Here is a 56,250-nt window from a genome sequence, read left to right on the forward strand (position 1 = left end):
CGAGCCACCACCGCTCGAGCCCGAACTGCTGGACGACGACCACCTCACCGCGCACCGGCACCACCGAGGCGTCGCCGGCGAACAGCCGCGCGCCGAGGCCGGTGCAGTTGAGCACCACGTCGGCGCGCCCCTCCCCCGGCTCCGGAAGGACAGACAGGTTGCGGCGCGACATCGTGCCGCCCAGCCCGACCAGACGAGCGGTCAGCCACCGCAGGTAGAGCGGCATCTCGATGACCGGCGCCCGAAAGGTCCAGCCGTCGTCGTACCCCTGAGGCAGGTCGGTGACCCGCTCGAGCGACGGCACCGCCGGGGACCACCACGGGTCGGCGCGCCGCTCTGCGAACACCTCCGTCCCTGGCAGCACGCGCACGCCGGAGGACGGGTCTGCGGCGAGGTCGGCGAACACCTCGTAGGAGCGGGCCGACCATCGGGTCACCCGGTCCTGCGGAAGGGCGAGATAGGGGTACCAGAGAGCGGCGGCCACCGCGGAGGTGGTCTCGAGCGGGAGGTCGCGCGCGACCACGTCGACGCGGTGCCCGGCCTCCGCCAGCCGCACCGCGCAGGTCAGCCCGACCACACCGGCACCGACGACGTGCACGCGTGCCATCGTCGGCTCCCTCGGCCGGTCCCGCTACGCCCCGGCCGCCGAGGGGGCCGTCGGGTCGGTCTCGACGCCGCCCTGCTCGCGGGCGACGTACTCCTCGATGTCGTTGAGGTCGTCCTGGCTGCGGGTGACGATCGTCAGCAGGTCGCTCATTGTGGCGACCTCCTCGACCTGCTCCTTGATGAACCACTGCATGAACTGCTCGGAGGCGAAGTCGCTCTCCTCGCGGGCGATGCGCAGCAGGGCGTTGACCTGCTCGGTGACGCGCCGCTCCTGGTCCAGCGCGAGCTTCACCGGCGCGACGACGTCGGCGAAGTCGGAGACCGGGGCCTCGACGCCGGGGATCGCGACGACCGCGTCGGTGTCGAGGAGGTACTGGATCATCATCATCGCGTGCTCGCGCTCCTCGAGCGCCTGGCCGTAGAAGAACGCCGCGGTCTGCGGCATGGTCAGCGCGTCGTAGTAGACGGCGCACGCGAGGTACTGGTTGTGCGCGGCGAACTCGTTGCCGATCTGCGCGTTGAGCTGATCGGTGAAACGCGTGGCGGCCATGGGCGGCACCTTATCGATCCGTGCCATCAGGCAGCCCTCTGGAGATCCTTCTTCGAAGCCTTCTTGCCGCTCGTCGCGCTGACCACGACGCGCTTCTTGACGGTGTAGCCCTCAGGCAGGGTGCCTTCCTTGAGCATCCGCAGCGGGCAGCGTCCGCACTTCGACTTCGAGGCGCAGCACTCGGTCTTCGGCAGCAGCTTGTGCTTCGCCTTCGACTTCTTGCCCTTGCCCATGCCGACGATCCTAGGGCTAGTAGGTGAGGCTTGCCTATGTTGTGTCCACCACAGGGGCGGCCGCCCGCTGGTCCGGGTCACACGGGGCAGGCCTAGGCTGCCGACGTGATCGAGATCTGGTTGAACCCCGCCTGCTCGAAGTGCCGCACCGCGGTGAGTGAGCTCGACGCCTCCGGCAAGGAGTACGTCGTGCGCCGCTACCTCGACACTCCCCCGACCGTCGCCGAGCTCGAGGACGTGCTGGCCCGCCTCGGCCTGGAGCCGTGGGACATCGCGCGCACCGCCGACGCGGCCGGCCTCGGGGTCGAGCTGCCGGCGAAGGACGAGGACCACCGGCACACCTGGCTGGAGCTGATGAGCGACCACCCGAAGCTCATCCAGCGCCCGATCATCACCGCGAGCGACGGCACGACGGTGGTCGGGCGCGACCCGGAATCGGTCGCGCGGGTCATCGACGCCGGCTAGGCATCACAGCCAGGCGCCGTACTGGGACGGTGAAACTGTCGCCGCCACCTCAGTCCAGCCCGTTGGCCTTCCGGATCACCTGGACGATGCCACCCATGATCTCGGTGAGGCCGTAGTCCTTGGGCGTGTAGACGGCCGCGACGCCCTGCTCGATCAGCCGCTTGCCGTCGGAGTCGGGGATGATGCCGCCGACGATGACCGGCACGTCCTCCATGCCGGCCTCGCGCAGGCCTTCGAGCACGCTCGGCACCAGCTCCATGTGCGAGCCGGACAGGATCGAGAGGCCGACGCAGTGGACGTCCTCGGCGACGGCTGCCGCCACGATCTGCTCCGGGGTGAGCCGGATGCCCTGGTAGATGACCTCGAACCCCGCGTCCCGAGCGCGTACGGCGACCTGCTCGGCGCCGTTGGAGTGGCCGTCGAGCCCGGGCTTGCCCACGAGGAGACGCAGGCGTCCGCCCGAGTGGCCGGCGAGCTCCTCGCCGGTCGTGCGGACAGCCTCGCGGACGGCGGTCAGCTCGGCACCGGCCTCGGCCACGCCGACGGCGCCCGAGACGCCGGTCGGCGCACGGAACTCGCCGAAGACCTCGCGGAGCGTGCCGGCCCACTCCCCCGTGGTGGCGCCCGCGCGGGCGGCGGCCAGGGTGGCGGTCATCAGGTTCACACCGCTCTTGGCGTCGTCGGCGAGCCGGGCGAGCGCCTCGGCGACCTCGGCCTCGTCGCGCTGCTCCTTCCAGGCCGCGACCGACGCGAGCGCGGACTTCTCCGCCTCGGGGTCGGCGGCCATGATCGCGGAGTCGAGGTCGGCCGTGAGCGGGCTCTGCTCGGTCGTCTCGAACTTGTTGACGCCGACGATGACCTCCTCACCGGCCTCGATCCGCCCGCGCCGCGCCGCGTGGGCGGAGACCAGCTCCTGCTTCATGTAGCCGGAGTCGACGGCCGCGATCGCGCCGCCCATCGCCTGCACGCGGTCGATCTCGGCCTTGGCGCCCTCGACGAGCTCGGCGACCTTGGCCTCGATGACGTGCGAGCCGTCGAAGATGTCGTCGTACTCCAGGAGGTCGGACTCGAAGGCCAGGACCTGCTGCAGCCGCAGCGACCACTGCTGGTCCCACGGGCGCGGGAGGCCGAGCGCCTCGTTCCAGGCCGGCAGCTGCACGGCGCGGGCGCGGGCGTTCTTCGACAGTGTCACGCCGAGCATCTCGAGCACGATCCGCTGCACGTTGTTCTCGGGCTGCGCCTCGGTCAGCCCGAGCGAGTTGACCTGGACGCCGTAGCGGAACCGGCGCATCTTCGGGTCCTGGACGCCGTAGCGCTCGCGGGTGATCTCGTCCCAGAGCTGGTTGAAGGCGCGCATCTTGCACGTCTCCTCGACGAACCGCACGCCGGCGTTGACGAAGAACGAGATCCGGCCGACGACCTTCTCGAAATCTGCCTCGTCGACCTGCCCGGAGTTCTTCACCTGGTCGAGCACCGCGATCGCGGTGCACAGGGCGTAGGCGAGCTCCTGCGTCGGCGTCGCGCCGGCCTCCTGCAGGTGGTAGCTGCAGATGTTGATCGGGTTCCACTTCGGGATCTGGTGGACCGTGTAGGCGATCATGTCGGCGATGAGCCGCAGCGAGTGCTCCGGCGGGAAGACGTAGGTCCCCCGCGAGAGGTACTCCTTGATGATGTCGTTCTGGGTGGTACCGGCCAGCTGCGCGGCGACCTCCTCGGGCGACAGGTCGGGGTTCTGCTCCTCGGCCACGACCTGGTACATCGCCAGAAGCCACATCGCGGTGGCGTTGATCGTCATCGAGGTGTTCATCTCGGTGAGCGGGATGTCGGTGAAGAGCTTGCGCATCTCGCCGAGGTGCGGCACCGGCACGCCGACCTTGCCGACCTCACCGCGCGCGAGCGGGCTGTCGGGGTCGTAGCCGGTCTGCGTGGGCAGGTCGAAGGCGACCGACAGTCCGGTCTGGCCCTTGGCCAGGTTGGTGCGGTACAGCGCGTTGGAGGCCTCCGCCGTCGAGTGGCCGGCGTAGGTGCGCATCACCCACGGGCGGTCCTTCTGGGGGGCGGTGCTGGCGGCTTCGCTCATAGCGCGAAGCCTAGACGTCCGGCTACCCCGCGGTAACACCCTGGAATGTGGGGTTTCCGACACCGGTCAGGCGGGGATCGGCTCCCGCTCGATCTCGAAGAAGCGGACCAGGTGGCTCAGGTGCAGCATCCGGCGCACGGCCGGGCAGGTGCCCCGCAGCACGAGCCGCTGCCCGTCGCGCAGCGCGAACCGGCTGGCCACTGCGAGGACCTTCAGCGCGGTGAGGTCGATCGTGTCGACGTCGGTGAGGTCGAGGGTGATGGTGCCCTCGGCGTTGCTGCGCAGGTGGTCGTAGAGCGCGTTGCGGACCTGTCCGGTGCTGCGCACGTCGAAGTCGCCGCTCAGCACGAGGATCGGACCGTCGGTGACGATGTCCATTCCTGCCCCTTCCCCGGCGTCGCTCCCGACACGCTGTTGTCTGTCTCTACCCACCATGACGCGCGACATGCCGAATCGGTTGCATGCGGGCGCCGGAACGCCCGGGTGTGTCGTCGGTCACACGCTCTCCGGCCGTAGGCTCGGCCGCATGGTCAACCTCACGCGCATCTACACCCGCACCGGCGACGCAGGCGAGACGCGCCTGGGCGACATGAGCGTGACCTCGAAGCTCGACCGGCGGCTCCAGGCCTACGCCGACGTCGACGAGGCCAACGCGCACCTCGGCGTGGCGGTCGCGACCGGCGGGCTGGAGGACGACGTGGTCGCCGTGCTCGTGCACGTGCAGAACGACCTCTTCGACGTCGGCGCCGACCTGTGCAACCCGGTGAGCGCCGACCCGGCGTACCCGCCGCTGCGCATCGAGCAGGCCTACATCGACCGGCTCGAGCAGTGGTGCGACCACTACAACGAGATGGTGCCGAAGCTGCGCTCGTTCATCCTCAGCGGCGGCACGGCCGCGGCCGCCCACCTCCACGTGGCGCGCACGGTCGTACGGCGGGCCGAGCGCTCGGCGTGGGCGGCCCACGCCGAGCACGGCGAGACCATGAACAAGCTCGCCATCACCTACCTCAACCGGCTCAGCGACCTCGTGTTCATCCTCGCCCGGGTGGCCAACCGTGCCGACGGCGACGTGCTCTGGGTGCCGGGCGGCGAGCGCGGCGAGTGACGCCGCTGCGGCGGTGGGTCGCCGTCCTCGTGGCCTGCGCGGCGGGCTCGCTCGTCACCGGCTGTGACGACTCCGCACCGGGACCGCCGCCCAGCTCGGCACCCGCAACGGATCGGCAGGTCCACGAACGGCCCGACAAGCCGGCGGACCCACAGCCGAGCGCTCCCCCGCTGACCCGCACCTTCACCGCTCCGCGCACGGCCGCCGAGCTGGCCGCCCGGCTGGTCACCGACGAGGACCTCGCGCGCGCCCCAGGCACGGCCGGCGACCTCCGCGACGCGGCCGCGTTCGAGGCGCAGCTCCTCTACCGCCAGCTCGCCCGCACGCCGACGTGGGAGCACCGGGTCCGCCTGCTGGTGCCGGGCCGCTACCGCGCCGACCTCGCCGACCACCTCACCGCCCGCCGGTCCCTGCGCAGCGTGCTGACCACGCTGTCCGACGAGGTCCCCGCCTGGGAGATCCTCGAGCCGGCGCCGACGGCGGACCTGCGACGGTTCTACCGCGAGGGCGAGCGGCGCTACGGCGTCGCCTGGGAGGTGCTCGCCGCCGTCAACCTCGTCGAGTCCGGCTTCGGCAAGATCCGCGGGCTCTCGACGGCCGGCGCGCAGGGGCCGATGCAGTTCATCCCCTCGACCTGGGCGGCGTACGGCGACGGCGACGTCGACGACCCCCACGACGCGATCCTCGGGGCCGCGCACTACCTCGCCGCCAACGGCGGCGGCACGGGCGCGCTCGCGGGGCCGGACGTCGCGGGCGCCCTGCTCCGCTACAACAACGCGCAGGGCTACGTCGACGGCATCCTCGCCTACGCGGCGATCCTCCACCGCGACCCGCGGGCGCTCGGCGAGCTGGTCCGCTGGCAGATCGTCTACCTCTCGACGATCGGGGACCTCTGGCTTCCGATCGGCTACCGGTCGACCACGCCCGTCCCGGTGGCGACCTACGTGCGGCAGCACCCGGAGCGCCTCCTCGGCACGCGCACGGACTAGAAGCCGTACCGCTCGCGGAGCTCGCCCAGCCACGCGGTGACGACCCCGGTGCCCCACGCCTCCGACGACGCGAGCGCCGCGTCGGCGTACGACGTGGCCTCCTCGGTGCGGCCCATGGCCGAGGCCGCGAGCGCGAGGTAGGCGTCGACCGGCGCCATCACGATCGCCACCCCGACTGCGCACGGGCGACCCGACAGGGGCAGCAGCTGGGCGTGGGCGCTCGCGGCGAGATCGGCGTCGCCGAGGTACGCGGCGAGCTCGGCAGCGTGCGCCCACACCAGGGCCGAGAGGTTGGCCTCCTCCTCGGGGGGCGGGCCGTGCTCGGCGTACGCCTGCCGCGCGCCCTCCTCGTCGCCGGCACGCCACCGGCAGACCGCGACCGCGGTCCCGAAGGGAGCGCCCATCTCGAGGAACAGCCCGAGCGGGGCCAGCGCGTCGGCCGGCCGCCCGCTCCAGTACGCGATCGCGAAACGGCAGATCTCGATCGTCTCCTCGACCGACCCGTGGTCGAGGTCCTCCGCGAGCTCGGCCACGTGCGCGAGCCCGCGCTCGCAGTCGTCCCACCGGCCGGCCAGCGCCGCCCAGGGGATCTCGAGCCCGGTCAGCACCAGGTCGCCGTACGCGATCCGGAGCCGCCGGGCGTCGGCCAGCGTCTCCGCCACCTGCGCCCACATGTCCTCGACCCGCCCCAGCTCGCCCAGCGCTCCGGCGCGCAGCGTGCCGCAGACGACCCCGGCCCGCTCGTCGCCGAGCTCGCGCGCGATCCCGAGCGCCTCGGTGATGTGGTCGAGCCGGTCCGGCGCGGTCGACGGCAGCCACTCCATGTGGGCGACCTGGTGGGCCGCCATCACGAGCGCGGGGGCGTCGAGGCGGCGCGCCATCGCGAGGGCGTCGCCGGACCACCGAGTCGCCTCCTCGTCGTGGTCGGCCTCGATCGCCAGCGCGAGCATCACCCGGCAGCGCAGCTCGCTGTCGCCCGACGGCAGCTGGGCGAGGCTGTCGTGGAGCGCGCCGAGGACGACATCGTTGGTCCGGCCCGGCGGTGCCGAGCGCCACAGCACACCCGTGGAGACCGTCACCGCCGCCCGTGCCAGCGCCTCCGCGTCGCCGATCTCCCGCGCAGCGGCGACCGCCCGCTCGGCCGCCTGGACGAGGTCGCCCTGACGGCCGGCCCAACGGTGCGCCTCGGCGAGGTCCATGAGCACGGCCAGCCGGTCGGTCGCCGAGGCGATCGCGTCGTCCTCCATGCTCTGCAGCGCGCCGTCGAGGAGCGCGGCCGCCTCGTCGTGGTCGTGCAGCCTGCGCGCCATCGCGGCGGCGGCGACGGCCGAGCGCCAGGCGCGGCCGGCGTACGACGGCCCGGCCTCCCGCCAGTGCCGGGCCTCCTCGCTCTCGCGGCCGGGTGCCTGGGCGAAGGCCTCGGCGATCCGGGCGTGCACCCGCGCGGTACGGCTCGCGCCGATGCCTTCGCGCAGCCGGTCGCGCACGAGCGCGTGCGTGAACAGGTAGTGGTCGACGCCGTGCTCACGGACCAGGCCGGCGGCCTGCGCGGGCTCGACCACGTCGAGCGCGTCGTCCTCGTCGATCCGGGCGGCGGCCGCCAACGTCGAGAGGTCGAACCGGCGCCCGATCACGGCCGCGAACCGCAGGGCGGACACGGTGTCGTCGGGCAGTCGGGTCAGGCGCCGGTCGATGACGTCCCCGACCGCGGCCGGCAGCTGTCCGCCGGCGAGGTCGACGCCGCCGCCGCGCTCTGCGGCCAGCCGGGACAGCTCGACGAGGAAGAACGGGTTGCCGTCGGTGCGCTGCACGAGCAGGTCGGCGCTGCCCCCCGCCATCGCCTGACCGGTGACGGCCTCGTAGATCGCCCCGGCCGCCCGCTCGGGCAGGCCGCCCAGGTCCAGGCGCAGCGCGTGGGCGCGGGCGAACGACTCCGCCGCGTCGGCCAGCGGTCCGGTCGGGGGCGGGTGCGCGCGCCACGCCCCGACCACCAGCAGCCGCTCGTCGGTCGCCGACTCGACGAGCATCCGGAGCACGCGCAGCGTCGGCGGGTCCGCCCAGTGCAGGTCGTCCATCAGCAGGGCCACGGGCCGCTCCCGCGCCGCCTCCAGCACGGCCGAGGTGATGAGCTGCCAGGCACGGAACCGACCGCCCTCGTCGGTGCCCGCCTGACCCACGAGATCGACGAGGTCGACGCCGATCCCCGCCAGCACCGCGCGCCACGGCCACAGGGGCGGCGCGCCCTCGTCCTGGGAGCAGCGCCCGTGCAGCACCACGACGTTGCGGCGTCGCGCCTGCAGCAGCATCTCGCCGGCCAGCCGCGACTTGCCGATGCCGGGCTCGCCCGTGAGCACGGCGTACGACGGCCGGCCCGACTCCGCGGCGCCCAACGCGCTCATCAGACCCGCCAGCTCCGCGTCCCGGCCGACCATGGGCCAGGGGGCGATCTGCGCTCCGGCGAGGTGTCGTTCGGGCGCCCGCTCCGGGGGCGGGTCGGCCGGGAGCACGGCAGGTGCGGGCGCCGTACGCTCCCCTGCCGGAGGCACCCAGGAGAGCGTCTCGTCCTGGCGCAGCAGCGCGGTCTGCAGGTCCCGCACCGCCGCCGACGGCTCCAGCCCGAGCTCCTCGTCGAGCACCGTCCGCAGGGTGGCCAGCACCTCCAGGGCGTCGGCCTGACGCCCGCTGCGGAACAGCGCCACCGCGCGCAGCTCCCACAGCCGCTCGCGCAACGGGTGCGCGCCCGTGAGCGCCTCGAGCTCGGCGGCGGTGGTCGCGTGGTCGCCGAGTGCGAGGGCGGCGAGGGCCCGGTCCTCCGCGGCCACCAGCCGCAGCTCCTCCAGGCGGGTGCGCTCGGCGATCGCGTTGTCGGAGTCGCCCAGGTCGGCGTACGGCGTCCCTCGCCACCACCCCAACGCCTCGTCGAGCCGGGCGCGCTCGGCTTCGAGCGTCGCCGTCTCCAGCGGGGCGGTCCCCCAGGCGCCGGCCAGCGGCTGCAGGGTGCGGTGCGCGACGGCGACGGCCTGCTCGAAGCGATGCGCGTCCACCTGGTCGTCGGGCACGCGCAGCGCGTAGCCCGGGGCGGCCGTGACCAGCACGGTCGCCGGCGTGCGCGGCGCGCGGTCGGGCTCGAGCGCGCGGCGCAGTCCTGAGACGTAGCTCTGCAGCGTGCCGGCGACGCCCGGCGGCGCCGTGTCGCCCCAGAGCGCGTCGACGATCGCGTCGACCGAGACCGGCCAGCCGTGGGCGAGCGCGAGGACGGCCACCAGCGCACGCTGCTTGGGCGTCCCGAGATCGACAGGCTGCCCGTCCCGTCGGACCTCGACTGCACCGAGGACGGACACCTGCACGAGCCGAAGCATAGGGACCCCGGACGCCGCGTTCACCCGCTTTGCGCCCAACCGGGCTCAAGTGCCCCCAAGTCGGCCCCAACTGCGCCCCAAGCGGCCTGGGGGATCTTCTTCCTCGTCAACACAGATCCCCAGACGCCCGACCAGGAGCACCCCTCATGACCATCGAGACCGACCGCCCGTTCACCACCGCCCCCACCGCGCCCGTCACCCTCCCCTCCGACACCGTCGCCGCCGGCCACGCCCTCCGCGGCCTGCTGGGCGGCCGGGTCTACCTCCCCGGCGACGAGCGGTACGACGCCGTGCGGCTGCCCTGGAACGTCGCCGTCGACCAGCGGCCCGCCGCCATCGCCCTGCCGCGCTCGGCGAGCGAGGTCGCCACCGTCGTCCGCGTCGCCGCCGAGTCCGGCCTGCGCGTCGCGCCCCAGAGCACCGGCCACAACGCCCGCCCGCTCGCCGAGCAGGGCCTCGACGACGTCGTCATCGTGCGGACGTCGGAGATGAACGCCGTCGTCACCGACCCCGTCCGCGGCACCATCCGCGTCGAGGGCGGCGCGATCTGGGAGCCGGCCGTCCTCGCCGCGTCGGCCCACGGCAAGGCCGTCCTGCACGGCTCCTCCCCCGACGTCGGCATCGCCGGCTACTCCCTCGGCGGCGGCATCGGGTGGTACGCCCGCAAGCTCGGCCTCGCCGCCAACAGCCTCACCGCCGTCGAGCTCGTCATCGCCGACGGCACCCTGGTGCGCGCCGACGCGCAGCAGAACGCCGAGCTCTTCTGGGCCCTGCGCGGCGGTGGCGGCAGCTTCGGCGTCGTGACCGCGCTCGAGTTCAAGATGTACGACATCCAGAGCGCGTACGCCGGCTTCATGATGTGGGACCTGGCCGATGTCGAGCCGGTCCTGCGCGAGTGGGCGGCGTGGGCGCCCGGTGCGCCCGACGAGGTCACCACGTCCTTCCGCGTGCTGCGCTTCCCGCCGATCCCCGACGTCCCGCCGTTCCTCGCCGGCCGCCAGGTCGCGATGATCGACGGCGCCGTGCTGGGCTCCGACGAGCACGGCGCGCAGCTCCTCGCCGGGCTGCGTGCGCTGAAGCCCGAGCTCGACACCTTCACCCGGATGCCGGCCCGGGCGCTCGACCGCCTGCACATGGACCCCGAGGGCGGCGCCCCCGCCGTCTCCGACAGCAGCATGCTGGCGGGGCTGCCCGACGCCGCGATCGACGCGTGGCTGGCCGAGGTCGGCCCTGACGCGACGACCTCGCTCAACCTGGTCGAGCTGCGCCAGCTCGGCGGTGCGCTCGGCCGTCCGCACGAGGGCGGGGGCGTGCTGGGTCAGCTCGACGGCGCGTTCGCCACGCTCAACCTGGCCATGGCGCCGGTCCCGGAGATGGGCATCCAGGGTCACGCGGACGCGGTCCGCGTGACGCGGGCGCTGGCGCCGTACTCCAGCGGAGCGCAGTACCTCAACTTCGCCGAGAACCCCACCGACACCAGGGCCGGCTTCCGGGCCGAGGCCTGGCGCCAGCTGGTCGGCATCCGCAGCGCGGTCGACCCCCACGGCGTCCTCCTCGCCAACCACCGCGTGCCGCGTCTCTACGAGGACGGCCGCGCGACCGCCTGAGGACTCCTTCCGGGAGTGACCCGGGCCGCCTGTGGAGGGCGGCCCGGGTTGTCCGCCGTGCGTGCCACGATGGACGCGCCGTGGACGTACTCGCCTCTCTCACCGACGACTTCCTCGAGGAGCACTTCGCTCCCGAGACGATCGAGCGCGCCCGGGGCTACCTCGAGCGCATCGACGGCCCGCCGACGCTCCAGCAGCTCAGCGCGGGCTCCGTCACCGCGACCGCCTACGTGCAGGGGTCGGCGCCGATGCCCTACCACGTGCAGCTGCACTGCGAGGTGGGCAGACCGAGCGGTCGCAGCCGCGCCCGCACCAGCGGGTGGGTGTTCAGCCTCTGCACCTGCCCGGTGCGCAACATGTGCAAGCACGGAGCCGCCGTGGCGCTCGCGATCCGCACCGGCCACCAGGAGGGCCCACGGGTGCCGGAGTGGGAGCGTCAGCTCGGGTCGCTGGTCGACGACCTCGGCCGCACCGCCGACCGGGAGACCGAGCAGGTGCCGGTCGCCCTGCAGTTCAGCCTCGACGAGCGCCGCATCCGCTCCTACCGCGACGACGGTCCGTCGATCGGCATCAGGCCCTTGCGCCCCGGCGCGAAGCAGGCGTGGATCCGCTCGGGAGCCGACTGGTCCCAGGTGCCGGGTCTGGTCCAGGCGCGCAGCCTGCTGCCTGACCAGGCCGACGCCATCGGGGCGCTCCAGTCGGCACTGGTCCGCCACCAGGGCTACCACGCCACGGGCACCGTGCCGTCGCTCGCCCAGTTCGGCCCTCACCTCCTCCGCCTGCTGCGCGCGGCGGAGGCGGCCGGCGTGGAGTTCGTCGCGGTCGCACCGCTGCGGTCGGTGGTCGTGCGGGAGAAGCCCGTGGGCCTCCTGGCCGAGGTGACCAACGACGGCGAGGTCGCACGGCTCACGCTCGGCGTCGACGTCGACGGCGAGCTGTGGCGCGGCGAACGGGTCCGCCTGGTCGGCAGCGGCCGGGTCGTCGCCCTGCTCGACGACGGCGACGTCCACATCGGTGAGCTCGACCGCGACGTGCCCGCCGTCGCCCGCCGGCTGGTCGAGGACGGCCCGATGGAGGTGCCCGTCGCCCACCTCGACGCCTTCCGCGAGCGACTCGCCGGCCTCCTGCGACACGTGACGGTCCGCTCGCCCGACGGCTCCGTCGACGTACCAGCCCCGGTCCGGCCGGTCCTCCACGTGACGGTGGAGTGGCGCAGCTCGACGGTCGCCGACCTCGCCTGGGCGTGGGCGTACGGCGACCAACACCGCTGCGGCCTCGACGACCGCGCCACCCTCGACGGACTGCGCGACCGGGTCGCGGAGGCGGCCGTGCGCGCGACGGTCCCTGCCGCGCTGCTCGGCCGGCGCACCGTCCGCGACGGCGACGCGCTGTCCCTGGCGATCCACGACCTGCCCCACCTGCGCGAGCTCCCTGACGTCGAGGTCGTCGAGGTGCAGCGGCCCGACTTCCGGGAGGCCACCTCGGCCCCGGAGATCAGCTTCGACGTGGTGGAGCCCGTCGAGGGCGACCGTCCCACGGACTGGCTCGACCTCGAGGTGACCGTCAACGTCGAGGGCGAGCGGATCCCGCTCCCGGACGTGATCGCCGCGCTCACCCTCGGCCACGAGTTCCTGGTGCTGCCGAGCGGGCTGTTCATCGCGACCGACCGGCCGGAGTTCGATCGCTTGCGCGAGGTCGTCGCAGCGGCCGCCGAGCTGCGGGAGCGCGACGGCGACCGGATCGGTGTCGGCACCCACGACCTCGGTCTCTGGGCGCAGCTGGCCGAGACCGGCATCGTCGACGCCCAGGCCGCGGCCTGGGTGGAGCGCGCGCAGGCGCTGCGCGACCTCACCGAGATCCCGCGTCCGGAGCCGGTCGGGCTGACCGCCGACCTCCGCTCCTACCAGCGCGAGGGCTTCTGGTGGCTGGCCTTCCTGTGGGAGCACGGCCTCGGCGGCATCCTCGCCGACGACATGGGCCTCGGGAAGACCCTCCAGGTGCTCGCGCTCGTCCACCACGCACGCGACCGCCGGCCCGACGACGGGCCCTTCCTCGTGGTCGCGCCGACCAGCGTCGTCACCGCCTGGGCCCACGAGGCCGCCCGGCACGCGCCCGGGTTGCGCGTCGGCATCTGCGGCCGCCGCACCGACGACGTCGCCGCGATCGCCGCCGAGAGCGACATCGTCGTCACGACCTACACGGTCCTCCGGCTCGCCCATGCTCGCTACGCGTCGGTGCGCTGGGGCGGCCTGATCCTCGACGAGGCGCAGCAGGTCAAGAACCACCAGAGCAAGACCTACGGAGCCGTCCGCACGATCGCCGCGCCGTTCAAGCTCGCAGTCACCGGCACCCCGTTCGAGAACCGGCTCATGGAGCTGTGGGCGCTGCTGTCGATCACGGTGCCCGGCCTCTACCCGTGGCCCCGGCAGTTCAGCGAGCGCGTCGCGCGCCCGATCGAGCGGACCGGCGACACCCAGGTGCGCGACCGGTTCCGCGCACGCGTCCGCCCCTTCCTCCTGCGACGCACCAAGGAGCTGGTCGCCGCCGACCTGCCGCCGAAGCAGGAGCAGGTGCTCGACGTCGTGCTCCAGCCCAAGCACCGCAAGATCTACGACACCCACCTGGCCAAGGAGCGGCAGCGGATCCTGGGCCTCGTCGAGGAGTTCGACCGCAACCGCATCGCGATCTTCAGCGCGCTGACCAAGCTCCGCCAGCTCGCCCTCGACCCCGCCCTCGTCGATCCGGCGCACGACGCTGTCGGGTCGGCCAAGCTCGACCTGCTCGCCGAGCACCTGCAGGAGATCACCGCCGAGGGACACCGCGCGCTCGTCTTCAGCCAGTTCACCTCGTTCCTGACGCGGGTGCGCGACCGGCTCGAGGCCGAGGGCATCGCGACGACGTACCTCGACGGCGCGACCCGCGACCGCGCGCGAGTCATCGACGACTTCCGCTCCGGCGACGCGCCGGTCTTCCTCATCTCGCTCAAGGCCGGAGGCGTCGGCCTCACCCTCACCGAGGCCGACTACGTCTTCGTCCTCGACCCCTGGTGGAACCCCGCCGCCGAGGCCCAGGCCGTCGACCGCGCCCACCGCATCGGTCAGACCGCCCACGTCCACGTCTACCGCCTGGTCGCCACCGACACCATCGAGGAGAAGGTGATGGAGCTCAAGGCCCGCAAGGCCGAGCTCTTCGCCCAGGTCATCGACGGCGACGGTGCGATGACCCAGGGCATCGACGCCGACGACATCCGCGGCCTGTTCGACTGAGCTCGGGCTGCTCGACGACCGGGTAGCCGGCTGCGCGCCGGGTAACGCACCTGCATGCCGTCGTACAGCGAGAAGGGCAAGTCCTACAAGCGGGACATGGACTACATCCCCGACCGGATCACCCGCGAGTCCGGGAAGTCCCAGGACAGCTACGACGGGCACGATCTGGACGTCCCGACGTGGCCCGTGCAGCCTGGCCGCTACCGCCTCGTCGCTGCGCGCGCCTGCCCGTGGGCCAACCGCGCGATCATCGTGCGGGAGCTGCTGGGGCTGAAGGACGTGATCTCGATGGGCCTGGCCGGGCCGACGCACGACGAGCGCAGCTGGTCCTTCGACCTCGATCCGGACGGCGTCGACCCGGTGCTCGGCTACGAGCGGCTCCAGCAGGCGTACCTGGCGCGCTTCCCCGACTACGACAAGGGCATCACCGTGCCCGCCATGGTCGACGTCCCGTCCGGCGAGGTCGTCACGAACGAGTTCCCGGCGATCACCCACGACCTCTTCTTCGAGTGGCGCGACCACCACCGTGACGACGCGCCCGACCTCTGGCCGGAGGACTGCCGGGAGGAGATGGAGGAGGTGATGGCGCGGGTCTTCACCGAGGTCAACAACGGTGTCTACCGGTGCGGATTCGCCGGCTCGCAGGAGGCGTACGACGACGCCTACACCCGTCTCTTCACGGCCCTCGACTGGCTGGAGGACCGCCTGGCCGACCGCCGCTACCTGATGGGCGAGCGGATCACCGAGGCCGACGTACGCCTCTTCACCACGTTGGCTCGCTTCGACGCCGTCTACCACGGGCACTTCAAGTGCAACCGCAACAAGCTGACCGAGATGCCGGCGCTGTGGGGCTATGCGCGCGACCTGTTCCAGACATCGGGCTTCGGCGAGACGATCGACTTCGACCAGATCAAGCGGCACTACTACGTGGTGCACGAGGACATCAACCCGACCGGGATCGTCCCGGACGGCCCCGACCCGGCCGGATGGCACACGCCGCATGGCCGCGAGCGACTCTGACTACCGCACGTTCCAGTCGGCCCCGGGCGGCTTGGCCTCCAGCCAGGCCTGGAAACCGGTGAGGGACGCCAGGCTCATGGCGAGCTCGACGTCCCCGGTCGGTGACGCGCAACGGATGACCACGTGGTCGGGGTAGAGCGAGGCCTGCTCGGCGCCGACCGGCTCACGCCGGCCGTCGTAGGTGAGCTGCTCGCGGGCCCAGACCCGCTTCGGCCGCGGCCACAGCGTGAAGATCCGGAACCACTCCAGACGCTCGCCGGAGTAGCGCCCCATCCCGAGCACCCAGCCTCGGCCGGCGGACTCCGCGCTCAGCCGGTGGCTGAGCTCGAACGTGCCGCCGTGGCGAGCCAGGATCCGACGCCGGAGCACCAACCCCAGGCCGTAGGCCAGCAGGAGGAGCAGCACGACACCCGATCCATCGAGCAGCCACTCCCACCATGCCATCGACGTGTTTGCGCCCTACGCCTGGTGGACCTTCTCGGCGGCGCGGAGTCGCGCCTCCGCGTGCCTGATCCGGGCCTCGGCCTCGTCGTTCACGCCGATCTGCAAGCGTGCCTCCTCGAGGTCGGCCTGGGCCTGGTCGATGTGGATCTCGTCGCCGAGCTCGATGTGCTCGGAGAGGATCGAGACCCGGTCGTTGGCCACCGAGATGACGCCGGCATCGACCGCGCCGATGACGACGTCGTCGGTGTCGGCGACCTGGATCTCGATCACCGCCTCCGTCAGCAGCGAGAGCACCGGCGTGTGACCGCGCAGCACGCCGAGGTCGCCCTCGACGGTGCGCGCGATCACCATCGCGGCCTCACCGGACCACACGGTCCGGTCGGCGGCGACGAGCTCGACGTGCAGTGCGTCAGCCATGTCAGAGGTTCTTCTGGATCTCGGCCCACTTGGCCTCGACGTCCTCGAGGCCACCGCACATGAAGAACGCCTGCTCGGCGACGTGGTCGTACTCACCGTCGGCGATCTTGTTGAACGCCTCGATGGTCTCCGACACCGGGACGGTCGAGCCCTCGATGCCGGTGAACTGCTTGGCCACGTAGGTGTTCTGCGACAGGAAGCGCTGGATCCGGCGAGCGCGGCTGACGATGATGCGGTCCTCCTCGGACAGCTCGTCGACGCCGAGGATCGCGATGATGTCCTGCAGCTCCTTGTTGCGCTGCAGGATCTGCTTGATGCGGATCGCGCAGTCGTAGTGAGCCTGACCGATGTACTGCGGGTCGAGGATCCGCGAGGTCGAGGTCAGCGGGTCCACCGCGGGGTAGATACCGAGCGACGCGATCTCGCGGGAGAGCTCGGTGGTCGCGTCGAGGTGGGCGAAGGTCGTCGCCGGAGCCGGGTCGGTGTAGTCGTCGGCCGGCACGTAGATCGCCTGCATCGAGGTGATCGAGTGACCACGCGTCGAGGTGATCCGCTCCTGGAGCGTGCCCATCTCGTCGGCGAGGTTGGGCTGGTAGCCCACCGCCGACGGCATCCGGCCGAGCAGGGTCGAGACCTCGGAACCGGCCTGCGTGAAGCGGAAGATGTTGTCGACGAAGAGCAGCACGTCCTGGTTCTGCACGTCGCGGAAGTACTCCGCCATCGTCAGGGCGGACAGGGCGACCCGCAGACGCGTGCCCGGCGGCTCGTCCATCTGGCCGAACACCAGGGCGACCTTGTCGAACACCCCGGCCTCCTGCATCTCCTCGATGAGGTCGTTGCCCTCACGGGTGCGCTCACCGACACCGGCGAACACCGACACACCGTCGTGGTCCTTCGCAACACGCGCGATCATCTCCTGGATGAGCACGGTCTTGCCGACGCCGGCACCACCGAAGAGGCCGATCTTGCCGCCGAGGACGTACGGCGTCAGCAGGTCGATGACCTTGATGCCGGTCTCGAACATGGTGGTCTTGGACTCGAGCTGGTCGAAGGCCGGCGCCTTGCGGTGGATGCCCCAGCGCTCGTTGACCTCGAACTGCTCGCCCTCCTTGAGGTTGAGCACGTCGCCGGTGGCGTTGAACACCTTGCCGAGGGTGACGTCGCCGACGGGCACCGAGATCGGGCCGCCGGTGTCGGTCACCTGCGCGCCACGGACCAGGCCGTCGGTCGGCTTCAGCGAGATCGCGCGGACCAGGCCGTCACCGATGTGCTGGGCGACCTCGAGCGGCAGCGTCGTGGTCTCGCCGGCGAGGGTCACCTCGACCTCGAGCTTGTTGTAGATGTCGGGCATCGCGTCGGCCGGGAACTCGATGTCGACGACCGGGCCGATGACCCGCGCGATCCGGCCGGTGGTGCCAGCCTGGGTGGTCTCTTCAGCGGTTGCAGTCATGGTGTTCTCTTCCAAAGTCCGGGTCTGTGTGCTTGGTCGGTCGGGGGATCAGTCGTTCGCAGCGGCCTGCGCGTCGGCGAGGGCGTTGACGCCACCGACGATCTCGCTGATCTCCTGGGTGATGCCCGCCTGACGGGCCTGGTTGGCGATCCGGGTGAACTTCTTGATCAGCTCGTCGGCGTTGTCCGTCGCCGACTTCATCGCCTTCTGCCGTGCAGCCAGCTCCGAGGCGGCCGCCTGGAGGAGGCTGTAGAAGATCCGGCTCTGGACGTACTGCGGCAGCAGCCCGTCGAGGACCTCCTCGGCGGAGGGCTCGAACTCGTAGAGCGGCAGCAGGTCGCCCTCGTCGGGCGTCTCCTCCCCCTCGACGACCTCCAGCGGCAGCAGCCGCACCGCGGTGGGCTCCTGCACCAGCATCGAGCGGAAGCGGGTGTAGACGATGTGGACCTCGTCCACGTCGCCCTCCTCGCCCTGCTCCTTGAGGAACGCCTCGATCAGCGCCCGGCCGATCTCCGCGGCGACGTCGTAGGACGGCTGGTCGGAGAAGCCGGTCCACGAGTCGACGAAGTCCCGCGAGCGGAACTTGAAGTACGCCTCCGCCTTGCGGCCGGCCAGGAAGAAGTCGACCTCCTTGCCCTCGTCGTGGAGCCGCTCGGTGAGCCGCTCCACCTCCTTGAGCACGCTCGAGGAGTAGGCGCCGGCGAGTCCGCGGTCGCTCGTGATCACGAGCACCGCCGCCCGCTTGGGCTCCTCCTCCTCACGGGTGAGCGGGTGGTCGACGTTGGAGTACGTCGCCACCGCCGACACCGCACGAGTGAGCTCGCGGGCATAGGGAGCGGCCTGCTGAGCGCGCTGCTGCGCCTTGATGATCCGGGACGCAGCAATGAGCTCCATGGCGCGCGTGATCTTCTTCATCGACTCCGTCGACTTGATCCGCGCGCGGTACTCACGCAGCGATACGGCCATGCTCAGCCTCGCTTCTGCTTGACGATCGTCTCCTGCTCGAGCTCGTCGTCCTCCATCGCGTCGGCCTCGGCCTCGTGGCCGACCTTGATGCCGCCGCCCTCGGAGGTCTCGAACTGCTCGAGGAAGGAGTCGTAGGCCGCGGCCACGCCGTCCTCGTCCTCGAACTTCTGCGACTCGCGGATCGCCGCGAGCAGGCCGTCGTGCGAACGACGCAGGTAGTCGATGAACTCGTGCTCGAAGCGCAGCACGTCGTCGGTCGGGACCTCGTCGAGGCGACCGCTGGTGCCGAGCCACAGGGACACGGTCATCTCGGCGAGCGGGTAGGGGCTGTAGGCCGGCTGCTTCAGCAGGGCCATCAGCCGCTGACCGCGGGCCAGCTGCTGCTTCGACGCGGCGTCGAGGTCGGAGGCGAACATCGCGAAGGCCTCCATGGCGCGGTACTGCGCCAGGTCGACCTTGAGCGAGCCGGTGACGGTCTTCATCGCCTTCGTCATGGCCGCACCACCCACGCGCGACACCGAGATGCCGACGTCGATCGCGGGCCGCTGGTTGGCGGCGAAGAGGTCGGACTGCAGGAAGATCTGACCATCGGTGATCGAGATGACGTTGGTCGGGATGTAGGCCGACACGTCGTTGGCCTTCGTCTCGATGATCGGCAGGCCGGTCATCGAGCCCGCACCGAGGTCGTCGGAGAGCTTCGCGCAGCGCTCCAGCAGCCGGGAGTGCAGGTAGAAGACGTCACCCGGGTAGGCCTCGCGGCCCGGCGGGCGACGCAGCAGCAGCGACACGGCGCGGTAGGCCTCGGCCTGCTTGGTCAGGTCGTCGAACACGATGAGGACGTGCTTGCCGTCGTACATCCAGTGCTGGCCGATGGCCGAGCCGGTGTAGGGCGCGAGGTACTTGAAGCCCGCGCTGTCGGACGCCGGCGAGGCGACGATCGTGGTGTACTCCAGCGCGCCGGCCTCCTCGAGGGCACCCCGCACGGAGGCGATGGTGGAGCCCTTCTGACCGATGGCGACGTAGATGCAGCGCACCTGCTTCTCCGGGTCACCGGAGTCCCAGTTCTGCTTCTGGTTGATGATCGTGTCGATCGCGACCGTGGTCTTGCCGGTCGCGCGGTCGCCGATGATCAGCTGGCGCTGGCCACGGCCGATCGGGGTCATCGCGTCGATCGCCTTGATGCCGGTGGCGAGCGGCTCGTGCACCGACTTGCGCGCCATCACGCCGGGAGCCTGGAGCTCCAGGATGCGGCGGCCCTCGGCCTCGATGTCGCCGAGACCGTCGATCGGGTTGCCGAGCGGGTCGATCACGCGGCCCATGAACTTGTCACCGACCGGGACGGACAGCACCTCGCCGGTACGGCGGACGGGCTGACCCTCCTCGATGCCGGCGAAGTCACCGAGGATGACGACACCGATCTCGCGCTCGTCGAGGTTGAGGGCCAGGCCGCGGGTGCCGTCCTCGAACTCGAGCAGCTCGTTGGCCATCGCCGACGGCAAACCGCTCACGCGGGCGATGCCATCACCGGCGGAGGCGACCGTGCCGACCTCTTCCTTGCTCGCCGCGTCGGGCTGGAAGTCCGCGACGTACTTGGCGAGGGCGTCGCGGATCTCGTCCGGCCGGATGGAGAGTTCCGTCATCTCAGGTGCCTTCTCTCTTCTTGCTCAAAATCTCGGTGTCAGGGGATGCCGGGTCAGCCGGCGATCTTGCGGCGTGCGTCGTCGAGGCGGCTGGCGACCGTGCCGTCGATGACGTCGTCACCGATCTCGACCTTGATGCCGCCGAGGACGCCGGGGTCGACGACGACGTGCAGGTGGACCGATCGGCCGTACTGCGCGGCGAGCGCGTCGGTCAGCCGACGCTCGTCGTCCGCGCCGAGCGGCCGGGCCACCCGGACGGTCGCCACGTCACGCCCGCGGACGTCGGCGGCGATCTTCTCGAAGTCCTCGAGCGCCACGCTCACGGTGTGCTCGTCGGTCGTGAGCGCCTGCTTGACCAGCGTCAGGGTCGCGGGCGCGACCTTGCCGCCGAGCAGCGCGTCGACCAGGGCGGCCTTGTCGCTGTGGCTGCGGGTGCGGTCGGACAGCGCGCTGCGCAGGTCGCTGCTCGCGTCGATCGCCGCCCGGACGGCGAACAGCTCGTTGACGAGCGTGTCGGCGTCGTCGGAGGACCGGACCGCAGCCACCACGCCGACGTACTCCAGCGCGTCGGCGAGGTCACGGCTACGGGTCCAGCGGCGGCCGACAGCGTCCTTGAGCAGGCCGAGCGTCGCCGCGTCGACCTTGCCCTCGTAGAGCTGGCCCACCAGGCCGGTCTTGGCCTCGGGCGGGAGAGCCGCGTCAGTGGCGTGCCTCCGGAGCGCGGGCTCCGAGCGCAGGCTGGCCGCGACGGAGAACAGGCCGTCGGCGACCGTCGAGGTCCCCTCGACCTGGTCGACCAGAGCCGCCAGCGACTCGCTCGACGCCGCGCGGAACGAGCGCATCAGTTGGCCCCCGCGGTCCCGGTCTCGAGCTCGGCGAGGAAGCGCTCGACGACACGGCCCTGGCGGGCGTCGTCGTCGAGGGACTCACCCACGATGCGACCGGCGAGGTCGGTCGCGAGCGTGCCGACCTCTGCGCGCAGCGACGCGACGGCCGCCTGGCGCTCGGCCTGGATCTGGGCCTTGCCGTGCTCCACGATGCGCGCCGCCTCGGCCTGCGCCTGCTCGCGCATCTCCGCGATGATGGCCGCACCCTGCTCGCGGGCGTCCTCACGGATCCGGGCAGCCTCGTGACGCGCGTCGGCGATCTGCGACTGGAACTCGTCCTTGGCCGAGTTGGCCTCTTCCTTCGCCTGGTCCAGCTCGGCGAACTGCTGCCGGATGGCGTCCTGGCGGGCGGTCATGGCGCGGTTGATCGGCGGCACGACGTACTTCGCGAGGATGGCGAACATGATCGCGAAGGCGATCAACTCCACGAAGAACGTGCCGTTGGGCACGAGGAAGTTGCTCTCGAGCGGGATCAGGTGCGGTGTCATCATCTAGGTCCGGGTCCTTTTACCTGGTGCGGATGGAGCGGGCCCCACGGGGGGACCGACTCACTTGCCGCCGAGGACGAACACGAAGAGGGCCATGAAGGCGAGGTTGATGAAGAACATCGCCTCGACCAGACCCACGGTCAGGAAGAAGATCGTCTGCAGGCGACCCTGGGCCTCCGGCTGACGCGCGACACCCTGGATGTACGACGAACCGGCCAGACCGTCGCCGATACCGGCGCCGATCGCGCCGCCACCGAGGGCGAGGCCGCCGCCGACGAAAGCACCGGCGAGGGTGACGGCCTGGTTCATGTTCTCGACTGCCATGATTCTCCTTGGTTTTCCGCGCCGAACCTGCCCGGCGCTTGTTGATTACCTCTGGTGCGACGTGAGCCTGGGCTCAGGACGCGAGTTCCGGGGACTTCTCCGCCTTGTCGGCGTGCTCGGCGTGCTCCTCGTGGTCGTCGTGACCGGCTCCGGCCATGGCGAAGTAGAGGACCGTCAGCAGGGCGAAGATGAATGCCTGCAGACCGCCGATGATCATGTCGAACATCTTCCACAGCACGTTGGCGATCGGCATGCCCGCCCACCACGGGATGGCCGCGATCAGCGCGAGCATGATGCCGCCGGCGAAGATGTTGCCGAAGAGACGCAGCGCCAGCGTGACCGGCTTGACGAGCTCTTCGAGGATGTTGAGGGGCAGCAGCACCGGGTAGGGCTGCACGAAGTGCTTGAAGTAGCCCAGGCCGCTCTTGCGGATGCCGTAGATCCAGACGCTGACGACGGCGAAGATCGCCATCGCATAGGTCAGGTTGGTGTCCGACGTCGGGGCCGGAAGCAGGTGCGCGTCCTCGTTGAGCTCGGTCGGGACCAGCTCGAGCCAGTTCGCGATGAGGATGAAGAAGAAGAGCGAGATCGCCAGCGGCGCGACGAAGGGGTGGACCTTGCCGAGGTTGTCCTCGACCTGGTTGTTCACCTCGCCGACGACCGACTCCCAGATGATCTGGAGCTTGGTCGGCACGTGGTCGGCCGTGTCGCGGGTGAGCGCGCGGCGCACGAGGAAGCCGAGGAGGAGCACGATCGAGCCCGCCACGAGGGTGCTGATGATCGTGTCGATGTTGAAGGTGAGGCCGAACAGGTGACGCTCGGGGTGCTCACCCGGGGTGATGTGGATCTCGAGGGGCAGCAGGCCGCTCATTGCTCTTTCAGCTCCTTCAACAGCGGGATCGTCGTCATGACCAGCGCGACGAGGCGGAAGATCGCCAGGCCGAGCAGCACGCCGACTCCGTCGGGCCAGAACACTACAGCGATGCCGACGGCCACGATCGCCACGACGCAGAGGCGGACGATCGTGAAGCGGGTGAGCTGACCACGGGTCGGCTCACCGCCGCCGGCGATGACCTTGAGCAGCCAGTACTCGGTGGCGAGGTGGTTGACCAGGCCGAGCAGGACGCCGCCGGCGATGCAGGCGGTGACCAGCCAGCCGGCGCTGAAGCCGAACCAGATGCTGAAGATCATCATCCCGAGCGCGAGGAGCTCGGTCTTCCGCTGGTCGGCGATGACCTTCGAGAGGCTGACGCGGGTGGGCATCGGGGAGGTGTCGGGACCGGTCGTCACGGTGTCACCTCACATGTCCTGCTGGTCGGGGGGTCGGGCCTGGTCGGTCTCACGGAGCGCACGGAGCGCACGCAGGACGAACGCCGTCGCGCCGAGTCCGATGCCGAGGCCGACTCCGACCACCACACCGACGGGCGACGACCCCGCAAGGTGATCGACGAGGAGGCCCAGCACCGTGCATCCCACGACGCAGCCGGCAAGCATGCCGCCCAGGCCGAGGAGGTCGCGCCCACCCATCGGAATCCCTTCGGATCGACGTTCGGCGGGAACGTATCACAGGCTCCGGACCGCTCAGCGACCCGCCCTGGACGCGGGATCGAGACGCTCGACATGGGGTCCACGATCGCTCACCTCCCGGGTCGTCAGGGTCGGTCCCTGAGGGGAACCTGAGTGCTCGTGAAAGTTATCACAAAGTCGTCCGAGGCTCCGCATCGGGGTCGGCCGTCAGGCCGGAGGGACCTTCTCACCGCTACGACGGAAGGGCGTCAGGTTGGGAGCGACGAAGGTGACGACGACGGTCACGGCAAGTCCCGAGATGACGCCGACCAGCACGAGCGGCCCGGTCAGCAGGCTGGCGAACACGGCACCGAACCCCACGAGCGCGGCCCACATCCACATGATGACGACCGCCTTCCGGTGGGAGTGGCCGATCTCGAGCAGCCGGTGGTGCAGGTGTTGCTTGTCGGGCGCGAAGGGAGAGCGACCGGCCGCCGTGCGCCTCACCACCGCCAGCAGCATGTCGGCCAACGGCACCACGAGGATCAGGATCGGGAGCGCCACGGGCAGCAGGAGGGGAAGCAGGCTCGCGCGGGTGCCGTCGAAGCCCGTGGAGAAGTCCACGTCGGAGTACTGCGTCGTCATCGTGATGGCCGCCGAGGACAGCACGAGGCCGATCAGCATCGACCCGCTGTCACCCATGAAGATCCGTGCGGGATGGAAGTTGTGCACGAGGAACCCCAGGCACGCACCGGCGAGCGCGGCCGACAGGAGCGAGGCCGTCGTCGCACGGTCGACGTCGTTGACGATCGTCATCAGGTAGCAGAAGGCGAAGAACGCGGACGCACCGATGCCGATCACGCCGGCCGCGAGCCCGTCCAGGCCGTCGATGAAGTTGACGGCGTTGATGGTCCCGATCACCACGATCGACGTGAGGATCGCGCCCTGCGTCGGGTCGAGACTGAAGCTGACCCCGTTGGGTTGGTAGAAGTACTTGAACTGGATGCCGCCGTACACCAGGACCCCGACCGCGAGCACCTGACCACCGAACTTGGTGAGCGCATCGAGGTCGAAGATGTCGTCGAGCACTCCGACCGCGCACACCAGCGCACCCGCGTAGAGCACGGACAACGCGTCGTCGAACACGAAGGACTGGCTCCCCGAGAGGAACGGCAGCTCACGGGCGACCAGGAAGGCCGCGAAGAGGCCGCCGAGCATCGCCAGGCCGCCGAGGTAGGGGATCGGCTCGGCGTGGACGTCGCGGTCGCGCACCTTCGCGACGGCGCCCGTGCGGACCGCGATCTCGCGGGCCACCACCGTCAGCAGGTAGGTCACCGCTGCGGCGACCAGGAAGACGACGAGGTACTCGCGCATGTCCTACTCGACGTCCGCCGCGGACTCGCCCGGGTCGACGGTCACCCCGTGCTCGGCGAGCGCCTCGTCGAGCTGGGCCAGCGTGATCGCCCCGAGCCGCAGCAACCGGGGTCGGTCGCTGGTCACGTCGACGATGGTCGAGGGCACGGCGCCCGCGCTCGGGCCGCCGTCGACGATGAGCGCCACGGTGTCGCCGAGCATCTCCACCGCCTCCTCGGCGGTGGTGGCGGCCGGCCGCCCGGTCAGGTTGGCCGAGCTCACGGCCAGCGGACCGGTCCGGTCGAGCAGCTCGCGCGCGAGCTCGTGGTCCGGCATGCGCACGGCGACCGTCCCCCGGGTCTCCCCCAGGTCCCAGCGCAGGGAGGACTGCTCGTGGCAGACGAGGGTGAGCGGGCCCGGCCAGAACGCGTCGGTGAGGGCGCGTGCGTAGTCGGGCACCTGGGTGGCGAGCGCGTCGAGCGTGGTCGCGGTGCTCACCAGCACCGGCGGCGGCATCTCGCGGCCGCGTCCCTTGGCGTCCAGCAGCCGGGTCACCGCCTCCGGGTCGAACGCGTCGGCGGCGACGCCGTACACCGTGTCGGTCGGCAGGACCACGAGCCGGCCGCGCTGGATCGCCAGGGCTGCCGCGTCGATCGCTGCCGCGCGCTCCTCCGCCGCGGACACGTCGTAGACCTTGGCGATGCCGGACTCACTCACGTCGCCCATCCTGTCATTCCCCCGTCCGGGCACCGCGTGCCGTCCGTCGTGCCGTGACGAAGCGCGGGCGGTCGTTGAGGTCGCGGTGGTCGCGGACCTCCTCCCAGGATCCCTGGGCGGCGAAGACCGCAGGCGCGGACTCGCCCTGGACGTCGGCGTGCTCGGCGCCGACGACACCGCCGGGGCGCAGCAGCGCAGCCGCCCGCACCGCGAGCGTCCGGATCGCGTCGAGCCCGTCGTCGCCGGAGAAGAGCGCGAGGTGCGGGTCGTGGTCGCGCGCCTCGACCGCCACCGACTCCCAGGCCTCCAGGGGGACGTACGGCGGGTTGCACACCACCACGTCGACGGTGCCGAGGAGGTCGTCGAACTCGGTGAAGGCGTCACCGTGGCGCAGGTCGACGCCGGTGCCGGCGAGGTTGCGCTCGGCCCACGCGTGCGCGGGCTCGTCCAGCTCGACCGCGTGGACCCGGGCCCCGGGGACCTCCTCGGCGATCGACTTCGCGATCACCCCCGAGCCGGTGCAGAGGTCGACCACCACCGGTGCGGTGAGGCCCGCGGAGGACCGCGGGTAACCAGACGCGTGGGTGAGGTGGTCGACCGCCCAGCCGACGAGCAGCTCGGTCTCGGGCCGGGGGACGAACACGCCGGGCCCGACCGCCAGCTCGCCGTAGCGGAAGTACGCCTTGCCCGTGAGGTGCTGCAACGGGTGCCGAGCAGCTCGTCGCTCGATCAGCTCGTCGAACGCCGCCTCCGCGTCGGCCGCGACGTCGGCCACCAGCGGCAACCGGGCGCGCGTGGTGCCCAGGACGTGCGCGAGCAGCTCGGCGGCGTCGTGCTCCGGGCTGGCGACCCCCGCCGCCCCCAGCCGTTCGGCCGCCGCCGCGACCAGGACGCGCGGCGTCACTGCTCGAGGGCCTCGAGCCGGCCGGCCATGTCGGCGTCGACGCACGAGTCGAGGACCGGCTGCAGGTCGCCCTCGAGCACCTGGTCGAGGTTGTAGGCCTTGTAGCCGGTGCGGTGGTCGGAGATCCGGTTCTCCGGGAAGTTGTAGGTGCGGATCCGCTCGGAGCGGTCGACCGTGCGGACCTGGCTCCGGCGGGCCTCGCTCGCCTCCGCGTCCGCCGCCTCCTGGGCCGCGGCGAGCAGGCGGGCGCGCAGGATGCGCAGCGCCTGGTCCTTGTTCTGCAGCTGGCTCTTCTCGTTCTGGCAGCTGACGACGATGCCGGTCGGCAGGTGGGTGATGCGCACCGCGGAGTCGGTCGTGTTGACGCTCTGCCCGCCCGGGCCGCTCGAGCGGAAGACGTCGATGCGCAGGTCGTTGTCGTTGATCTCGACATCGACCGCCTCGGCCTCCGGCACGACCAGCACGCCGGCCGCACTGGTGTGGATGCGGCCCTGCGACTCCGTGACGGGGACGCGCTGCACCCGGTGCACGCCGCCCTCGAACTTGAGCAGGCCGTAGGGCGCCTGACCGGGCTCGGACGACCCGCCCTTCACGGCCACCGTGACGGACTTGTAGCCACCCAGGTCGGACTCGGCCGCGTCGAGGATCTCGGTCTTCCAGCCGCGACGCTCGGCGAAGCGGGTGTACATCCGCAACAGGTCGCCCGCGAAGAGCGCACTCTCCTCACCGCCCTCCCCCGACTTCACCTCGAGGATCGCGTCCTTGTCGTCGACCGGGTCGCGAGGCACCAGCAGGCGGCGCAGCCGCTCGGCGGCCTCCTCCTGCCGCTCCCGCAGCTCGGTGACCTCCTCGGCGAAGGACGGGTCGTCGGCGGCCAGCTCCTGCGCGGCACCGGCGTCGTCGCCGTACTGCTTCCACTCCCGCCAGGCACCGATGATGCTGCCGAGCTCGGCGTAGCGCCGGTTGAGGGTGCGGGCGAGGCGCGCGTCGGCATGGGTCTCCGGCAGCCCGAGCCGGCCCTCCAGCTCCGCATGCTCGGCGAGCATGCCCTCCACTGCTTCGAACACCGCGGTCTCCTCGGGGGTCAGGAATCCCCGGTCGACCGGGGATTCCTGCACTTGTCGGGGTTTGCAAGCCCCCTCAAGTGACAGCAAACCACCGCCAGTCGGGGGCAAAACTACGAGCGCCGACCGACCCGCGGTGCGGGAAGGTCGGCGCTCGGAAGCAGCTACTTGCTGGCGTCCTGCTTCTTGGCGTAGCGGGCCTCGAAGCGGGCGACGCGGCCGCCGGTGTCGAGGATCTTCTGCTTGCCGGTGTAGAACGGGTGGCACTGCGAGCAGACGTCGGCGTGGATCGTGCCGCTGGTCGCGGTGCTGCGCGTCGTGAACGTGTTGCCACAGGTGCAGGTCACGTCGGTCACGACGTAGTCGGGGTGGATGTCCTTCTTCATGGTGTCCTCATCTCTAAGGGGCGCCGGGTCGTCTGCCTCGTGCGGACGTGAACCGGAGCCGACAGGCAAGTGTAGGAGCGCTTTTGCGCCGCTGCCTATTCCGCGGAACGACCCGCGTCACTCCCCCGCTTCGGGGGACGGCGTCGTCTTCTGGACCTGCATCAGGAAGTCGATGTTGGTCGAGGACTTCTTGAGCTTGTCGAGCAGCACCTCGAGGGCCTGCTGGCCGTCGAGCGCGGAGAGCACGCGACGCAGCTTCCACACGATCGCCATCTCCTCCTTGCTCATCAGCAGCTCCTCGCGACGGGTGCCGGACTGGATCACGTCGATGGCGGGGAAGATCCGCTTGTCCGCGAAGTCGCGGCGCAGCCGGATCTCCATGTTGCCCGTGCCCTTGAACTCCTCGAAGATCACCTCGTCCATCTTCGAGCCGCTGTCGATGAGGGCGGTCGCGAGGATCGTCAGCGAGCCGCCGTTCTCGATGTTGCGGGCCGCGCCGAAGAACTTCTTGGGCGGGTAGAGGGCCGCGGAGTCCACGCCGCCGGACAGGATCCGGCCGCTCGCGGGCGCCGCCAGGTTGTAGGCGCGGCCCAGGCGGGTGATGCCGTCGAGGAGTACGACGACGTCGTGCCCCAGCTCGACGAGCCGCTTGGCCCGCTCGATCGCCAGCTCGGCGACGGTGGTGTGGTCACTGGCCGGGCGGTCGAAGGTCGAGGAGATGACCTCGCCCTTGACCGAGCGCTCGAAGTCGGTGACCTCCTCGGGCCGCTCGTCGACGAGCACGACCATGAGGTGGCACTCGGGGTTGTTGGTGGTGATCGAGTTGGCGATCGACTGCAGGATCATGGTCTTGCCGGCCTTCGCCGGGGAGACGATGAGGCCGCGCTGGCCCTTGCCGATCGGCGCGGCGATGTCGATGACGCGGCCGATCATGTTGGTCGGCTCGGTCTCGAGGCGGAGCCGCTCGCTCGGGTAGAGCGGGGTCAGCTTCGCGAAGTCGACGCGGTGCCGGGCCTGCTCGGGGTCGACGCCGTTGACGCTGTCGATGCGCACCATCGGGTTGAACTTCTCCCGGCGCTCGCCCTCGCGGGGCTGGCGCACCTGGCCGACGATCGCGTCGCCGCGGCGCAGGCCGTACTTGCGCACCATCGACAGCGACAGGTAGACGTCGTCGGGACCCGCGAGGTAGCCGCTCGTCCGGACGAACGCGTAGTTGTCGAGCACGTCGAGGATGCCGGCCGCCGGCACCAGGACGTCGTCCTCGAGGATCGTGGTGTCGGGCTCGTTGCGCCCCCCGCCGGTCGTCGTGGTGGTGGTGCGGTTGCGGTCGCGGCCGCGGCGGCGCCGATTGCGGCGCGAGCCGCCCTCGCCGTCGTCGCCCTGGTCGCCGTCCTGCTGCTGCTTCGGGGCGTCCTGCTTCTGCTGACCGTCCTGCTGCTTCTGCTGACCGTCCTGCTGCTTCTGCTGACCGCCCTGCTTCTGCTGAGGAGCCTTCGCCTGCTCCTCGCCCGGCGCCTGCTCCTCCGAGCGCGCCCTGGTCGCCGGCTTGTCGCCTCCCTTGGCCTTCTCGGCCCGGGGCTTCTCCTCGACCTTGGACTCCGCCTTCGGCTGGTCCTTCGGCTGGTTCGACTCCGCCTTCGGCTGGTCCTTCGGTTGGTCCTTCGGCTCAGCCTTGGGCTGGTCCTTCGGCCGCGCCTGGGCCGCCTTGATGGCGTCGACCAGCTGGGCCTTCTTCATGCTGCCGGCACCGGCGATGCCCATGCCGCCCGCCATGGCCTTGAGGTCGGCGATCAGCATGGTGTTGAGCCCGCCACCGCGCTTCTTGGGCGCGGTGGCCGCCTTCTCGGCGGCGGGGCTCTCGATGGTCTCTGTCACGTGAGGTCCTTCCCACGTAAATCGGCCGCTCCGGTCCTCTGTCGGACCGCAGGGCACTTGAAATGAGGGTTCAGGTCCCTCTCGCGTCCGAGGTGCCCGCGGACGAGCGCTCCGGCTGATGCGGGCAGCTGCCCGAGTCGAGGCGAGAAGGAGATCCGCGCGAAGATCGCGCGGCGCCGAAGACCGAGGGATCGGTGAGCTCGACGCACTTGAACGATATCACCGCCACTCGACGGCGGTGACATTCACCACGCGATGGCGCCGCGGGCGTCGATCTCGAGCTGGAGGGCGGTCCAGCCGTCCGGACAGCGGGCGACCAGACCGTCGGTGGTGTCGGTGAAGGCGAGCACGGTCGGCCCGGCGCCGGACACGATCGCCGGCACCCCCTCCGCGCGCAGGGCGTCGACGAGGTCGAGGCTGGCCGGCATCGCGGGGCGGCGGTAGTCCTGGTGCAGCCGGTCGGCGGTCGCCCGCCACAGCTGCTCGGGGCGGCCCGCGAGGGCGGCCACGAGCAGCGCCGAGCGACCGGCGTTGGTCGCCGCGTCGGCGTGCGGCACGTCCTCGGGCAGCAGGCCGCGGGCCAGCTCCGTCGACACCGCGTCGGGCGGTACGAAGACGACGGCGCCGATGCGGGGGTCGACCTCCGAGGGCACCGCGTAGAAGGTCCCGTCCGGGTCCTGCCCGGCGATCACGAAGCCACCCATCAGCGCCGGTGCCACGTTGTCCGGATGGCCCTCGATCCGCGCCGCCAGGTCGAGCAGGCCCTCGTCGCCGAGCAGCAGTCTCCCCCCGGCGACGAGCTCGCGCGCGAGCCAGACCCCGGCGACGATCGCCGCGGAGGACGAGCCGAGGCCGCGCGCGTGCGGGATCACGTTGACGCAGGAGAGCCGGAGGCCAGGAGGCTGGACGCCGATCTCGTCGAACGTCGCGCGCATCGCGCGGACCACGAGGTGGCCCTCGTCCAGCGGTACGGCGTCGCTGCCCACGCCGTCGACCTCCACGACGAGGCCGTGGGCGGTCACCTCCGCCTCGAGGCGGTCGCGCAGGTCGAGCGCGAGCCCGAGGGAGTCGAACCCCGGGCCCAGGTTGGCGGAGGTGGCCGGCACGGAGACCCGCACGGGGCCGGCGGCGAAGTGGGTCATCGTCAGATCAGGTCGGCCGCCGCGGCAGCGGCGTCGAGCTCGGCGTCGACGAGGATCGGCGTCACCTCGCCGAACCACTCCAGCGCGGTGACGGTGTCCTTGAGGCCGTGTCCGGTCACGGTGATGACCACGGTCTGCCCGGCGTAGCCGTCGCCCGCGGCGACGTCGGCGAGGAACCCGGCGACACCCGCGGCCGACGCCGGCTCGACGAAGACGCCCTCGGCGCGCGCCAGCTCGGCCTGCGCCGCGAGGATGGCGTCGTCGCTCAACGCGGCGAAGCCGCCACCGGAGTCGGCGGCCGCCGTCGTCGCGAGCCGCCACGACGCCGGGTTGCCGATCCGGATGGCGCTGGCCCGGGTCTCCGGATCGGGGAAGACCTTGTCGTAGACGATCGGAGCCGCACCCTCGGCCTGGAAGGCCCGCATCCGCGGCAGCTTGGTGGTGCGGTCGCGGTACTGCTGGTAGCCGAGCCAGTACGCCGAGATGTTGCCCGCGTTGCCGACCGGCATGAGGTGCACGTCCGGCGCGTCGCCCAGCCGGTCGACGATCTCGAAGGAGGCGGTCTTCTGCCCCTCGAGCCGGACCGGGTTGACCGAGTTGACCAGCGCGACCGGGTAGTGCTCGGCCAGCCCGCGCGAGAGGTTGAGGCAGTCGTCGAAGTTGCCGCGCACCTGGATCACCCGGGCGCCGTGCACCAGTGCCTGCGCCATCTTGCCAGCGGAGATCTTGCCCTCCGGCACGAGGACGATCGGGGTGATGCCGGCGCGCGCGGCGTAGGCGGCCATCGAGGCGGAGGTGTTGCCGGTCGACGCGCACACGCAGGCCTTCGCGCCCTCGTGCACCGCCACCGAGATCGCGGTCGTCATCCCACGGTCCTTGAACGACCCGGTCGGGTTGGCGCCCTCGACCTTGAGCCACACGTCGGCGGCGCCCACCTCTGAGAGCCAACCGGAGCGCACGAGCGGCGTGCCGCCCTCACCGAGACTGATCGCCGGGGTGCCGGACGGGATGTCCAGCAGCTCGCGGTACTCCTCGATCACGCCGCGCCACTGGTGCCGGCCGCCCACGTCGCTCACTCCTCGGTCCCTTCGACGCGCATCACCGAGGTGACGTCCCGCACGATGTCCATCTCCCGCAGCTCGGCGACGGTCGCCGACAGCTGGGCGTCGGTCGCCTCGTGCGACACCACGACGAGCTGGGCGTCGTCGCCGCGGCCCTCCTGGCGCACGGTCTGGATCGACACGTCGTGGGTGGAGAACGCCGTCGCCACGGCAGCGAGCACGCCCGCGCGGTCGTCGACGTCGATCGCCACGTGGTAGCGGGTCCGGGTCTCCCCCATCGGCAGGACCGCACGATCGGCGTACGCCGACTCGCCCACGCCGCGGGTGCCCTGCTGGCGGTTGCGCGCGACCGTCACGAGGTCGCCGAGCACGGCGCTCGCGGTGGGCGCACCGCCGGCGCCGGGGCCGTAGAACATCAGCTGTCCGGCAGCCTCGGACTCGACGAAGACCGCGTTGTACGCCTCGCGCACGCTGGCGAGCGGGTGCGACCTGGGGATCATCGCGGGGTGCACGCGCACGCTCACACCCGCGTCGCCGCCGCCGGTGCCGGACAGCTCGGCGATCGCGAGCAGCTTCACGACGCTGCCCATGTCGCGCGCCGAGCGGACGTCGGCGGCGGTGACGTCGCTGATGCCCTCGCGGTGCACGTCGGCCGCGGTGACCCGGGAGTGGAAGGCGAGGCTGGCCAGGATCGCCGCCTTGGCCGCGGCGTCGAAGCCCTCGACGTCGGCGGTCGGGTCGGCCTCGGCGTAGCCGAGCGCCTGCGCCTCCTCCAGAGCCTCCTCGAAGCCGGACCCCTGGGTGTCCATCTTGTCGAGGATGAAGTTGGTGGTGCCGTTGACGATGCCGAGGACCCGGGTGACCGTGTCGCCCGCGAGCGACTCGCGCAGCGGCCGCAGGATCGGGATCGCACCGGCGACGGCCGCTTCGTAGTAGAGGTCGCGGCCGGCCTTCTCGGCGGCCTCGTAGAGCGTGGGCCCGTCCTCGGCGAGCAGTGCCTTGTTGGCGGTGACGACCGATGCGCCCGCCTCGAGCGCGGCCAGGATCAGGGACCGTGCGGGCTCGATGCCGCCGATCACCTCGACGACGACGTCCACGTCGCCACGGCTGACGAGGCCGAGCGCGTCCGTGGTGAGCAGGTCGGGAGCGACGGCGACGTCGCGCGGCGCGTCCAGCCGTCGTACGGCGACGCCCGCGAGCTCGACCGGGACCCCGACCCGCGCTGCGAGGTCGCCCGCCTGCTCACCGAGCAGCCGCACCACCTGGGAACCGACGACGCCGCAGCCCAGCACCGCCACCTTGAGGGGCTTGTCGCCCTCCTGATTCACAACACTCACCCGACATCCGTCGCCAACAGGTCGGCCTCAGTCTCTCGCCGTACGACGACGGAGGCGACGCCGTCCCGTACCGCGATCACCGGCGGCCGGAGCGCGTGGTTGTAGTTGGAGGCCATCGAGCGGCAGTAGGCGCCGGTGCCGGGCACCGCCAGCAGGTCGCCCGGCGCGACGTCGCCGGGGAGGAATTCGTCGCGCACGACGATGTCGCCCGCCTCGCAGTGCTTGCCCACGACGCGGGTCAGCACGGGCGCCGCCTCCGAGCGCCGGCTCGCGAGCGTGCAGGAGTAGTCGGCGTCGTAGAGGGCCGTACGGATGTTGTCGCTCATGCCGCCGTCGACGCTGACGTAGGTGCGGACCGCTCCCGCGTCGAGCTCGACGGCCTTGACGGTGCCGACCGTGTAGACGGTGCACATCGCCGGGCCGACGATCGCGCGGCCGGGCTCGATGGAGAGCCGAGGCTGGTCGATGCCGAGCGCGCGGCACTCGTGCTCGACGATCTTGCCCATCTCGGTCGCGAGCTGCGCCGGGTCCGCCGGGTCGTCCTGCGTCGTGTAGGCGATGCCGAAACCGCCGCCGAGGTCCATCTCGGGCAGGGTGACGCCGAGCTCGTCGGAGACCCGGGCGTGCAGTGCCAGCACGCGTCGGGCGGCGACCTCGAAGCCGGAGGAGTCGAAGATCTGGCTGCCGATGTGGGAGTGCAGGCCGAGCAGCTCGACCCCCGGCGCCTCCTGCAGCAGCCGCACCGCCTCGAAGGCCGCCCCGGAGGTGATCGAGAAGCCGAACTTCTGGTCCTCGTGCGCCGTGGCGATGAACTCGTGCGTGTGCGCCTCGACGCCCGCGGTCACCCGGACCATCACCCGCGCCGCCATCCCGGTGTCCGCGGCGACCATGGCGACCCGCTCGACCTCCTGGAACGAGTCGACGATGATCCGCCCGACGCCCTCGGCGACCGCGCGGCGCAGCTCGGCCACCGTCTTGTTGTTGCCGTGGTAGCCGATCCGCGCCGGGTCGACGCCGGCCCGCAGGGCGACGGTGAGCTCACCGGCGGAGCACACGTCGAGGCAGAGACCCTCCTCGGAGATCCAGCGGGCGACCGCCGTGCAGAGAAACGCCTTGCCGGCGTAGTAGACGTCCCAGCCGGCGAACGCGTCGCCGAACGCGCGGGCACGCGCCCGGAAGTCGGCCTCGTCGAGCACGTAGGCCGGGGTGTTGTGGTCGGCGACCAGGTCGGCCAGCGGCACCCCCCCGACCACCAGGTCGCCGGACTCGGTCTTGTGGGCCGTGCTCGACCACAACATCGGCACGAGGTCGTTGGCGTCGCGCGGCGCCTGCAGCCAGGACGGCCCGCGCAGGGCGCCGGGCGCGTGCGCCCAGCCGGCTTCGTGGGTCATTACATCCGCTCCGGGGCGGAGACGCCGAGCAGCTCGAGGCCGTTGGCGAAGACCGTCTGCGTCGCGACCACGAGGACCAGGCGGGCGAGGTTCGCCGGACCGACGGGCTCGTCGCCCTGCGGCAGCATCCGGCACTCCTTGGTGTCGTACCACTTGTTGAAGGTCGACGCGGTGTCCTCGAGGTAGCGGGCGATCCGGTGCGGTTCGCGCAGCTCGGCCGCGCTCGCGACCACGCGGGGGAACTCGGCCAGCGCCCGCAGCAGGTCGCCGTCACGGTCGTGGGAGAGCAGCGACGGGTCGAAGTCGTCCGGCAGGCCCATCCCGAGCTCCGTGGCGTTCTCCCGCATCCGGCAGGTGCGCGCATGGGCGTACTGCACGTAGTAGACGGGGTTGTCGTTGGAGGCCTTGGTGATCTCCGCGACGTCGAGGGTGAGCGGGCTGTCGGCGGGATAGCGCGCCAGCGAGTAGCGCAGCGCGTCGACGCCGATCTCCTCGGCGAGCTCGTGCAGGGTCACGATCGTCCCGGCGCGCTTGGAGAGCTTCAGCTCCTGGCCGTCGCTGAGGATCTTGACCAGCTGACCGATCATCACGTCGAGCGTCTGGTCGGGGTCGTCGCCCACGCAGGCCGCCATCGCCCGCAGCCGGCCGACGTAGCCGTGGTGGTCGGCCCCGAGCAGGTAGATGCAGTGGTCGAACCCCCGCCTGCGCTTGTCGAGGTAGTAGGCGGTGTCGGAGGCGAAGTAGGTCAGCTCGCCGTCGGACTTGATGAGGACCCGGTCCTTGTCGTCGCCGAAGTCGGTGGTGCGCATCCAGAGCGCGCCGTCGTCCTCGAAGACGTGCCCGAGGTCCTTCAGGCGCTGCAGGGTCTCCGGCACCGACCCGGAGTCGTGGAGCGAGAGCTCGGAGAACCACACGTCGAAGTGGGTGTTGAAGCCGTCGAGCTGGTCCTGCTGCTCCTTGAGCTGGATCTCGTAGCCCACGGCCCGCACAGCGGTGCGCCGCTCGTCGGCGGGCAGCTCGAAGATGCCGGGCCGAGCGGCCTCGACCGCCTTGGCCAGGTCGTCGATGTAGCCGCCCTGGTAGCCGCCCTCCGGGGTGGGCTCGCCGAGCGCCGCGGCGATGATCGAGTCGGCGAAGTGGTTCATCTGCACGCCGCGGTCGTTGATGTAGAACTCCCGGGTCACCTCGGCGCCCGCCGCGCTCAGCACCCGCCCGATGGCATCGCCGAGCACCGCCCACCGGGTGTGGCCGAGGTGGAGCGGACCGGTCGGGTTGGCCGAGATGAACTCGACGTTGATCTTCTGGCCCGCGAGCGTCTCGGTGTGTCCGTACGACGCCCCGGCAGCCGCGATCACGGCCGCGACCTGGCCCTGCGCGCCGGCCTCGACCGAGATGTTGAGGAAGCCCGGGCCTGCGACCTCGACCCCGGAGATGCCGTCGGCACCGGCCAGCTCGGCCGCCAGCAGCTCGCCGAACGCGCGCGGGTTGGTGCCGGCCTTCTTCGCCAGCTGCAGCGCGACGTTGGTCGCGTAGTCGCCGTGCCCCTTCTGACGCGGACGCTCCACCGTCACCTCAGCAGGGACGCCGTCGGGCAGGGCGAGATCGCCCCTTTCGACGAGCGCCGTCAAGGCGCCGACGATGGTGGTGGAGAGCTGGTCGGGATTCACCCGCCAAGGGTATCGGCGGCCCCAGGTTTCTCTTGCACGGATATCGCCCGGTAAGGTCCACACCGCGTCAGCACCGCATGTGCGGGCGTGTTGCCTCCGTAGCTCAGGGGATAGAGCACTGGTTTCCGGTACCAGGTGCCGCAGGTTCGAATCCTGCCGGAGGCGCCCTGCAACGTCTCAGCACATCTCCGACGGCACCCTCCGCTTCCACCGCACGCGGTAGGCCGAGCGCGGGCCCTTCCCAAAGTTTTCACGAAACCCCCTTCCCCCGGTGAACAGCAGGTGGACACTGCGGTCATACCGACACCGTGGGGGTCCAATGGCTGAGCAGTCCGTCGTCGTCAAGGGGCGCACGTTCGAAGCACCCGCGAAGGGCCCGTGGGAGCTCGAGTCCACCCACGGCTCCCGCCCGATGACCCGGCTCGCGCAGGCCGCCTTCATGGACGGCTTCCCCCGCGGGTTCAGCGAGGGCACCTCCCGCTACGGGGTGCTGCTCGACCACCTGCGACCGGGGTTCGTGCACTCGTTCTTCTACAACCAGCCGGCCCCGGTCGGCGCGCCGCCGGGGGCGATGGGACCGCCGCCCAAGCCGGTGCTGCAGCTCCTCAGCCGGGTGCACCCGGAGATGCGCAGGCGGCACAAGGCAGCCGCGGCGGCCATGGAGGGCAAGCTCTGGCGCAAGGACCTCCAGACGTGGGACGAGGTCGACAAGCCGGCGGCGATCAAGGGCCACCGGGCGATCCAGGCCGTCGACGTGGCCGCGCTGTCGGACGCCGAGCTCGCCGACCACGTCGACCGTTGCGCGCAGCACCTGGTCGACAGCGCCTACCTCCACCACAAGTACACGATCACCGCCTGCCTCCCGGTCGGCGACTTCCTGGCCGGCGCGACGACGTGGACCGGTGCCGGCGTCGGTGAGCTGATGGGGCTGCTGCGCGGACGGTCGGCGATCTCCCGCGGCTTCGCCTCCACCGAGCTCGACGCCGCCGCGAAGGCGCTGACCACCTCGGAGTCGGCCCAGGCCGTGCTCGCGGCCGCCACCCCGTCGGCGGACACACTGGCCACGCTCACCGAGCACCCGGAGGTGGGTGAGGAGGTGACGGCGTACCTCGACGCCGTCCGCTGGCGCAGCGTCGGGTACGACGTCGGCGACCAGGTCGCCGGCGAGCTGCCGGACGTGCTGGTCGAGGCCCTCCGCACGGCCCTGGCCGGCACCTCACCCTCGGCACCCGACGACGACAGCGCACTCACCGCCCTGCGCGAGCGCGTCCCGGCCGAGCACCGCGCCGACTTCGACGACCGGCTCGACCAGGTCCGGCACATCTACCGGATCCGCGACGAGCGCGGCGTCTTCTCCGACGGCTGGGCGACCGGGCTGGCCCGCAGGGCGATGCTCGAGGTGGGCAGGCGGGCCCACGCGGCCGGCCGCCTCGACGATCCCGAGCACGGTGTCGAGCTCGACGCCGCGGAGGCGCGCGCGCTGCTGACCACCGCGGACGGACCGAGTGCGGCCGAGGTGGCCGAGCGGTTCGAGTGGCGCACCACCACGACCACCTCCGACGCCCCGGCGTTCCTGCGCGCGATGCCCGCCCCTCCCCCGCCGAGCGCCTGGCTGCCCGAGCCGGCCCGCCGCACGCAGGACGCGATCAGCATCTTCCTCGAGAGCCTCTTCGGCGTGCCGGAGACGCCCAACACCGACACCGTGCTGACGGGGCTGTCCGTCAACACCGGCGTCTACGAGGGCACCGCCCGGCTGGTCGACAGCTCGGCCGACTTCGACCGCATCAAGCAGGGTGACGTGCTGGTGACGCGGATGACGTCGCCGTACTTCAACGTCGTCCTGCCGATGCTCGGCGCGATCGTCACGGACCGCGGCGGGCAGCTGTGCCACGCGGCGATCGTCGCCCGCGAGTACGGCATCCCCGGCATCGTCGGCACCCGCGACGCCACCAGCACGATCCCGGACGGCGCGCGCGTGCGCGTCGACGGGACCACCGGCGAAGTGCGGTTGCTCGAGTGACCCCAGGCGGGGAGGGCGCGCTCGCTCCGCTCGTCGCGGCGACCGACGAGTGCGTGTACGGCGGCAAGGCGGCCCAGCTCGCGACGGCCCTCGGCGCCGGCCTGCCGGTGCCCGGTGGGTTCGCACTCGGCTGGGACGCCGTGCGCGACGTCGTCGCCGGCGAGGTCGACCTCCGAGCGCTGCTCGACACGATGGCACCGGGCCCGTGGGCGGTGCGCTCCAGCGCGATCGGCGAGGACTCCGAGGACGCCTCCTTCGCCGGCACGCACCTCAGCGTGCTCGGCGTCGTCGGGTCCGCGGCTGTCCGCGACGCGGTCCACCGGGTCCACGAGTCGGCCCACGACCCGGGCGCCATCGCCTACCGGGAGCAGCACGGACTCGACCCTGCCCCGCGGATGGCCGTGGTGCTGCAGGAGATGGTCGCCTCCGAGGTGGCCGGGGTGCTCTTCACCCGGCACCCGCTCACCGGGGCGCGCGAGCGCCTGATCGAGGCGAGCTGGGGGCTCGGCGAGGTGGTGGTGAGCGGCCAGGTCACCCCCGACCAGTACCGGCTCTCCCCCGACGGCGTGCCGCTGGAGTGCACGACCGGCGAGAAGGACATCGCGCTGCGGCTCCGAGCCGACGGCCGGGTCGAGGAACAGGCCGTGGACCCCGGCCTGGTCGAGGCCCCCTGCCTCGACGACGTCCGCCTGCAGGCCCTGCACCAGCTCGCCTCGGCCTGCGACACCGTCTTCGACGCCGAGGACCACGACATCGAGTTCGCCTTCGCCGGGGAGCGCCTCTACCTCCTGCAGCGGCGCCCGATCACGCATGGCTGATCCGGGGCCGAGGGCACCGTCGAGCAAGGGCCGCGGCCTGACCGGGGCGTTGCTCGCCGCAGCCCTGATGCCGCTCAACTCGACGATGGTCGCGGTGGCGGTGCCCTCGATCGCACGCACCTTCGACCACGACCCGGCCGACGTCACCCAGGCGCTCGTCGCGACCTACCTGATCGCGGCCATCGCCCTCCAGGGTCCGGGTGGCAAGCTCGGGGACCGGCTCGGGCACTGGCGCGTCTGCGTGCTGGGGCAGGTCGTGATCGCCACCGGCGCGGTGGTCGGCTTCGTCGCGCCGAGCCTGCCGGTCCTGGCCGGATCGCGGATCCTGATGGCGACCGGCGGTGCACTCGCCGTACCCGCCACGGTGGCCCTGCTGCGCATCGAGCTGCCGCCGGACCGGCGGGCCCGTGCGTTCGGCATGTTCGGCGCGATCATGGCCTCGGCCGCCGCGCTCGGCCCGATCATCGGCGGGATCCTCGTCGACGCCTTCGGCTGGCAGGCCGTCTTCGTGGCGAACCTGCCCGTCCTGCTGGTCGCAGCGATCCTCGTCGCGGCGATCGACCGTCTCCGGACGACGCGACCGGCCGCCGCCTTCGACTGGCCGGGCTCCCTGCTGCTGACCGCGGCGCTGGCGCTGCTGGTGATCGGCGCCGAGCGGACCGACGAGCTCGCGGCCCTCCTCGTCGGTGGTGGCCTGGTGCTGATGGCCGGCTTCGCCGCGCGCGAGCGCCACGCCGCCGACCCCGTGATCGCGTTCGCCATCTTCGGGTCGCGGGCGTTCACCGCCGGCACCCTGCTGATCTGCCTGCAGAACCTGGTGATGTACGCCCTGATCTTCGAGCTGCCCCTGGTCCTCGAGCAGCTCTTCGACCTCGGTGCCCGGGAGACCGGTCAGCTGCTGATCTTCCTGATGGTCGCCATGGTGCTGATGTCATTGGTCGCCGGGCGCCTGACCGAGCGGCTCGGACCCCGCACGCTCGCCGTGACCGGCTCGCTGGTCTGCCTGGCCGGCATGGCGATCCTGGTGGTCCAGGACGTCGCCTCGCCCGGTCAGGTGCGGCTCCCCCTCGCCCTCCTCGGCGTCGGCATCGGCCTGTGCAGCCCGGCCGCCCAGACCGCGTCGCTCTCGGCGATCCGGCCGGAGCAGAGCGGGATGGCGGCCGGTGTCAGCTCGACGATGCGCTACCTCGGCGGCGTCGCCGGCATCGCGTTCCTCGGACGGGTCCTCGAGCTGCGCGAGGGGCCGGCCGCCGTACGCGACTCCCACCACACGGTGACCGTCGCCTTCACGTGCGTGCTGCTCGCCGGGCTGGCGTGCGCGGCGCTGCTCCCGGGCCGCAGCGCCGTCGCCGCCGACGAGCCTCAGAGCACGCGGCCGTAGAAGACGTCGCTGGTCCAGATCGGCTCGAGGCTGACGACCGTCCCGCTGTGCGGCGCGTGCCAGATCATCCCGTCGCCCGCGTAGATCGCGACGTGGTAGACCCCGCCCGAACCGCCGAAGAACACCAGGTCGCCGGGCTGCGGGTCGCTGACCGGCTGCGCCATCGCGGCCTGCGCCGCCGCGGAGTGCGGGAGGGAGACGCCGAGCTGGCTGTACACGTACATGGTCAGTCCGGAGCAGTCGAACGCGTCGGGCCCGGCGGCACCGTAGACGTACGGGTCACCCGCCTCCCGGCTCGCGAGGTCGACGGCCTGCTGGCCGCGGGTCGCGGCCTGCACGGCGGCGACGTGCTCCCGGTGCCGGCGTACGGCGGCGCGGTGCACCTGGACGGCGTGGCGGTGCTGCGCCCGTACGACGGCAGGGGCCACCGAGGCGTCACGAGGCGCGGTCGCGTCGGCGGCGGGGGTCGCCAGGACGCCCGCCGCGGCGAGCGCGGCGAGGCCGGAGACGACCGTGAGGCGCGCGGAAGCGCGCACAGCGGAGGTGTGCATCGGAGAAGTCCTTCATCAGCGACGCCTGCGAAAGCTGACCTGTCGGGTTCGGGCTGCTGTTGCCCGGGCGGTCCGCTCCTGCGAGCGGTCCCACCTTCACCCCGAGCCGGCGCGTGCCGGCGTACTGCTCGGTGCCCCCGTGCCCGTCATCCCATCGGTGCTCGACGTCTCCCCGTGACGTGACGGGCCTCGGCGCGACACGGGCGGCCCCGGCCCGTTGCTGGCCGAGGTCTGGCCGTGGATCACGGCCGACGACGACGCTAGCTGGCAGCTAGCAGGCCCGCCGTGGGCCGCGCCACATCCAGGACGTGAGCCTGGCCACTGGCACGGTGCGAGGCTCGCGCCCTAGCCTTCCTCCCACATCACCGCACCTCGGGGGGAACGCATGGCCACCAGGAAGACCGCGAAGAAGACCGCCGCGAAGACGACCGGCGCAGGCCAGCGGACCTGGCGGCCGACCGCCGAGGCGGACAAGAAGGCCGGGCGCTTCCGCCTGATCGCCGGCGGGCTGTGGCTGCTCGCCATCGCGCTCGAGGTCTGCGGGATCTTCGGGATCCTGCTCAACGACGGCATCCTCGACGACACGACGTCGGTCGCCGACGACGGCACCGTCACCACCGGGACCAGCTTCCCCGGCTGGGCGTTCGGCGTCCTCATCGGGCTGCTCGTGGTGATGGCGATCCTGACGATCGTCGGGTCGCAGCTGTGGAAGAAGGCCCAGGAGCTCGACCCGCCCTCGGAGCGGAACCCGGTCTCGTTCTTCCTCAAGAGCCAGCTCGGCGCCATCGTCCCGCTCATCGCGTTCGTGCCGATCATCGTCTTCATCTTCCTGAACAAGAACATGTCGAAGCAGCAGAAGGGCTGGGCGGGCGGGGTCGGCATCGTCCTCGCGCTCGTCGCGGTCGCCCTCGGCATCAACTACGACCCGCCGTCGCAGGAGGAGTACACCGCGGACCAGCAGGCCGTGATCCAGCTGCTCGGCAAGGACGAGGTCTACTGGGCCGACGGGAGCTCGGTCTACCACGTCTGCTCGTCGGTCTCGGACCTCGCCCGTAGCGACACCGTCGGGTCCGGGACGACCGCGGAGGCGATCGCCGACGGCATCCCGCGCCTGACCCTCAAGATCGGGAGCGAGCTGGAATCGTGCGGCCTCCCTGTGCCCAACAACATCACTGAGATCGAGGACGCCATCCGCAACTTCCGTGACGGCCAAGCGACCGAGCAGGTCCTCCCCAGCCCCGACTGGACCGGCGTCGAGGGGGCGCCGCCTTCCGGGCCGGACCTCGACGACCTCAACGACGCGATCGACCACGCGAAGGACGCCTCCTGATCACTCCACCCGCACGCTCCCGCTGTCCACGACGGTCAGCGGCAGGTTCCACGGCGCGGGACCGTTGGCGGTCAGCGTGCACACCCGGCTGCTCCCGCCGCCCCTGCAGGTCCCTCAGCAGCTCTTGATCGAGGCGTCCTTGCGGGCGTCGTCGCCGTACCTCCGGGCCGTGGCCGTGTCCGGGATGACCACGCTCGCGCCGCCGATCGTCGCGAACCCGCCGTGGACGACGCAGCCGGTGATCTTGGCCGGGTCGACCTGGGCGACCGCCTGGGCGATCTCGAACAGGTCCGAGGGCGGCAGGTCGGTGTGCACGTTGTCCATCACCGACAGCACGCCCTTCTCGATCCAGCCCGGCTTGTCGGCGTTCTCGGCCACCTTGCGCTGGAAGCCCCTCAACACCCGCTGCTGGTTGGCCGAGCGGTCGAAGTCGCCTCCGGCCAGCGAGTGACGGATCCGCCCGAAGGCCACGACGTTGTAGCCGCGCAGCACGACCTTGCCCTTCGGGAAGCCCTTGGGCTTGAGGTACTCGTCGGCGAACGCGATCGGGTTGTCGACCGTGATCGGCCCGACGTCGTTCGCGATCGCCTCGACACCCCAGAAGGTCGTGACGAAGACGTAGTCGGGCTCGATGCCGACCAGGTCGGAGACCACCTGGCCGAGCAGCTGCGGGCCGCCGAAGTAGAGCGAGGCGTTGATCCGGTTGCTGCCGTGACCCGGGATCGAGACCCAGCTGTCGCGCGGGATGCCGATCGAGGTCGCCGCGCCGGTCCTGGTGTCCATCCCGACCAGCTGGAGCGTGTCACCGCGGCTGTGCAGCGGGTCCTGCCCGCGGCGCGCGTCGGAGCCGACCGCGAGGATCCAGATCACGTCGGGGTCGGTGTCCACGCCGGAGGCGTGCTCGTACTTCACGAGCGTGAAGTACGTCGGCGCGACCGCTCCGTTGGGCACCACCAGTGCCGCCACGCCGAGCACCAGGGCCAGGACCGCCGTGCGCACCGCACGGCTCCAGCGCGAGACGCTCGGCCGGGTCGTGCCTGCCACGTGCTCCTCCATCAGCCCTTCACCTCACCGCGGTCGACGTCGAAACCGAAGATCCGCCAGCCCTTCTTGGTCGGCGTCAGCACCAGCCGGCCGCGCACCTGGTCGGTGCGGTTGACGTCTCCGGACAGCTTCATCACGAGGTTGACGTGCGCCGTGGCGCCCGCGAGCTTGCCCTTCGGCGCGAGCAGGTCGACCGAGACCACGCGCCGCACGGCCGTCACCTCGTCGACCTTGGCGCCGACGGCGACGTTGCTCATGAGCGCCTTCTGCTTCGTCGCCGACCTGGCCGCGTCGTCCGTGAAGTCGCCGAAGGCGTCGCCGAGGCTCGAGCGCGGGAAGTCGCCGCCGACGTACGCACCGTCGAGCCAGGTGTCGACGACCTTCGCGACCTTCGCTGCGGCCTCCTTGGCCGCGCCCTTGCCGAGCCGGCCGACGACGTCGCCGACCTCGACCCGGGTGTCGATGCCGCGGTGCTCGGTCGCGCCGGTGCCGGAACCCGACGTCGAGCTCCCGTCGGGCTGGTCGCCGTCGTCGCCGCTGCAGCCTGTGAGCGCGATCACTGCGCCCAGCACCAGTGCGGCCGTGGGGACCGCGACCCTCCTCCGGGATCCTGCGGATCTCCGCACGACTCGCCACTCCTCTGCTGCCGGACAGATGCCACAAAACTTCGCTGTGGGTCTAGCCTTGGCTCCGGTCTTGTCCAGGTCCCAAGACCCTACGCCAGCAGCACACCGGAAGAGGCGAAGCACGTCGTGTCGCAGTCGACAGGCCCATCGAGCAGCAGTGCGTCCAGCACTCCCGACTTCGGAGCCAACGAGTGGCTCGTCGAGGAGATGAAGGAGAGGTTCGACGCTGACCCGAACAGCGTCGAACCCGCATGGGCTGCCTACTTCAAGGGCGGCAACGGAGCCGGCAACGGAGCCGGCAACGGAGCCGGCAACGGCTCGTCCGCCGCGAGCACCGCGAAGGCCGCCCCGGCCGCGCCCGCGAAGAGCACCGAGAAGGCGGCGGAGGAGGGGTCGAGGGAGTCCGCCCCGGCCCCGTCCGCCGCCTCCACGCGGCCCGCTCCCAAGGCGACCCCGGCCCCGCAGGTGAGCCCCGCCTCCAAGACCACCCCGACCCCGCCGACGTCCGGCAAGGCCGAGGACAAGCCGACGCCGAAGGACGCGCCGCGGCCGGCGCCCGCGACGGCCGGCGACGAGCCGACCTACACTGTGCTGCGCGGCATCGGTGCCGCCACCGCGAAGAACATGGACGTGTCGCTGACCGTCCCGACCGCGACCTCGGTTCGCGCGATCCCGGTCAAGCTGCTGTGGGACAACCGCATCGTCATCAACAGCCACCTCGCGCGGGCGCGCGGCGGCAAGGTGTCCTTCACCCACATCATCGGCTACGCCCTCGTCCAGGCGCTGAAGTCGATGCCGGAGATGAACAACTCCTTCGTCGAGAAGGACGGCAAGCCGACCATGGTGAGCCCGGCGCACATCAACCTCGGTCTCGCCATCGACCAGCAGAAGCCCGACGGCACCCGTCAGCTCGTCGCACCGTCCATCAAGGGTTGCGAGACGATGGACTTCGCGGGCTTCTGGACGGCCTACGAGGAGATGATCCGCAAGGCCCGCGACAACAAGCTGACGATGGACGACTACTCCGGCACGACCGTGAGCCTGACCAACGTCGGGGGCCTCGGCACGGTCCACTCCGTGCCCCGCCTGATGGCCGGCCAGGCCGCGATCATCGGGGTCGGCGCGATGGAGTACCCCGCCGAGTGGCAGGGCGCCTCGGAGGAGGCGATCGCCCGCAACGGCATCAGCAAGGTCATGGCGATCACCTCGACCTATGACCACCGCGTCATCCAGGGCGCCCAGTCGGGTGAGTTCCTCAAGCGGGTCCACCAGCTGCTGCTCGGTGAGGGCGGCTTCTACGACGACATCTTCCGCGCCCTCCGGATCCCCTACGAGCCGATCCGCTGGAACTCCGACATCGCGACGTCGCACGACGACGAGATCGACAAGCAGGCTCGGATCCTCGAGCTGATCCACGCCTACCGCGTGCGCGGCCACCTGATGGCCGACACCGACCCGCTGGAGTACAAGCAGCGGAGCCACCCCGACCTGCGCATCGAGTCGCACGGCCTGACCCTGTGGGACCTCGACCGCGAGTTCCCCACCGGCGAGTTCGGCGGCTCGGGCCGGCGCTTCATGAAGCTGCGCCACATCCTCGGCATCCTCCGCGACTCCTACTGCCGCACCACCGGCATCGAGTACATGCACATCATGGATCCCGAGCAGCGCCGCTGGATCCAGGAGCGCGTCGAGCGTCCGCACACCAAGGAGCCGCGCGAGGAGCAGCTGCGGATCCTGCAGAAGCTCAACCAGGCCGAGGCCTTCGAGACCTTCCTTCAGACCAAGTTCGTCGGCCAGAAGCGGTTCTCGCTCGAGGGCGGCGAGACGACGGTGCCCGTGGTCGACGAGATCTGCGAGGCCGCCGCTCAGGCCGGCCTCGAGGAGGTCACGATCGGCATGGCGCACCGCGGTCGCCTCAACGTGCTGGCCAACATCGTCGGCAAGTCCTACAACCAGATCTTCCGCGAGTTCGAGGGCAACATCGACCCGCGCACGGTGCAGGGCTCCGGCGACGTGAAGTACCACCTCGGCGCGGAGGGCGAGTTCTCCGCCGGCACCGGCGAGAAGATCGCCGTGTCGGTCGCGGCGAACCCGAGCCACCTCGAGACCGTCGACCCGGTGCTCGAGGGCATCGCGCGCGCCAAGCAGGACGTGCTCGACCAGGGCGAGGCGTTCCCGGTCCTGCCGCTGCTGCTGCACGGCGACGCCGCGTTCGCCGGCCAGGGCGTGGTCGCCGAGACCCTCAACCTGTCGCAGCTGCGGGGCTACCGCACCGGCGGCACGATCCACCTGGTCATCAACAACCAGGTCGGCTTCACCACCTCCCCCGGCTCGTCGCGCTCCTCGCTCTACTGCACCGACGTGGCGCGCATGGTGCAGGCGCCGATCTTCCACGTCAACGGCGACGATCCCGAGGCCTGCATCCGCGTCGCGCGGCTGGCGTTCGAGTACCGCCAGGCCTTCCACAGCGACGTCGTGATCGACCTGGTCTGCTACCGGCGTCGCGGTCACAACGAGGGTGACGACCCGTCGTACACCCAGCCGCTGATGTACGACCTGATCGAGCAGAAGCGCTCGGTGCGCAAGCTCTACACCGAGTCCCTCATCGGTCGTGGCGACATCACGATCGAGGAGGCCGAGCAGGTCATCCGCGACTACCAGGCCCAGCTGGAGCGGGTGTTCACCGAGGTGCGCGAGGCCGATGCCACGCCCACCTCGTGGACGACGGTGCCGGACTACCCGGACAAGCCGGCCGGCGAGACCCAGACCGCGATCTCGATGGAGGTCATGAAGACGATCGCGGACGCCTACGTCACGCCGCCGGACGGCTTCACCGTGCACCCGAAGGTGATGCCGCAGCTGCAGCGCCGGGCGGCGGCGATCGCCGACGGCCCGATCGACTGGGGCACGGGCGAGATCCTGGCGTTCGGCTCGCTGCTGATGGAGGGCCGCCCGGTGCGGCTGGCCGGCCAGGACTCGCGGCGCGGCACCTTCGTGTCGCGCTTCGCGACGATCATCGACCGGGTCAATGCCGACGAGTGGACGCCGCTGGCCAACCTCACCGACGACCAGGCGAAGTTCCACGTCTACGACTCGCTGCTCTCGGAGTACGCCGCCCTGGGGTTCGAGTACGGCTACTCGGTCGCCCGCCCCGAGGCGCTGGTGCTGTGGGAGGCGCAGTTCGGCGACTTCGTCAACGGCGCCCAGACCGTCATCGACGAGTACATCTCCGCCGGCAAGACCAAGTGGAGCCAGGACTCCGGCGTCGTGCTGTTGCTGCCGCACGGCTACGAGGGCCAGGGCGCCGACCACTCCTCGGCCCGCATCGAGCGTTTCCTCGCCCTGTGCGCCGACGAGGCGATGATGGTGGCCCAGCCGTCGACCCCGGCCTCCTACTTCCACCTGCTGCGCATGCACTCGCTCGGCGGCGAGCACAAGCCGCTCATCGTGTTCACGCCGAAGTCGATGCTCAAGCGCAAGGAGGCCGCCGCGCAGCCGAGCGACTTCACGTCGGGATCGTTCCGGCCGGTGATCGGCGACGACGTCGCCGACCCCGCGAAGGTGAAGACGGTCCTGCTCGTGTCGGGACGCCTCACGTGGGACCTCATGGTCGAGCGCAAGAAGAGCGAGCGCGACGACGTCGCGATCGTCCGGGTCGAGCAGCTCTACCCCTGGCCGGTCGAGGCGCTGAAGGCCGAGCTGGCCCGCTTCCCCGACGCCGCCATCCGGTGGGTCCAGGACGAGCCCTTCAACCAGGGTCCCTGGCCGTCGTACGCCCTCAACGTGGTGCCGCAGCTCGACCGCCCGGTCGAGCCGATCACCCGGCAGGCCTCGTCCACCACCGCGGTCGGCACGGCCAAGCGGCACCTGGAGGAAGCCAAGGTCCTCATCGCTGCGGCCATGGCCTGACGATGTACTTCACCGATCGCGGGATCGAGGAGCTCGAGCGACGCCGGGGCGAGGAGGAGGTCACCCTGGCGTGGCTCGCCGAGCGGCTCCAGGAGTTCACCGACGTCCACCCCGAGTTCGAGACGGCGGTGGAGCGGTTCGCGACCTGGCTGGCCCGGCTGGACGACCCGGACGACTGAGCGACCCGGGCACTAGGGTCGCGCCTGTGAGCGGCGAGCTGATCGACTACCGGTCCTGGGGCGTGGAGTTCTTCCACCGTGCGGTCACCGAGGAGCGCGTGCTCCGCGGCGTCAACGTGATGTCCGGCCGGCCGATCGACGTCGGCCCGATGGGCGTGGGCCCCGGGCGGCTGGTCAAGGTCACGGCCACCGGTGAGATCGGTACGGCGACCGGCCGGCGCGTCACCGACGACCCGGTCTCGTTCCACGTCACGTTGCCGGTGCCGATCGAGTTCATGATCGACCTCGGCATGGACAAGCAGCGCTTCAACGCGCTGCTCGAGGTGCCGCTGACCATCACCGCGCGCGCCCGCGACGACCTCGCGATCGTCATCGAGATCACCCCGCCCACCAAGGAGACCGTGCGCGTCGAGCTGCAGGCTCAGGGCCTGCGCGCCCAGCTCCTCGGCGCGGCGGCGGGCGTGGAGGGCGAGCTGAAGCGGTTCGTGGCCAGGTACGTCACGAAGGAGCTCGCCAAGCCCTACCTGCAGGACGCGATGGTCATCGACGTCGGTGCGGCGATCGAGCGCGCCGCCAGGAGCGTCGGCCCGTCGGGCTCCTAGCTCTCGGGCAGCGCGCCGGGACCGGCCTCGTCGCCGAGCTCGAGATCCACCTCGACGTCGGCGCCCGGCTCCACGTGCCGCGCGATCGCCCGCTGGGAGGCGTCGCGGATCTCGAAGAGCTCGGTGGCGAGGCCGCCCAGCGCACCGGCGACGTCCTTGACGGCGCCCGTGATGATCGTGGCGACCTCTCCCACCGTGCCGATCGCGGCCTGGGCCCCGGACTGCAGGGCGTCCTTCGAGATCTCGGCCTTGCTCAGGTGGTCCTGACCGTCGGAGCTCATGCGACCAGTGTGGCCCTTCCGGGTCACGCCGCCAACGCCGTCTCAGTCACACCGGCGGGCTCCGGCGAGGACGCCTTCTTGCGGTCCGGCAGCGCCAGACGGCAGATCTTGGCGAAGACGCTCCCGAGCTGCTTGTGCAGCGGGCCGGTGTTGTACTGCAGGCCGTAGCGCTCGCAGATCTCCTTCACCTCCACGGAGATCTCCGGGTAGCGACGCGCCGGGATGTCCGGGAAGAGGTGGTGCTCGATCTGGTGGCTGAGGTTGCCGCTGAGCACGTGCAGGAGCTTGCTGCCGGAGATGTTGGCCGAGCCCAGCAGCTGGCGGTAGTACCAGCCGCCGCGCGACTCGTCCTCGGTCTCCTCGACGGTGAACGTCGCGACGCCGGCCGGGAAGTGGCCGCAGAAGATGATGTTGAACGTCCAGACGTTGCGGATCAGGTTGGCCACGGCGTTGCCGGCCAGGGTGGAGAAGAAGAACGGGCCGGTGAGCAGCGGGAAGACGATGTAGTCCTTCGCGACCTGCTTGCGCACCTTGCGCCAGATGCGGGCGGCGATCTGGCGGTTCTCCGCCCAGGTACGGCGGCCGGCCATCAGCTCGTCGACCTCGAGGTCGTGCAGGGCCACGCCCCACTCGAAGAACGTCATCAGGAGGAACGCGTAGACCGGGTTGCCCAGGTAGTAGGGCCGCCACTCCTGCTCCTCGTCCATGCGGAGGATCCCGTAGCCCACGTCGCGGTCCTTGCCCACGATGTTGGTGTAGGTGTGGTGCATGTAGTTGTGGCCGTACTTCCAGTTCTCGCTGGGGGCCATCGTGTCCCACTCGAACATGCGCGAGTTGAGGCCCGGGTCGCCCATCCAGTCGTACTGCCCGTGCATCACGTTGTGGCCGATCTCCATGTTGTCGAGGATCTTGGAGATCGAGAGCGACGCGACGGCAGCGGGCCAGAGCGGCGGCAGGTAGAACATCGCCCGGCCGGCGACCTCGAAGCCGCGCTGGTACTTCACGACCTTGCGGATGTAGGCCGCGTCCTCCTCGCCGAGGTCGGCGACGATCCGCTGGCGGATCGCGTCCATCTCCTCGCCGAACCGGTCGAGCTCCTCCGCGGTCAGGGTGTACTTGCTCGTGGTCTCGGTGGTGGTGGTGGTGGTCATCTCAGGTTCCTTTCACAGCTCCACGGAGCAGTCGCCCTCGGGCGAGCTCACGCAGATCCGGATCTCTTCGTCGGGCAGGGAGGAGGTCTCGCCGGTCAGCACGTTGCGGACCGTCCCCTCCCTCTTGGTGGCCGTGCAGGAGAAGCAGATGCCCATGCGGCAGCCGAACGCCGGGGTGAGCCCCGCGGCCTCGGCCTGCTCGAGCAGGGTCGCGCCGGAGTTGGAGGCGGCCGCGCCCGAGCGGGTGAAGCTCACCTCGCCCTCGGCGTCGCCGGTGGTGACCCGCGGCGGCTTGAAGTACTCCACGCGCAGGGCGTCCGAGCCGTCGTACGCCTTGTGGACCGCCTCGATCAGCGGCGCCGGGCCGCAGGCCCACGTCGGCACGTCGCGGTAGCCGGGCACGAGACGCTCGAGGTACGCCGGCGACAGGGCGGGGTCGCCGAGCTCGGGGTGGAGCAGGTGCACGTCGATGCCGTAGCCGGAGCGACGGACGTCGTCCAGCTCGGCGGCGAAGATCTGGTGCTCCGGGCTCTGGGCGTAGTGCAGGAAGGTGATCCGGCCGCGGTGCGTGCGACGCTGCAGCGAGCGCAGCATCGACATCGCCGGCGTGATGCCGGAGCCGCCCGTGATGAAGACGATGTGGTCGGGCACGTGGTCGGGGAGCACGAACTCCCCCTGCGCCTGCGAGAGGTGCACCATCGTGCCGACCTGGGCCCGCTCGACCAGGTAGCGCGACACGACGCCGTCGGGGTTGGCCCGCATCGTGATCGTGAACCGGTCGCCGGCCTTGGACTCGGGGCTGGAGATCGTGAAGACGCGGGTCGTACGACGAGCGCCGTCGACCTCCACGCCGAGCTGGACGTGCTGCCCGGCGCGATGACCGCGCCAGGTCGAGGTGGGCTGCAGGGTGAGGGTGGCGACCGGCGGGTGACCGGGCACGTCGACCTCACGGGTGATGTCGACGATCCGGGCCCGGACCTCGTTGGCGGCCCACATGGGGTTCACCAGCTCGAGGTAGCGGTCCACACCGTGAGGGGTGGCCAGGGCTGCTGCGAGGCGGGAGCGCAAGACCCGGGTGGTCGCGTCGGCGACGATGCTCATCGGGTTCCTCCAACGTTTGGGTGTACGTGTGTACACCGAGAACGATGCCGGGTTTCCGCGCTCCGTGGCAAGCACCTCGGGACGTGAGGGTGCACACATGTGCACCCACGGTAGGCTGGAGGGGTGACCGAGACCCGCGGCGAGCGCAAGGAGCGCACCCGCCGCGCCATCCTCGACGCGGTCCTGGAGCTCTGCGAGGACGAGCCGCTGGCGGCCCTTTCCCTGCGCCAGGTGGCCAAGCAGGTCGGCATCGTGCCGACCGCGTTCTACCGCCACTTCGACTCGATCGAGGAGCTCGGGCTCGACCTCGTCGACGAGTCCTTCACCGCACTGCGCGCGTTGCTCAAGGCGGCGCGCACGTTCGAGACGCCGCCCGCGAGCGACCGTGCCCTGTTCCTCGCCGTCGCGGACAACTCCGTCGACGCACTCGTCGCCCACGTGCCGCGCGCCGAGCGGCACTTCCGCTTCCTCGCGCGCGAGCGGCTCGCCGGACCGCAGGCGGTGCGCGAGGCCGTGCGCCACCAGCTCGAGCTGATCGAGCGGGAGCTGGCCACCGACATCGCACGCGTCCCGGGGGCCGGGCGCTGGTCGGGTGACGACCTGCTGATCCTGGCCAACCTGCTCGTCAACGCGATGCTGTCCCACGCCGAGGAGCTCGCCCTCGCGAGCGGTCGGCCCGACGTCGTACGACGGGTGGAGAGGACAGCGCGCCGTCAGCTCCGGATGGCACTGATCGGCGCGCTGGCCTGGGACTCCTCGCGCTAGTGGGCCGCGGGGGCGCCTTCGGGGGCCTCGACCCGCGACGGCAGCAGCAGCGCCAGCAGCACCACGACCACACCCATCCCGGCACCGACGTAGAAGGCCCACTGCAGGCCACCCACGAACGCCTCCGGGTCGGTGATGCCGCCGAGGTCGTCGGCGCGGTTGGTCATCACCACGACGAGGAGGGCGGTGCCGATCGCGCCGGCCACCTGCTGGAGCGTCCCGAGCAGCGAGCTGCCGTGGGAGTAGAGGTGCGGCGGCAGGTCGCCGAGGCCGATCGTGAAGACCGGCGTGAAGATCGCCGCGAGCGAGGCCATCAGCAGCACGTGGACGCCGATGATGAGCGCGAACGGCGTGGTCAGCGAGATCTGCGCCAGGAAGAGCAGGCAGGCCACCATGCCGATCGAGCCCGGGATCACCAACGGCCGCGAGCCGAACCGGTCGTAGAGCTTGCCGACCTGCGGGCCAAGGAGACCCATCGTCAGGCCACCCGGCATCACCATCAGACCGGTCTGCAGGGGGCTCAGGTCGCGGATGAGCGGATTCTGCAGGTAGAGCGGCAGCAGGATCATCGACCCGAGGAAGGCCATGAAGCCGGCGGCCATCAGCAGCAGGGAGACCGTGAAGTTGCGGTGCCGCAGCGTGCGGAGGTCGAGCAACGGCGCGTCGGAGCGCTGGAGCCGCAGCTGGTAGGCCGCGAACACCGCGACCAGGACGGCACCGGCTGCGATGAACGCCGTCGTCGACCCCGCCCCGGCGTGCCCGATCTGGCTCAGGCCGTAGACGAGGGTGGCGAAGCCCGTGGCGGCGAGGACCACGCTGGTCCAGCTCACCGAGCTGACCTGGGGCTCCCCGACGTTCTCGAGCTGGCGCAGGCCGAAGTAGCCGACCGCTGCGGCGATGGGCAGCACCACCGCGAAGATGAGCCTCCACGAGCCGAGCTGCAGCAGCACGCCCGACACCGCCGGGCCGAGAGCCGGGGCGCAGGACATCGCGAGGGTGACCTGGCCCATGACGCGGCCGCGGTCGCTCTGCGCCACGACGGTCATCAGGGTCGTCATCAGCAGCGGCATCATCACCGCGGTGCCGGACGCCTGGACCACCCGCGCCACGAGCAGCACCGGGAAGGCCGGGGAGACGGCTGCCAGCAGGGTGCCGGTCGAGAAGGTGGCCATCGCGACGGCGTACGCCGTGCGGGTGCTCACCCGCTGCAGGAACCAGCCGGTGATCGGGATGACCGCGGCCATCGTCAGCATGAAGATCGTCGAGAGCCACTGGGCGGCCCGCTCGTCGATCCCGAAGTCGCCCATCAGCGTCGGGATGGCGTTGATCATGATCGTCTCGTTGAGGATCACCACGAACGTGGCGGCGACGAGGAGCTTGATCACCAGCGGGGTCCTGCCGGGAGTGCCCGCGAACTCCTGCTCGAACTCGGCGACGTCGGTCGCCGGGCGGTCCTCGGGGAGGTAGCCGTCGGCCTCGGTGGGCGCAGTCATCTCTGGGTCCTGTCTTCGTCGGGTGCGGAGCCGGCTGTCGCTGCCGGTTGCCCGCCGTTCGCTATCTCCACGAACGAGTGATGCTGATTTCGACATCGTGGCGCGAGAAAACTCATCGCTCGGGCCACAACACGTTGGGAAGGCCCATGCTTCCCGAGACCACCGACAATGGTCGAAGGCTTTTCCGCCGAGGCGGCCGCGGCCGGGTCAGCGGGTGAGGACGATCTTCCCGAAGACGTCGCCCTCGGCCATCGCCGCGAAGCCGTCGCGGGCCTGCTCCATCGGCAGCACCCGGTCGAGCACGGGCCGGACGCCGGTGGCGTCGAGCATCGTCACCAGCGACGCCAGCTCGTCGCGCGTGCCCATGGTCGAGCCGACGACGCTGAGCTGCAGGAAGAAGATGTTGGTGAGCATCGCGTCGTCGAGCTTCGGGCCCGACGTGGTGCCGGAGATGACGATCTTGCCGCCGGGGCGCAGCGACCGGACCGAGTGCGTCCAGGTCGCCCGTCCGACGGTCTCCATGACCGCGTCGACCTTCGCCGGCAGCCGCTCCCCCGACGCGTAGACCTCGTGCGCGCCGAGCTCGAGCGCCTTGGCGCGCTTGGCCTCGTCGCGGCTGGTCGCGAGCACCTTGAGCCCTCCTGCCCGGGCGAGGGCGATGAGCGCCGTCGCCACGCCGCCGCCCGCGCCCTGCACGAGCACGGTGTCGCCGGCCTTGAGCCCGCCCTGGGTGAAGAGCATCCGGTAGGCGGTCAGCCAGGCGGTCGGCAGGCAGGCGGCCTCCTCGAAGGAGAGCGAGGCCGGCTTCGGCACCACGTTGCGGCGCGGCACGGCCACCTTGTCGGCGAAGGTGCCCTGGTAGCGCTCGGAGAGCAGCGAGCGCCGCGGGTCGAGGGTCTCGTCGCCGCTCCACGACGGGTCGGAGATGACCGCGTGCACGACGACCTCGTTGCCGTCCTCGTCGAAGCCCGCCGCGTCACAGCCGAGGATCATCGGCAGCGCGTCCTCCTTCAGCCCCACGCCCCGCAACGACCACAGGTCGTGGTGGTTGAGCGACGCCGCCTTCACGGAGACCGTGGTCCACCCGTCGGGCAACTCGGGGTCGGGGCGCTCGCCCAGCACCAGGCCGGACAGCGGGTCGTCGGTCGAGAAGGACTCTGCGGTGACGGCGAACATGTCTCAGACGCTATCGGCCCGCGCTCAGGCGCGCGCGACCCCGTCACGGCGGGCGGCAGCGGCGACGGCAGCGGCGACGGCGGGACCGACGCGGGGGTCGAACGGCGAGGGGATGACCATCTCCTCGGAGAGGTCGTCACCGACGAGGTCGGCGAGCGCCTGGGCGGCGGCGACCTTCATGCCCTCCGTGATGGCCGACGCGTGCACGTCGAAGGCGCCCCGGAAGATGCCCGGGAAGGCCAGCACGTTGTTGATCTGGTTCGGGAAGTCCGAGCGGCCGGTCGCCACCACCCGCGCGTGGCGGTGGGCGACGTCGGGGTGCACCTCGGGGTTGGGGTTGGCCATCGCGAAGATGATCGCGTCGTCGGCCATGGTCGCGACGACCTCCTCCGGCACGGTGCCGCCGGAGACGCCCACGTAGACGTCGGCGCCGACGAACGCGTCGGCCAGGGTGCCGCTGCGACCGGTGAGGTCGGCGGTCATCTCGGCGAGCGCCTTCTTCGACGGGGTCAGGTCGTGGCGCTCGGAGCTCACCACGCCCTTGCGGTCGGTGACCACCAGGTCCTTGATGCCGGCCTCGAGCAGGATCTTCGCGATGGCGACGCCTGCGGCGCCGGCGCCGGAGATGACCACCCGGGTCGACTCGGCGTTGCGCCCGGTGAGCTTCAGCGCGTTGACCAGGGCCGCGAGGGTGACCACCGCGGTGCCGTGCTGGTCGTCGTGGAAGACCGGGATGTCGAGGCGCTCCTTGAGCCGGTCCTCGATCTCGAAGCAGCGGGGGGCGGAGATGTCCTCGAGGTTGATGCCGCCGAAGCTCGGCGCCAGCCGCACGACGGTCTCGATGATCTCCTCGACGTCGGTGGTCGCCAGGCAGATCGGCACGCCGTCGACGCCGCCGAACTGCTTGAACAGCACCGCCTTGCCCTCCATGACGGGCATCGCGGCCGCAGGGCCGATGTCCCCCAGCCCGAGGACCGCCGTCCCGTCGGAGACGATCGCGACGGTGTTGGGGACCCACGTGTAGTGCCGGGTCAGCGCCGGATCGGCGGCGATCGCCTCGCACACCTCGGCGACGCCGGGCGTGTACGCAAGCGAGAGGTCCGCCTTGTCGTTGAGGCCGACGGTCGCGACCGTCTCCATCTTGCCGCCGACGTGGAGGTCGAAGACCGGCTCGCCCGACCGAGGGTGGCCCGCACGCGGGTGTGAGGAAGGGACGTCGGCGGCCACGAGGGACGATTCTTCCACAGCAGCCACCTCCGGGGGCCGACGTCCCGCGGACCGGCAGGAGGCCGTGACCCGCCTCACACCCCGCGGAACAGCCGCGGCCTGGGCCATGCCCGCAGGAGTACGACGGCCGTCACGTCGTCGTCGGGCACGACTCCCCGGTGCCGGGAGTCCACGCCCTCGTCGGCGTTGTCGGACAGCAGCCACCACCCGCCCTCGCGGCGCTCGGCGGCCCGCTTCACGGCGGTGGTGCCGTCGGCGAAGCGGGCGACGACGATCCGGCCGGGCTCGGGCGCGACG

52 protein-coding genes and 1 tRNA gene (2 of these 53 cut by a window edge) are annotated in these 56,250 nt (G+C 71.3%); 15 read left to right on the forward strand and 38 right to left on the reverse strand.

From position 1 onward, the window contains the following. The 3 genes in view from ACAX67_RS20485 to ACAX67_RS20495 are tightly spaced (at most 26 nt apart) and all read right to left on the reverse strand, a layout consistent with a single transcriptional unit that may run on beyond the window. Positions 1–607, reverse strand: partial view of an FAD-dependent oxidoreductase gene (locus ACAX67_RS20485; protein ID WP_370705752.1) — the 5' portion only. The gene continues 326 nt to the left of window position 1, outside the view; only the first 607 of its 933 coding nucleotides appear in the window; its start codon is at positions 605–607; its stop codon lies off the left edge, out of view. Between the two features lie 24 nt (positions 608–631). Further along, positions 632–1,156 (reverse strand): ferritin, encoded by a 525-nt coding sequence (locus ACAX67_RS20490; RefSeq protein WP_370705753.1) that lies wholly within the window; start codon positions 1,154–1,156, stop codon positions 632–634. A 26-nt stretch (positions 1,157–1,182) separates the two neighbouring features. Then, positions 1,183–1,389 carry a hypothetical protein gene (locus ACAX67_RS20495; RefSeq protein WP_370705754.1) on the reverse strand — a complete coding sequence of 69 codons (207 nt, stop codon included), beginning with the start codon at positions 1,387–1,389 and terminating at the stop codon, positions 1,183–1,185. Between the two features lie 105 nt (positions 1,390–1,494). On the opposite strand from ACAX67_RS20495, the gene ACAX67_RS20500 reads away from it, so the two are divergent. Next, entirely contained in the window at positions 1,495–1,854 is a 360-nt protein-coding gene (locus tag ACAX67_RS20500) for an ArsC/Spx/MgsR family protein (RefSeq protein WP_370705755.1), read from the forward strand. 49 nt (positions 1,855–1,903) lie between these two features. Here ACAX67_RS20500 and ACAX67_RS20505 read toward each other — a convergent pair whose 3' ends face one another. Next, complete coding sequence (locus ACAX67_RS20505) at positions 1,904–3,934, reverse strand: ethylmalonyl-CoA mutase (protein WP_370705756.1); 2,031 nt, start codon at positions 3,932–3,934, stop codon at positions 1,904–1,906. A gap of 66 nt (positions 3,935–4,000) precedes the next feature. Continuing rightward, positions 4,001–4,312 (reverse strand): STAS domain-containing protein, encoded by a 312-nt coding sequence (locus tag ACAX67_RS20510; RefSeq protein ID WP_370705757.1) that lies wholly within the window; start codon positions 4,310–4,312, stop codon positions 4,001–4,003. Positions 4,313–4,460: 148 nt separating this feature from the next. Between ACAX67_RS20510 and ACAX67_RS20515 the strand changes: the two genes are divergently transcribed. Next, on the forward strand, positions 4,461–5,039 hold the full coding sequence (locus tag ACAX67_RS20515; RefSeq protein ID WP_370705758.1) for a cob(I)yrinic acid a,c-diamide adenosyltransferase: 579 nt from the start codon (positions 4,461–4,463) through the stop codon (positions 5,037–5,039). Next, positions 5,036–6,028, forward strand: coding sequence for a lytic transglycosylase domain-containing protein (locus tag ACAX67_RS20520; protein ID WP_370705759.1), 993 nt, complete (start codon positions 5,036–5,038; stop codon positions 6,026–6,028). Before ACAX67_RS20515 ends, ACAX67_RS20520 begins: the two co-directional genes overlap by 4 nt. Here the strand turns inward: ACAX67_RS20520 and ACAX67_RS20525 are convergent. Beyond that, positions 6,025–9,375, reverse strand: a complete 3,351-nt coding sequence (locus ACAX67_RS20525) for an ATP-binding protein (RefSeq protein ID WP_370705760.1) — start codon at positions 9,373–9,375, stop codon at positions 6,025–6,027. The two genes, ACAX67_RS20520 and ACAX67_RS20525, sit on opposite strands and share 4 nt — an antisense overlap. A gap of 158 nt (positions 9,376–9,533) precedes the next feature. Between ACAX67_RS20525 and ACAX67_RS20530 the strand changes: the two genes are divergently transcribed. From ACAX67_RS20530 to ACAX67_RS20540, 3 genes are all read left to right on the forward strand, one after another. Further along, the gene (locus ACAX67_RS20530; RefSeq protein WP_370705761.1) at positions 9,534–10,994 is read left to right on the forward strand and encodes an FAD-binding oxidoreductase; all 1,461 of its coding nucleotides are present in this window, start codon (positions 9,534–9,536) and stop codon (positions 10,992–10,994) included. An 80-nt stretch (positions 10,995–11,074) separates the two neighbouring features. Next, a complete protein-coding gene (locus ACAX67_RS20535; protein WP_370705762.1) occupies positions 11,075–14,260 on the forward strand; it encodes a DEAD/DEAH box helicase in 3,186 nt (1,061 codons plus the stop codon). Positions 14,261–14,314: 54 nt separating this feature from the next. Continuing rightward, on the forward strand, positions 14,315–15,280 hold the full coding sequence (locus ACAX67_RS20540) for a glutathione S-transferase family protein (RefSeq protein ID WP_370705763.1): 966 nt from the start codon (positions 14,315–14,317) through the stop codon (positions 15,278–15,280). Here the strand turns inward: ACAX67_RS20540 and ACAX67_RS20545 are convergent, their stop codons facing one another. The 22 genes from ACAX67_RS20545 to argS form a co-directional block, all read right to left on the reverse strand. Beyond that, positions 15,281–15,724, reverse strand: coding sequence for a DUF2550 domain-containing protein (locus ACAX67_RS20545; protein WP_370705764.1), 444 nt, complete (start codon positions 15,722–15,724; stop codon positions 15,281–15,283). Between the two features lie 15 nt (positions 15,725–15,739). Further along, entirely contained in the window at positions 15,740–16,141 is a 402-nt protein-coding gene (locus tag ACAX67_RS20550; protein ID WP_370705765.1) for a F0F1 ATP synthase subunit epsilon, read from the reverse strand. A gap of 1 nt (position 16,142) precedes the next feature. Continuing rightward, positions 16,143–17,606, reverse strand: a complete 1,464-nt coding sequence (atpD, locus tag ACAX67_RS20555) for a F0F1 ATP synthase subunit beta (protein WP_370705766.1) — start codon at positions 17,604–17,606, stop codon at positions 16,143–16,145. A gap of 33 nt (positions 17,607–17,639) precedes the next feature. After that, positions 17,640–18,557 (reverse strand): F0F1 ATP synthase subunit gamma, encoded by a 918-nt coding sequence (locus ACAX67_RS20560; RefSeq protein WP_370705767.1) that lies wholly within the window; start codon positions 18,555–18,557, stop codon positions 17,640–17,642. 2 nt (positions 18,558–18,559) lie between these two features. Beyond that, positions 18,560–20,197 (reverse strand): F0F1 ATP synthase subunit alpha, encoded by a 1,638-nt coding sequence (gene atpA, locus ACAX67_RS20565; RefSeq protein ID WP_370705768.1) that lies wholly within the window; start codon positions 20,195–20,197, stop codon positions 18,560–18,562. A 53-nt stretch (positions 20,198–20,250) separates the two neighbouring features. Next, positions 20,251–21,039, reverse strand: coding sequence for a F0F1 ATP synthase subunit delta (locus ACAX67_RS20570; RefSeq protein WP_370705769.1), 789 nt, complete (start codon positions 21,037–21,039; stop codon positions 20,251–20,253). After that, on the reverse strand, positions 21,039–21,575 hold the full coding sequence (locus ACAX67_RS20575) for a F0F1 ATP synthase subunit B (RefSeq protein ID WP_370705770.1): 537 nt from the start codon (positions 21,573–21,575) through the stop codon (positions 21,039–21,041). Before ACAX67_RS20575 ends, ACAX67_RS20570 begins: the two co-directional genes overlap by 1 nt. Before the next feature lie 57 nt (positions 21,576–21,632). Continuing rightward, positions 21,633–21,896: a F0F1 ATP synthase subunit C gene (locus tag ACAX67_RS20580; protein WP_370705771.1), complete on the reverse strand. Its 264-nt coding sequence runs from the start codon at positions 21,894–21,896 to the stop codon at positions 21,633–21,635. 73 nt (positions 21,897–21,969) lie between these two features. Then, entirely contained in the window at positions 21,970–22,767 is a 798-nt protein-coding gene (gene atpB, locus ACAX67_RS20585; protein ID WP_370705772.1) for a F0F1 ATP synthase subunit A, read from the reverse strand. Continuing rightward, on the reverse strand, positions 22,764–23,186 hold the full coding sequence (locus ACAX67_RS20590) for a hypothetical protein (RefSeq protein ID WP_370705773.1): 423 nt from the start codon (positions 23,184–23,186) through the stop codon (positions 22,764–22,766). The genes atpB and ACAX67_RS20590 overlap by 4 nt, the downstream gene beginning before the upstream one ends. 9 nt (positions 23,187–23,195) lie before the next feature. Further along, complete coding sequence (locus tag ACAX67_RS20595) at positions 23,196–23,423, reverse strand: hypothetical protein (protein WP_370705774.1); 228 nt, start codon at positions 23,421–23,423, stop codon at positions 23,196–23,198. Between the two features lie 207 nt (positions 23,424–23,630). After that, a complete protein-coding gene (locus tag ACAX67_RS20600) occupies positions 23,631–24,776 on the reverse strand; it encodes a glycosyltransferase family 4 protein (RefSeq protein WP_370705775.1) in 1,146 nt (381 codons plus the stop codon). A gap of 3 nt (positions 24,777–24,779) precedes the next feature. Then, positions 24,780–25,472, reverse strand: coding sequence for an L-threonylcarbamoyladenylate synthase (locus tag ACAX67_RS20605; RefSeq protein ID WP_370705776.1), 693 nt, complete (start codon positions 25,470–25,472; stop codon positions 24,780–24,782). Positions 25,473–25,485: 13 nt separating this feature from the next. Next, positions 25,486–26,376, reverse strand: a complete 891-nt coding sequence (gene prmC / locus ACAX67_RS20610) for a peptide chain release factor N(5)-glutamine methyltransferase (protein WP_370705777.1) — start codon at positions 26,374–26,376, stop codon at positions 25,486–25,488. Further along, on the reverse strand, positions 26,373–27,443 hold the full coding sequence (prfA, locus tag ACAX67_RS20615) for a peptide chain release factor 1 (RefSeq protein ID WP_370705778.1): 1,071 nt from the start codon (positions 27,441–27,443) through the stop codon (positions 26,373–26,375). The genes prmC and prfA overlap by 4 nt, the downstream gene beginning before the upstream one ends. 161 nt (positions 27,444–27,604) lie before the next feature. Then, positions 27,605–27,826 carry a 50S ribosomal protein L31 gene (gene rpmE / locus ACAX67_RS20620; RefSeq protein WP_370705779.1) on the reverse strand — a complete coding sequence of 74 codons (222 nt, stop codon included), beginning with the start codon at positions 27,824–27,826 and terminating at the stop codon, positions 27,605–27,607. A gap of 117 nt (positions 27,827–27,943) precedes the next feature. Next, on the reverse strand, positions 27,944–29,701 hold the full coding sequence (gene rho, locus ACAX67_RS20625) for a transcription termination factor Rho (protein WP_370705780.1): 1,758 nt from the start codon (positions 29,699–29,701) through the stop codon (positions 27,944–27,946). Positions 29,702–29,946: 245 nt separating this feature from the next. Then, positions 29,947–30,843, reverse strand: a complete 897-nt coding sequence (gene thrB / locus ACAX67_RS20630; RefSeq protein WP_370705781.1) for a homoserine kinase — start codon at positions 30,841–30,843, stop codon at positions 29,947–29,949. A gap of 2 nt (positions 30,844–30,845) precedes the next feature. Beyond that, positions 30,846–31,910 (reverse strand): threonine synthase, encoded by a 1,065-nt coding sequence (gene thrC / locus ACAX67_RS20635; RefSeq protein WP_370705841.1) that lies wholly within the window; start codon positions 31,908–31,910, stop codon positions 30,846–30,848. Between the two features lie 5 nt (positions 31,911–31,915). Continuing rightward, positions 31,916–33,241 carry a homoserine dehydrogenase gene (locus tag ACAX67_RS20640; protein WP_370705782.1) on the reverse strand — a complete coding sequence of 442 codons (1,326 nt, stop codon included), beginning with the start codon at positions 33,239–33,241 and terminating at the stop codon, positions 31,916–31,918. Beyond that, on the reverse strand, positions 33,238–34,632 hold the full coding sequence (gene lysA, locus ACAX67_RS20645) for a diaminopimelate decarboxylase (protein WP_370705783.1): 1,395 nt from the start codon (positions 34,630–34,632) through the stop codon (positions 33,238–33,240). The genes ACAX67_RS20640 and lysA overlap by 4 nt, the downstream gene beginning before the upstream one ends. Beyond that, positions 34,632–36,299 (reverse strand): arginine--tRNA ligase, encoded by a 1,668-nt coding sequence (argS, locus tag ACAX67_RS20650; RefSeq protein ID WP_370705784.1) that lies wholly within the window; start codon positions 36,297–36,299, stop codon positions 34,632–34,634. The genes lysA and argS overlap by 1 nt, the downstream gene beginning before the upstream one ends. A 92-nt stretch (positions 36,300–36,391) precedes the next feature. On the opposite strand from argS, the gene ACAX67_RS20655 reads away from it, so the two are divergent. The 4 genes from ACAX67_RS20655 to ACAX67_RS20670 all read left to right on the forward strand — a co-directional run bounded on the left by ACAX67_RS20655 (position 36,392) and on the right by ACAX67_RS20670 (position 40,518). Continuing rightward, positions 36,392–36,464 (forward strand) — tRNA-Arg (locus tag ACAX67_RS20655). Positions 36,465–36,618: 154 nt separating this feature from the next. After that, complete coding sequence (locus ACAX67_RS20660) at positions 36,619–38,319, forward strand: PEP-utilizing enzyme (RefSeq protein ID WP_370705785.1); 1,701 nt, start codon at positions 36,619–36,621, stop codon at positions 38,317–38,319. Then, on the forward strand, positions 38,316–39,137 hold the full coding sequence (locus ACAX67_RS20665) for a PEP/pyruvate-binding domain-containing protein (RefSeq protein ID WP_370705786.1): 822 nt from the start codon (positions 38,316–38,318) through the stop codon (positions 39,135–39,137). Before ACAX67_RS20660 ends, ACAX67_RS20665 begins: the two co-directional genes overlap by 4 nt. Next, positions 39,130–40,518, forward strand: a complete 1,389-nt coding sequence (locus tag ACAX67_RS20670) for an MFS transporter (protein WP_370705787.1) — start codon at positions 39,130–39,132, stop codon at positions 40,516–40,518. Before ACAX67_RS20665 ends, ACAX67_RS20670 begins: the two co-directional genes overlap by 8 nt. Here the strand turns inward: ACAX67_RS20670 and ACAX67_RS20675 are convergent. Beyond that, a complete protein-coding gene (locus tag ACAX67_RS20675; RefSeq protein ID WP_370705788.1) occupies positions 40,500–41,069 on the reverse strand; it encodes a C40 family peptidase in 570 nt (189 codons plus the stop codon). The two genes, ACAX67_RS20670 and ACAX67_RS20675, sit on opposite strands and share 19 nt — an antisense overlap. 385 nt (positions 41,070–41,454) lie before the next feature. On the opposite strand from ACAX67_RS20675, the gene ACAX67_RS20680 reads away from it, so the two are divergent. Beyond that, a complete protein-coding gene (locus ACAX67_RS20680; RefSeq protein ID WP_370705789.1) occupies positions 41,455–42,399 on the forward strand; it encodes a hypothetical protein in 945 nt (314 codons plus the stop codon). 114 nt (positions 42,400–42,513) lie between these two features. Here the strand turns inward: ACAX67_RS20680 and ACAX67_RS20685 are convergent, their stop codons facing one another. Continuing rightward, positions 42,514–43,455, reverse strand: a complete 942-nt coding sequence (locus tag ACAX67_RS20685) for an LCP family protein (RefSeq protein ID WP_370705790.1) — start codon at positions 43,453–43,455, stop codon at positions 42,514–42,516. Continuing rightward, positions 43,455–44,015: a hypothetical protein gene (locus ACAX67_RS20690; RefSeq protein ID WP_370705791.1), complete on the reverse strand. Its 561-nt coding sequence runs from the start codon at positions 44,013–44,015 to the stop codon at positions 43,455–43,457. Before ACAX67_RS20690 ends, ACAX67_RS20685 begins: the two co-directional genes overlap by 1 nt. Before the next feature lie 180 nt (positions 44,016–44,195). On the opposite strand from ACAX67_RS20690, the gene ACAX67_RS20695 reads away from it, so the two are divergent. From ACAX67_RS20695 to ACAX67_RS20705, 3 genes are read left to right on the forward strand one after another with little or no spacing between them, the layout of a single operon-like run. After that, positions 44,196–47,978 (forward strand): multifunctional oxoglutarate decarboxylase/oxoglutarate dehydrogenase thiamine pyrophosphate-binding subunit/dihydrolipoyllysine-residue succinyltransferase subunit, encoded by a 3,783-nt coding sequence (locus ACAX67_RS20695; protein WP_370705792.1) that lies wholly within the window; start codon positions 44,196–44,198, stop codon positions 47,976–47,978. A 2-nt stretch (positions 47,979–47,980) separates the two neighbouring features. Further along, positions 47,981–48,157, forward strand: a complete 177-nt coding sequence (locus tag ACAX67_RS20700) for a DUF6104 family protein (protein WP_370705793.1) — start codon at positions 47,981–47,983, stop codon at positions 48,155–48,157. Positions 48,158–48,183: 26 nt separating this feature from the next. Beyond that, entirely contained in the window at positions 48,184–48,759 is a 576-nt protein-coding gene (locus ACAX67_RS20705) for a hypothetical protein (RefSeq protein WP_370705794.1), read from the forward strand. Here ACAX67_RS20705 and ACAX67_RS20710 read toward each other — a convergent pair. From ACAX67_RS20710 to ACAX67_RS20720, 3 genes are read right to left on the reverse strand one after another with little or no spacing between them, the layout of a single operon-like run. Next, positions 48,756–49,040, reverse strand: coding sequence for a hypothetical protein (locus ACAX67_RS20710; RefSeq protein WP_370705795.1), 285 nt, complete (start codon positions 49,038–49,040; stop codon positions 48,756–48,758). The genes ACAX67_RS20705 and ACAX67_RS20710 overlap by 4 nt on opposite strands. Positions 49,041–49,063: 23 nt before the next feature. Then, positions 49,064–50,191 (reverse strand): fatty acid desaturase family protein, encoded by a 1,128-nt coding sequence (locus tag ACAX67_RS20715; protein ID WP_370705796.1) that lies wholly within the window; start codon positions 50,189–50,191, stop codon positions 49,064–49,066. Positions 50,192–50,203: 12 nt separating this feature from the next. After that, positions 50,204–51,292 (reverse strand): ferredoxin reductase, encoded by a 1,089-nt coding sequence (locus ACAX67_RS20720; RefSeq protein WP_370705797.1) that lies wholly within the window; start codon positions 51,290–51,292, stop codon positions 50,204–50,206. Positions 51,293–51,415: 123 nt separating this feature from the next. Between ACAX67_RS20720 and ACAX67_RS20725 the strand changes: the two genes are divergently transcribed. Further along, positions 51,416–52,057 carry a TetR family transcriptional regulator gene (locus tag ACAX67_RS20725; RefSeq protein WP_370705798.1) on the forward strand — a complete coding sequence of 214 codons (642 nt, stop codon included), beginning with the start codon at positions 51,416–51,418 and terminating at the stop codon, positions 52,055–52,057. Here ACAX67_RS20725 and ACAX67_RS20730 read toward each other — a convergent pair. From ACAX67_RS20730 to ACAX67_RS20745, 4 genes are all read right to left on the reverse strand, one after another. Then, positions 52,054–53,550, reverse strand: a complete 1,497-nt coding sequence (locus ACAX67_RS20730) for an MDR family MFS transporter (RefSeq protein WP_370705799.1) — start codon at positions 53,548–53,550, stop codon at positions 52,054–52,056. The two genes, ACAX67_RS20725 and ACAX67_RS20730, sit on opposite strands and share 4 nt — an antisense overlap. A gap of 207 nt (positions 53,551–53,757) precedes the next feature. Then, entirely contained in the window at positions 53,758–54,726 is a 969-nt protein-coding gene (locus ACAX67_RS20735; protein ID WP_370705800.1) for a zinc-binding dehydrogenase, read from the reverse strand. Between the two features lie 24 nt (positions 54,727–54,750). Beyond that, positions 54,751–55,866 carry an NAD(P)-dependent malic enzyme gene (locus ACAX67_RS20740; protein WP_370705842.1) on the reverse strand — a complete coding sequence of 372 codons (1,116 nt, stop codon included), beginning with the start codon at positions 55,864–55,866 and terminating at the stop codon, positions 54,751–54,753. 161 nt (positions 55,867–56,027) lie between these two features. Next, on the reverse strand, positions 56,028–56,250 hold the 3' portion of the coding sequence (locus tag ACAX67_RS20745; protein ID WP_370705801.1) for a S24 family peptidase. It continues 131 nt past the right edge of the window; only the last 223 of its 354 coding nucleotides appear in the window; its start codon lies beyond the right edge, outside the window — the gene reads right to left on this strand; its stop codon occupies positions 56,028–56,030.

It is taken from the genome of Nocardioides candidus (assembly GCF_041321175.1).
GTDB lineage: Bacteria > Actinomycetota > Actinomycetes > Propionibacteriales > Nocardioidaceae > Nocardioides.

Bases quoted from the DNA above. Each gene is read 5' to 3' on its own strand.
- ACAX67_RS20720 (WP_370705797.1), bottom strand. From the start codon at position 51,292: ATGAGCATCGTCGCCGACGCGACCACCCGGGTCTTGCGCTCCCGCCTC.
- ACAX67_RS20675 (WP_370705788.1), bottom strand. From the start codon at position 41,069: ATGCACACCTCCGCTGTGCGCGCTTCCGCGCGCCTCACGGTCGTCTCC.
- ACAX67_RS20735 (WP_370705800.1), bottom strand. From the start codon at position 54,726: ATGTTCGCCGTCACCGCAGAGTCCTTCTCGACCGACGACCCGCTGTCC.
- ACAX67_RS20710 (WP_370705795.1), bottom strand. From the start codon at position 49,040: ATGAGCTCCGACGGTCAGGACCACCTGAGCAAGGCCGAGATCTCGAAG.
- ACAX67_RS20530 (WP_370705761.1), top strand. From the start codon at position 9,534: ATGACCATCGAGACCGACCGCCCGTTCACCACCGCCCCCACCGCGCCC.
- ACAX67_RS20700 (WP_370705793.1), top strand. From the start codon at position 47,981: ATGTACTTCACCGATCGCGGGATCGAGGAGCTCGAGCGACGCCGGGGC.
- ACAX67_RS20715 (WP_370705796.1), bottom strand. From the start codon at position 50,191: ATGACCACCACCACCACCACCGAGACCACGAGCAAGTACACCCTGACC.
- ACAX67_RS20600 (WP_370705775.1), bottom strand. From the start codon at position 24,776: ATGCGCGAGTACCTCGTCGTCTTCCTGGTCGCCGCAGCGGTGACCTAC.
- ACAX67_RS20580 (WP_370705771.1), bottom strand. From the start codon at position 21,896: ATGGCAGTCGAGAACATGAACCAGGCCGTCACCCTCGCCGGTGCTTTC.
- ACAX67_RS20595 (WP_370705774.1), bottom strand. From the start codon at position 23,423: ATGGGTGGGCGCGACCTCCTCGGCCTGGGCGGCATGCTTGCCGGCTGC.
- ACAX67_RS20730 (WP_370705799.1), bottom strand. From the start codon at position 53,550: ATGACTGCGCCCACCGAGGCCGACGGCTACCTCCCCGAGGACCGCCCG.
- ACAX67_RS20515 (WP_370705758.1), top strand. From the start codon at position 4,461: ATGGTCAACCTCACGCGCATCTACACCCGCACCGGCGACGCAGGCGAG.
- ACAX67_RS20495 (WP_370705754.1), bottom strand. From the start codon at position 1,389: ATGGGCAAGGGCAAGAAGTCGAAGGCGAAGCACAAGCTGCTGCCGAAG.
- ACAX67_RS20545 (WP_370705764.1), bottom strand. From the start codon at position 15,724: ATGGCATGGTGGGAGTGGCTGCTCGATGGATCGGGTGTCGTGCTGCTC.
- ACAX67_RS20540 (WP_370705763.1), top strand. From the start codon at position 14,315: ATGCCGTCGTACAGCGAGAAGGGCAAGTCCTACAAGCGGGACATGGAC.
- atpA (WP_370705768.1), bottom strand. From the start codon at position 20,197: ATGACGGAACTCTCCATCCGGCCGGACGAGATCCGCGACGCCCTCGCC.
- ACAX67_RS20575 (WP_370705770.1), bottom strand. From the start codon at position 21,575: ATGATGACACCGCACCTGATCCCGCTCGAGAGCAACTTCCTCGTGCCC.
- ACAX67_RS20660 (WP_370705785.1), top strand. From the start codon at position 36,619: ATGGCTGAGCAGTCCGTCGTCGTCAAGGGGCGCACGTTCGAAGCACCC.
- atpB (WP_370705772.1), bottom strand. From the start codon at position 22,767: ATGAGCGGCCTGCTGCCCCTCGAGATCCACATCACCCCGGGTGAGCAC.
- ACAX67_RS20570 (WP_370705769.1), bottom strand. From the start codon at position 21,039: ATGCGCTCGTTCCGCGCGGCGTCGAGCGAGTCGCTGGCGGCTCTGGTC.
- ACAX67_RS20510 (WP_370705757.1), bottom strand. From the start codon at position 4,312: ATGGACATCGTCACCGACGGTCCGATCCTCGTGCTGAGCGGCGACTTC.
- rpmE (WP_370705779.1), bottom strand. From the start codon at position 27,826: ATGAAGAAGGACATCCACCCCGACTACGTCGTGACCGACGTGACCTGC.
- ACAX67_RS20670 (WP_370705787.1), top strand. From the start codon at position 39,130: ATGGCTGATCCGGGGCCGAGGGCACCGTCGAGCAAGGGCCGCGGCCTG.
- ACAX67_RS20550 (WP_370705765.1), bottom strand. From the start codon at position 16,141: ATGGCTGACGCACTGCACGTCGAGCTCGTCGCCGCCGACCGGACCGTG.
- ACAX67_RS20740 (WP_370705842.1), bottom strand. From the start codon at position 55,866: ATGGAGACGGTCGCGACCGTCGGCCTCAACGACAAGGCGGACCTCTCG.
- ACAX67_RS20505 (WP_370705756.1), bottom strand. From the start codon at position 3,934: ATGAGCGAAGCCGCCAGCACCGCCCCCCAGAAGGACCGCCCGTGGGTG.
- ACAX67_RS20680 (WP_370705789.1), top strand. From the start codon at position 41,455: ATGGCCACCAGGAAGACCGCGAAGAAGACCGCCGCGAAGACGACCGGC.
- ACAX67_RS20685 (WP_370705790.1), bottom strand. From the start codon at position 43,455: ATGGAGGAGCACGTGGCAGGCACGACCCGGCCGAGCGTCTCGCGCTGG.
- ACAX67_RS20560 (WP_370705767.1), bottom strand. From the start codon at position 18,557: ATGGCCGTATCGCTGCGTGAGTACCGCGCGCGGATCAAGTCGACGGAG.
- lysA (WP_370705783.1), bottom strand. From the start codon at position 34,632: ATGACCCACGAAGCCGGCTGGGCGCACGCGCCCGGCGCCCTGCGCGGG.
- ACAX67_RS20490 (WP_370705753.1), bottom strand. From the start codon at position 1,156: ATGGCCGCCACGCGTTTCACCGATCAGCTCAACGCGCAGATCGGCAAC.
- thrB (WP_370705781.1), bottom strand. From the start codon at position 30,843: ATGACCCACTTCGCCGCCGGCCCCGTGCGGGTCTCCGTGCCGGCCACC.